The organism is Cupriavidus alkaliphilus, assembly GCF_014191175.1.
Taxonomy (GTDB): domain Bacteria; phylum Pseudomonadota; class Gammaproteobacteria; order Burkholderiales; family Burkholderiaceae; genus Cupriavidus; species Cupriavidus alkaliphilus.
Window position 1 is genome coordinate 506490 of record NZ_JACHWE010000002.1, and the last position, 57671, is coordinate 564160.

29 protein-coding genes (1 of these 29 only partly in view) are annotated in these 57671 nt (G+C 70.4%); 24 read left to right on the top strand and 5 right to left on the bottom strand.

The annotated features are described in order from the left end of the window. Window positions 1-623: 623 nt before the first annotated feature. Window positions 624-3164, top strand: coding sequence for an NAD-dependent epimerase/dehydratase family protein (locus FHX60_RS08900; protein WP_183283109.1), 2541 nt, complete (start codon window positions 624-626; stop codon window positions 3162-3164). Between the two features lie 82 nt (window positions 3165-3246). Beyond that, window positions 3247-4647, top strand: coding sequence for a 3-deoxy-D-arabino-heptulosonate 7-phosphate synthase (locus FHX60_RS08905; RefSeq protein ID WP_183283428.1), 1401 nt, complete (start codon window positions 3247-3249; stop codon window positions 4645-4647). A gap of 42 nt (window positions 4648-4689) precedes the next feature. Here the strand turns inward: FHX60_RS08905 and FHX60_RS08910 are convergent, their stop codons facing one another. Then, window positions 4690-5175 (bottom strand): helix-turn-helix transcriptional regulator, encoded by a 486-nt coding sequence (locus tag FHX60_RS08910; protein ID WP_243419773.1) that lies wholly within the window; start codon window positions 5173-5175, stop codon window positions 4690-4692. Window positions 5176-5550: 375 nt separating this feature from the next. Between FHX60_RS08910 and FHX60_RS08915 the strand changes: the two genes are divergently transcribed. From FHX60_RS08915 to FHX60_RS08995, 17 genes are all read left to right on the top strand, one after another. Continuing rightward, complete coding sequence (locus FHX60_RS08915) at window positions 5551-6756, top strand: ATP-grasp domain-containing protein (protein ID WP_183283110.1); 1206 nt, start codon at window positions 5551-5553, stop codon at window positions 6754-6756. Further along, entirely contained in the window at window positions 6753-8573 is a 1821-nt protein-coding gene (locus FHX60_RS08920; RefSeq protein ID WP_183283111.1) for an IucA/IucC family protein, read from the top strand. Before FHX60_RS08915 ends, FHX60_RS08920 begins: the two co-directional genes overlap by 4 nt. Continuing rightward, window positions 8570-9742 carry an MFS transporter gene (locus FHX60_RS08925; RefSeq protein ID WP_183283112.1) on the top strand — a complete coding sequence of 391 codons (1173 nt, stop codon included), beginning with the start codon at window positions 8570-8572 and terminating at the stop codon, window positions 9740-9742. The genes FHX60_RS08920 and FHX60_RS08925 overlap by 4 nt, the downstream gene beginning before the upstream one ends. 28 nt (window positions 9743-9770) lie before the next feature. Further along, complete coding sequence (locus FHX60_RS08930; RefSeq protein ID WP_260163801.1) at window positions 9771-11624, top strand: IucA/IucC family protein; 1854 nt, start codon at window positions 9771-9773, stop codon at window positions 11622-11624. Beyond that, window positions 11621-12853, top strand: a complete 1233-nt coding sequence (locus tag FHX60_RS08935) for a type III PLP-dependent enzyme (protein ID WP_183283113.1) — start codon at window positions 11621-11623, stop codon at window positions 12851-12853. The genes FHX60_RS08930 and FHX60_RS08935 overlap by 4 nt, the downstream gene beginning before the upstream one ends. Then, on the top strand, window positions 12840-13616 hold the full coding sequence (locus FHX60_RS08940) for an HpcH/HpaI aldolase family protein (protein ID WP_183283114.1): 777 nt from the start codon (window positions 12840-12842) through the stop codon (window positions 13614-13616). Before FHX60_RS08935 ends, FHX60_RS08940 begins: the two co-directional genes overlap by 14 nt. A gap of 167 nt (window positions 13617-13783) precedes the next feature. After that, a complete protein-coding gene (locus tag FHX60_RS08945; protein WP_183283115.1) occupies window positions 13784-15874 on the top strand; it encodes a BCCT family transporter in 2091 nt (696 codons plus the stop codon). Window positions 15875-16130: 256 nt separating this feature from the next. Further along, window positions 16131-16547 carry an SRPBCC family protein gene (locus FHX60_RS08950; protein ID WP_092316818.1) on the top strand — a complete coding sequence of 139 codons (417 nt, stop codon included), beginning with the start codon at window positions 16131-16133 and terminating at the stop codon, window positions 16545-16547. 208 nt (window positions 16548-16755) lie between these two features. Further along, complete coding sequence (locus tag FHX60_RS08955; protein WP_116385046.1) at window positions 16756-16977, top strand: MbtH family protein; 222 nt, start codon at window positions 16756-16758, stop codon at window positions 16975-16977. 2 nt (window positions 16978-16979) lie between these two features. Next, window positions 16980-17744, top strand: a complete 765-nt coding sequence (locus tag FHX60_RS08960) for a thioesterase II family protein (protein WP_183283116.1) — start codon at window positions 16980-16982, stop codon at window positions 17742-17744. Window positions 17745-17801: 57 nt separating this feature from the next. Further along, window positions 17802-22322: a condensation domain-containing protein gene (locus FHX60_RS08965; RefSeq protein WP_183283117.1), complete on the top strand. Its 4521-nt coding sequence runs from the start codon at window positions 17802-17804 to the stop codon at window positions 22320-22322. A 4-nt stretch (window positions 22323-22326) separates the two neighbouring features. Further along, window positions 22327-25497 carry a non-ribosomal peptide synthetase gene (locus tag FHX60_RS08970; protein ID WP_183283118.1) on the top strand — a complete coding sequence of 1057 codons (3171 nt, stop codon included), beginning with the start codon at window positions 22327-22329 and terminating at the stop codon, window positions 25495-25497. Window positions 25498-25520: 23 nt separating this feature from the next. Further along, window positions 25521-33314: a non-ribosomal peptide synthetase gene (locus FHX60_RS08975; protein ID WP_183283119.1), complete on the top strand. Its 7794-nt coding sequence runs from the start codon at window positions 25521-25523 to the stop codon at window positions 33312-33314. After that, window positions 33315-45182 carry a non-ribosomal peptide synthetase gene (locus FHX60_RS08980; protein ID WP_183283120.1) on the top strand — a complete coding sequence of 3956 codons (11868 nt, stop codon included), beginning with the start codon at window positions 33315-33317 and terminating at the stop codon, window positions 45180-45182. A gap of 177 nt (window positions 45183-45359) precedes the next feature. Beyond that, on the top strand, window positions 45360-47489 hold the full coding sequence (locus FHX60_RS08985; RefSeq protein WP_260163802.1) for a TonB-dependent siderophore receptor: 2130 nt from the start codon (window positions 45360-45362) through the stop codon (window positions 47487-47489). Between the two features lie 96 nt (window positions 47490-47585). Continuing rightward, complete coding sequence (locus tag FHX60_RS08990) at window positions 47586-48746, top strand: PepSY-associated TM helix domain-containing protein (RefSeq protein ID WP_116602485.1); 1161 nt, start codon at window positions 47586-47588, stop codon at window positions 48744-48746. Beyond that, entirely contained in the window at window positions 48743-48937 is a 195-nt protein-coding gene (locus FHX60_RS08995; RefSeq protein ID WP_112776669.1) for a hypothetical protein, read from the top strand. The genes FHX60_RS08990 and FHX60_RS08995 overlap by 4 nt, the downstream gene beginning before the upstream one ends. On the opposite strand, the gene fhuF is transcribed toward FHX60_RS08995, so the two are convergent. After that, window positions 48879-49670 (bottom strand): siderophore-iron reductase FhuF, encoded by a 792-nt coding sequence (fhuF, locus tag FHX60_RS09000; protein WP_183283122.1) that lies wholly within the window; start codon window positions 49668-49670, stop codon window positions 48879-48881. The two genes, FHX60_RS08995 and fhuF, sit on opposite strands and share 59 nt — an antisense overlap. A 364-nt stretch (window positions 49671-50034) precedes the next feature. Between fhuF and FHX60_RS09005 the strand changes: the two genes are divergently transcribed. From FHX60_RS09005 to FHX60_RS09020, 4 genes are all read left to right on the top strand, one after another. Next, the gene (locus FHX60_RS09005) at window positions 50035-51675 is read left to right on the top strand and encodes a cyclic peptide export ABC transporter (protein WP_183283123.1); all 1641 of its coding nucleotides are present in this window, start codon (window positions 50035-50037) and stop codon (window positions 51673-51675) included. 26 nt (window positions 51676-51701) lie between these two features. Continuing rightward, the gene (locus tag FHX60_RS09010) at window positions 51702-52727 is read left to right on the top strand and encodes an alpha/beta hydrolase (RefSeq protein ID WP_183283124.1); all 1026 of its coding nucleotides are present in this window, start codon (window positions 51702-51704) and stop codon (window positions 52725-52727) included. Window positions 52728-52788: 61 nt separating this feature from the next. Beyond that, a complete protein-coding gene (locus FHX60_RS09015) occupies window positions 52789-53859 on the top strand; it encodes a GNAT family N-acetyltransferase (protein ID WP_183283125.1) in 1071 nt (356 codons plus the stop codon). Then, complete coding sequence (locus tag FHX60_RS09020; RefSeq protein WP_183283126.1) at window positions 53856-55214, top strand: lysine N(6)-hydroxylase/L-ornithine N(5)-oxygenase family protein; 1359 nt, start codon at window positions 53856-53858, stop codon at window positions 55212-55214. Before FHX60_RS09015 ends, FHX60_RS09020 begins: the two co-directional genes overlap by 4 nt. On the opposite strand, the gene FHX60_RS09025 is transcribed toward FHX60_RS09020, so the two are convergent. Then, entirely contained in the window at window positions 55178-55936 is a 759-nt protein-coding gene (locus FHX60_RS09025; protein WP_183283127.1) for a 4'-phosphopantetheinyl transferase family protein, read from the bottom strand. The two genes, FHX60_RS09020 and FHX60_RS09025, sit on opposite strands and share 37 nt — an antisense overlap. A 249-nt stretch (window positions 55937-56185) precedes the next feature. Between FHX60_RS09025 and FHX60_RS09030 the strand changes: the two genes are divergently transcribed. After that, on the top strand, window positions 56186-56737 hold the full coding sequence (locus FHX60_RS09030; RefSeq protein ID WP_092315933.1) for an RNA polymerase factor sigma-70: 552 nt from the start codon (window positions 56186-56188) through the stop codon (window positions 56735-56737). Window positions 56738-56770: 33 nt separating this feature from the next. On the opposite strand, the gene FHX60_RS09035 is transcribed toward FHX60_RS09030, so the two are convergent. Then, window positions 56771-57517 carry a dienelactone hydrolase family protein gene (locus FHX60_RS09035; RefSeq protein WP_183283128.1) on the bottom strand — a complete coding sequence of 249 codons (747 nt, stop codon included), beginning with the start codon at window positions 57515-57517 and terminating at the stop codon, window positions 56771-56773. Window positions 57518-57609: 92 nt separating this feature from the next. Then, a protein-coding gene (locus FHX60_RS09040; RefSeq protein ID WP_311728373.1) for a helix-turn-helix domain-containing protein crosses the window boundary here: on the bottom strand, window positions 57610-57671 show its final stretch. Its footprint extends 766 nt past the window's final position; only the last 62 of its 828 coding nucleotides appear in the window; its start codon lies beyond the right edge, outside the window; the stop codon is at window positions 57610-57612.

Here is a 57671-nt window from a genome sequence, read left to right on the forward strand (position 1 = left end):
GCCAAGTACTCCACGCGAGGAGCGCCGGACATTTCCTGCCAGGCATGCGGGATTTCCAGGCGGCAAATTTGCAATGTGTCGATCGGCCAACCGGGCCAGCGCCTGAACAAACTTAAGCCGGTCGATCTGCCGCGTCGTCGCGGTAATGGCTCCTGCTGGCATGACGGGTTCCCAAGGTGGAAGCCGTCAAGCTTGCGCCTGCCAAACTCGGACATTTGAACTTAGCCAGAAGCGGACATTACTAATAACGGCCAACACCCTCTCTTCGCATAATAAGTGTTATGTCAAATCGTGCGCTCCCGGATAGCCATGCCATGGGCGCAAGCGCCACGCACCCTGCATCGAGCGGACGAAAAATATCGAGCCCGCGCAGGTCCGCTGTTGCTATCGCACCGGCGCAGGAAGTTCATCATCATGAAGCTAATTTTTCATCGCCGTGGTCGTTGTAACTACTGTGGCCTGACTGAGCCAGCCGCGCGGCGCCTTTCTCTTACCGGTTGCGGATCGCGAAATAGCTTGGTCGAACCGCCAGTTTTTGGCTTCTCTCTGATCGCAAAGGAACGTTCTGGGTGCGCTTCTTGCGTGCGCACATCCTGCCTGCGTGCTCACCTTAAGGGGATGCCATGGTTTCGCAAAAGCCTGTTGTTCTGATCACCGGTTATGAAGGTCGGCTCGGGAAGGCAATCGCGGGCGAGTTGACCGGGGCCTATACGATCGTCGGCCTGGAGCGCGAGTGTCATGAGCAGGACAGCGGCTGCATCAATGGGGACATCACCTCCAGCGAATCGCTGGAGCACGCGTTGGCGCAGGTGCGCCGGCATTACGGCACCCGTCTCGCCTCCGTTATCCACCTGGCAGCGTTCTACGACTTTTCGGGCGAACCCAAGCCGCAATACGAAGCGGTGAATGTCGAAGGGACGCAACGCCTGCTGCGCGCATTGCAGTCATTCGAGGTGGAGCAGTTTATCTATGCCAGTACCATGCTCGTCCATGCCCCGACGGCGCCTGGACAGCGGATCAACGAAGATGCGCCACTAGAGCCGGCGTGGCCCTATCCGGAGTCCAAACTCGCAGCTGAGCGTGTTCTGCATGCCGAGCGTGGCAGCATCCCTGCATTGACTTTCCGCATCGCGGGAGTCTATAGCGACCATTGCGAGTTGCCGGCGTTGGCCTATCAAATTAAACGCATCTATGAGCGGCAGATGCAAAGTCGCCTGTTTCCCGGCGATGTGTCGCGCGGGCAAGCATGCGTCCACCTGGAAGATGTAGCGTCGGCCTTCCGCAGTGCGGTGGAGCGGCGCGCGCACCTGCCCCAGGAAACCACGGCTCTACTTGGCGAGCCGGTGACGGAAAGCTATGAAGCCTTGCAGAACCTGATCGGGCAGTTGGTACACGGTGAAACGTGGGATACGAACGAGATCCCGAAAGCTGTCGCCGCCACCGGCGCATGGCTGCAGGACAAGGCGGAGGCGATGATTCCGGACGCCATTGACCGCGGAGAGGAACCGTTCGTCAAGCCATTCATGGTCAGATTAGCGGACGACCATTACGAACTCGATATCGGGCGCGCCGAAACCCTGCTCGGATGGCAGCCCCGACACAGCTTGCGACGCAGCCTGCCGGCAATGATCGGAGCCTTGCTCCAGGATCCTGAGCACTGGTACAAGCGCAACAAATTGCCGTTACCTTTGTGGCTGGAGGAAAGCGCAGACCGGGGCGCGCCAAGCCCTGCTGCAATCACCGATTACCACGCATTGGACCGCTCTGAACATCAACGCACACTGTGGTGCCACTTCGCCAATGTCGCCTTGGGGCTGTGGCTGGCGACAAGCCCTTTCATCCTGGGCTACGTGGATCACTGGATGCAGGCGGTTGAACCGATCACGCCGACAGGACGCGGGCTGGCTTACTCCGATACGTGGATGACCATCAGCGATGTCGTCACCGGAGCGCTGATCGCGCTATTCGGGCTGGTGTCATTGTCGCGGGATGCCGGATGGGCACGCTGGACCGTGGCGGCACTTGGCTTGTGGCTGCTATTTGCGCCACTGCTGTTCTGGACCCCAAGCGCGGCGGCGTATGCCAACGATACACTGGTCGGTGCGCTCGCCATCGCGTTCTCGGTTGCCATTCCGTCCGCACCAGGCATCAACCCGATCGCCCGCATCGGCGGCCCGGATACGTTGCCGGGCTGGGACTATAGTCCGTCAGGATGGACCAACCGCATGCCTATCATCGCACTCGCGTTCGTCGGCCTGTTTATCTCGCGCTACCTCGCCGCTTATCAGCTTGGGCATATCGATGCCGCCTGGGACCCGCTTTTCGGTGACGGTACGGAGCGCATCGTCACCTCGTCGGTATCGGAGGCATGGCCAGTCGCAGATGCAGGACTCGGCGCGACTGTATACGTGCTGGAAATCATTACGGGGGTGATTGGCGACAAGCGACGCTGGCGCACCATGCCGTGGCTCGTCCTGCTGTTCGGCATCCTGATCGTGCCACTCGGCGTTGTCAGCATTGGTTTCATTATCATCCAGCCGATCTGGATCGGAACATGGTGCGCGCTTTGCCTCGTCGGGGCGCTGGCGATGTTGCTCCAGATTCCATACTCGTTCGACGAGATCCTCGCGACCTGGCAATTCCTGAAAGATCGGCGGCAGCAGGGCAAGAAGTGGTGGTACGTACTGATGTGCGGCGATTCCATGGGCGGCGGCCGCGCCGATACTTCAGACAACTTTGCGGCCCCTGCCGGCACGGTGGTGCGCGAAATGCTCTTCTCAGGTGTCAATGTCCCCTGGACCTTGCTCGCAAGTTGCGTGATTGGCGTCACGCTTATGTGCACTCGCCTTCTTTTCGATGCGTCGGGGGTAGCGGCCGGCAATGATCACGTCGTTGGTTCCCTGGTGGTAACCGTCTCGATCATGGCGTGGGGCGAGGTCGCGCGTCCGCTACGCCTTTTGAATATTGGCTTCGGCGTCTGGCTGATGACATCGCCATGGGTGATCCAGGGTTACACCGATGTGGGAGCAGCGGCTTCTGCTTTTCTCGGGGTGGCACTGGTCCTTCTTTCCATCCCATTGGGTCGCATCGAAGGCCATTACGGCGAATGGGACAGGATTGCACGCTTGCGTCTGCACATGCCATTGCGGCAACCGAGTGCCTGAATGGCGCAGATGGAGCCTTGTGTATAAATTCGTGTTGGAGCGCTCCTGGATTGCCCAGGCTTGAGCGCTGATGCATCCCGACATGGACAAGCCCCCTCTCCCCCCACACCCCTTGCTCGACGCGATGCTGCGCGCCGTTCCGCGCCGCTATCGCCTGCCGGCGCTCGACGGCGCCTGCGAGCCCGCCCTCGATGCCAGTCCGGCAACGACGCTCGCGCTCGTGATCGAACAGGCCCGCGCCGCGTTGGCGCGGGGCGAGACGCCGGATGTGGGGTGCCAAGACCGCTTCACTGGCGCGCTCGCGCGCATGGTGCGCGAGGCGACGCGCGCGGATGGTGGGGATCCGGTGTTTCAGGCCATGGTGCTGCGGCATCGGGCCGCGCCCGTGCGGGAGTACGCGTCGCTGTCCGTGCGTGCGGACCAGGATCGCCGCCTCGTCCACGCCGCCGTCAATGCGCTCGCCCATCCCGGCAAACAGCAACGCCTGGGCCCCGGCGCGCAACGCGAGGCGCTGGCGCGGCTGCATGCATGCGCCGGCGCTGGCGCCTGGAACGAACTGCACGATGCCGCGCAGCACCTGCTGGGGATATCTCACACGCCTGCGTCGGCGGGCGATTCGCCGGCGGCGCGCGGCGTGATCCCACTGCTGGAACATCCGGCCCTGGCACGCCTGCGGCGCCTGGATGCGCTGGCGTCGGACCCGCTCGTCGTGGAATACCGGATGCTGTGGGAACGGTACGGTCCGCGCTCGGGCAGCGCCTCCGCCGTCGCGCAGGGGCTGTCGGCGCGGCAGCGTGGCGAAGCCGCCGAGGCGCTGGCCGCACAGGCGCTCCAGGCGCTGGCGCAGCGGCTTAATGCGGCCGTGGGCGCACCGTCACCCTACCGCGTGGTGACGTCGATGCGCGTGCCGGCAGCGATCCCGGCGGCGCACCAGCATGCCAAGAGCGAATGGGATGTGGTGCTGCTCAGGCAAGTCGCGGCGACAGGCGACACCGCGGGCGGCACACCGGCCTGGGACGTGTGCCTGCTGGTCGAGGTCAAGGCCTCCGTCGACGCCGCCACCACGGATTTTCCGCGGCTGCTGCGCGGCTTGCGCCTGCTCGCGCATGCGGACAAGGACGCCGTCTATCCGTTTGCGACCCGCGAAGGCACGGTGCCGCTGCGAGGCGCAGCGCTGTGCGCCCTGCCCTCGGCAGCCACGGCGCTGTCCCGCACGGTGCTCTATTGCTGCGATGCGCCTCCCGAGCCGGCGCCACGCTTGCTTAGCGCCGCCGCCCGGATGCAGTTGCTGTCGGCAACGCCGACGCTGGACTTCGCCGCCGCCCTGATGGCGGGAACGCCCGCCGACGCGCGCGCGCTCGAGCCGGTCTGGCATGCCCTGCTGGAAGCGCCCGGCTGGCGTGCCGTGCTCAACCAGTATGCGGTGTTGCGGCAGGTCCGTGAACTGATGGTGCATACCGACGACTTGCTGGCCGCGGTGTAGCCAAGGGATGGCCGGGTCAAGACGCGCGCCGGGCTGGCCGAGCTATGTTCCACTACCAGGACGCGGCGCCAGCAGGTCTTCGAAGAAGAATGCCGCCAACTGATGCCGTCCGCTGACCTTGGCTTTGGCATAAAGGTTGGCGGCGTGCTGCCGCACGGTCTTGGCCCCGGTCTCGCGCACGCCGGCGATTTCTTCCAGCGACAGGCCCTTGACCAGCAGTAATGCAACGTCCCTTTCGGCCGGCGTGAGGCCCCAGCGCTCGAACTGCTCCTGCATCGACTGCAGGAAGTCGCGCGTGGACCGCTGTGCGGCCGCGTCGCGTTCGGCCGCCGCGCGCACTGCGGCATCGGCCGAATGCTTGAGCGTTTCGAACGCGTGCAAGGCGCGTCGTCGCTCTCCGATCACGATCCCGAGGATCACCAGGAACGCAAGCGTCGCCGCGGTTTCGGCATAAAAGTGGAACGACGGCCCGCTGCTGACAAGCTGGTACAGGTCCCATGCCTGATAAAGCGGGAAGACGGCAAGCATGAGCAAGAACTTTGGGGGCATAGGCGTTCGGTCTCGGGCCAACCATGACAGTGCCGGCTGCGGGAAACGCGCAGCACGGCGGACGCGTAATGTAACTGATTCTCAATAACAGGCCAAGACCCGTAGCGGCAAAACCGCCCCCACAAGTGGCCTGGCTGGCACAAAGTTCGTACCGGACATATGTACCGGGCCCGGATGGTGTGCTGTGGATGGCACCCGAGTACGGAACAAACGGCCCGAGCGGCCCTGGCAAATGCCGCTTCCCGCCCCCGATCGCGTTGAGCGTGAGAATGAGTCGCATTAGCATGATTCGGCTGCTTCGTACCCCCTGCGTTGCACATTGCGCTCCCCCGCACTCCACCTGAGGCCCGACTCATGCAAGAGATTTTCGTACTCGCACACGTACCGACCCCCGCCGTCAACGAGGGATTCCTGCCGGCGGCGCGCGCGCTGGGGCACTCCGTCGTCTTGTTGACGGATTGTGCCGATGCCCATCGCGCACACTTTGCCGGCACCGGCCTGCCCGCCTACCCGGATGACATCGTCCCGTGCGATGTCTTCAACCCGCTGGCGGTAATCGATGCCATCACGCGCCGCGGTGCCAAGCCCGCGGCCGTGTTTTCCAATAGCGATCACCTGCAGGCCGCCACGGCGATCGCCGCGGCGTACTTTGGCCTGCCGGGCAAGGACTGGCGCACCGCCTACGCCGCCAAGAACAAGGCAGAGATGCGGCGGCGCCTGGCAGAGTCGGGCATCGACACGCTCTGGCACGCGGTCGTTTGCGACAACGCCAGCCTGGCCGCGCTGGCCGACGTGCCGATGCCGTGCATCGTCAAGCCGCGCGAAGGCGTCGCCAGCCAGCAGGTCAGCCTGGCGCGCAGCCACGCCGAGCTGGCCGGGCAATGCGGCGAGATCTGGGCGCGGCACCCGGGCCAGGCATTGCTGCTCGAGGAATACCTGGAGGGCCCGCTGTATACGCTCGAAACGCTGGGCGATGGCAAGGAGCTGCGCGCGCTGGGCGGTTTTCGCGTGACGCTGTCGCCGCCGCCGTATTTCGTCGAGCTGGAAGCGGTATGGGGCACCGGCCTGCCCGCCTCGGTCGAAGCCGAGGTGCTGGACACCATCCGCCGCTTCGGCATCGGCTTCGGCGCCTGCCATACCGAATACGTGCTGACCGCGAAGGGGCCGCGGCTGATCGAGATCAACTACCGCAGCATCGGCGACTACCGCGAGTTCCTGCTGTCCGACACCCTGCAGTTCCCGCTGTTCGAGCAGGTCCTGCGCCTGCACCTGGGCGAGGCGCTGCCAGCGCTCGAGGTGCCGAGGCGGGCGGCGTGGATCCGCTATTTCACCGCGCAGGCGGAAGGCACGCTGCGGCACGCGCCCGCCCATAGCCAGCATGAAGGCGATGGCGTTCGCCTGACCTACCAGCCGCTGCGCAAGGTCGGCGACGCGATCCAGCTGACCAACTCCAACAAGGATTACCTGGGCGTGCTGCGCGGCAGCGGCCCCGACAGCGCGGGTCTTGCCGCGGCGGTCGAACTGGCCAGCAGCAAGCTGGCCTGGGAGATCGCACAATGACCGCCCGCCTGCCTGGTCAGACGAGCAAGTCCGCCACGGCGACCAATGCCGATGCGGCCTATATCTGCGTCCGCGTGGTCGACACCCTGCTGCGCGAAGACGTGCGCGCCTGCGTCAGCCGGGGCGAAATCCGCGGCGCTGAAGCGGTACCCGCCGCCGATGCCCAGGGTTTCGACGCCAGCCAGCAGTGGCTGCGCGTCCCGCACCTCGGCGCCGGCACCCTGTGGATCCCGGTCACCCCGACGCGCTATATGCAGGAATGGCGCCTGACCCGCCTGCCCGTGCTGCGCGAGGCGGGCGGCGCGTTCTCCGCGCTGCATGAGGTCGAATCCATCCTGGCCGCATTCGCGGACGGCCTGCCCGGGGAAGATGCGCGCCTGTTCACCGCCTACTTCGACGAATGCCGTGCCGCGGCGGAGCATCGCGCCGTCTCGATGGCCGAGCGCGCACGCTGGTTCGCGCAGGCGGGCAGCGCTGGCGGCCACGCGCTGCCCGACTGGAACCAGCGCATGCTGCACTACGATCGCGTCGCGGGCTTTCTCGACCACCCCTACTACCCCACCGCGCGCGCCAAGCTGGGCTTTGCCGCCACCGACCTGGCCCGCTACGCGCCCGAGTTCCAGCCCGCATTCGCGCTGAACTGGCTTGCGGTCCCGCGCCAGTGCCATCATGCCAGCGGCGACGCGCTGCCACCCAACTGGCCGGAGTTCGCCGAGGTCGGCCTGGATCCCGCGCTGGCCCGCTCGCATGCGCTGGTCCCGGTGCATCCCTTCGTCTGGCAGCATCACCTCGATGGTTTCCTCGCCGATGCCGGGCTTGACGGCCAGGTCATCCGCGCACCGCGCGCCTGCCTGCGCGTGTCGCCCACCTTGTCGGTGCGCTCGCTGGTCGTGCTCGACGCTCCCGCCTGGCATATCAAGCTGCCGCTGACGATCCGCACCCTGGGCGCCAAGAACATCCGCACCATCAAGCCCAGCACCATCGGCGACGGCCATCGCATCCAGACCCTGCTTGGCGACATTGTCCGGCAGGAGCCCACCCTGCACGGGCAGGTGCTGCTGACCGACGAAGCCAACGGCGCCCATGTCGACCAGCGCCCGTTCCTGGGCTATATCCTGCGCCGCTATCCCGAGCTGCAACTGGCGGACAAGACGGTGGTCCCGGTGGCGGGCCTGCTGGCTGAAACCGCCAGTGGCCAGTGCGTGGCCGAGGAACTCGCTGACCGCTATCACGGCGGCGATCTCGAGGCCTGGCTCGACGCCTACCTGGCGCTGACCCTGCAGCTGCACCTGACGCTGTGGTTGCGTTATGGCGCGGCGCTGGAATCGAACCAGCAGAACTCGATGCTGGTCTACGGCGACGACGGCCTGCGCCTGATGCTCAAGGACAACGATGCCGCGCGCATCGACCGCGCCATGCTCGCGCGCCGCTGGCCGGCACTGGCGGCGCGCCTGGACGGCCTGGAAGACCAGCGCATCGGCGTCGACGCGGCGTTGCCGCTGGCGCAGATGTTCGTCACCATCACGCTGCAGCTGAACATTGCGGCGCTGGTGGAAGGCCTGGCGCAGCGTCGCGGCACCGACCCGGCCGCCGGCTACGCGCGCGTGCGGCGCCACGTGGAGGCCGTCCTTGCCGACCTGGCCGCCGCGGGTGAAGACACAGCCTGCGCGCGCCAGGTGCTGCTCGACGACGACCGGCTGCATTTGAAGTACCTGCTGACCGCGGCGTCGCTGGCGGAAAAGGCCCAGACCGGCGCGACCGACGTCAACAAGTTCTACGGCAAGCGTGCCCCCAATTTCCTCAGGGTGGCCGCATGAGCGCCGGCACGCGCCGGGTGGTCGCGGTGGTGATGCTGTGCCATTTCATCGCCGCGTTTGCGGCGCTGGGCATGCCGCCGTTCTTCGCCCTGATCCTGCAGCGTTCGCTGCACAACGACGTGCCGTGGCTCGCGGGCGCGTTCTACGTGGTGCCAACGCTGCTGGCGGCGATCTCGGCGCCATGGTGGGGCCGGCTCGCGGACCGCTTCGGCAAGAAGCCGCTGCTGATGCGCGCGCAACTGGGGCTGGCGGCAAGCTTCCTGCTGGCCAGCTACGCGACCAGCTCGTTTGCGTTCCTGGCGGCGCTGGTGCTGCAGGGCGTGCTGGGCGGAACGTTCTCGGCCTCCAACGCCTACCTGGCCACGGTCGCCAGCGGCACCACCCTGACCCGCAGCCTGACGGCGATGCAATGGTCGGCGCGCGCCGCGCTGGTGGCGGCGCCGGCCTGCCTCGGCCTGTGGATGGGGAACGGATCGCCGATCGAACTGTACCGCTGGCTGGCGCTGCTGCCGCTGGCCGCCGCGGCGCTGATCGCCTGGCTGCCCGCGGGCGACGCCACCGGCGCGGCGCAGCGGCCGGCGGCACGCGCCACCGTCGCCGGCGCGGCGGCGCCGGCGACGCCGCGGCAGATCTATGTGCTGCAGTTCGCGTTCGTGCTTGCCACCGTGGCGACGTTCCCCTACTTCATCCCGGACCTGCAGCACCGCATGCCCGCCCTCTCCACGGCCGCCGCCGGGCTGCTGTTCGGCCTGCCGCACCTGGTGTACCTGGCGGCGGCACCGCTGCTGTCGCGGCGGCTGGGGCTGGCCCCATCGCTGACGCTGCTTGCCACCGCCTACGGCACGCTGGCGGTCGCGCTGCTGGCCCAGGCCGCGCCGCTGGAGCTGCCCGCGCTGGTGGCCTGGCGGGTGCTGATGGGCATCGCCATGACGGTCGGCTTTATCGCGCTGCATGCGCTGGTCGCCAGCGTGGTGCACGCGGGCAACGCCGGCCGCACCTTCGGCTGGTTCGAAAGCAGTTCGAAATGGGGCGGCGTCGCGGCCGGGCTTGGCGCCGGCGCCGCCGTCAGCCTGGCCGGCCAGCGCGCGCCCTACCTGCTTGGCGCGGCGTTGCTGGTGCCGGCCGTTGCCTACCTTCTTACCGCCCGACAGCGGATGAGCCCGCTCTGATCCCTCCCGAGAACGAGGTCACAAGACAATGCAAACGCAAAGCAAGATGGAACCTGCCGGCACGCGCCGCCCCTTGGCTGACATGGCGGAACTGGCCGGACTGGCCGCCGCGCGGCGCTGCCAGGAAACGCTGCTGAACTGCTACTGCCGCGAAGTCGCGGCCCCCGCCGGCCAGTTGCGCGTCGGCCCGCCGGTCGGGCAGAACGACTGGCCCGCGACCATCGCCATGACCCTGCAGCGCGAACCGGCCCAGGTGCTGGAAGTGCAGCTGCCGCATATCCACGACCGCTTGCTGGCCGTGGTCGGCGGGGCCTGGCTGACCGGCAACTACCGCTACCTGTCGCCGGTCTTCCACAAGGCCGAGAACAAGCCGTGGGCGCTGCTCGACTGGGAAGCGCTGGCCGCGCTGCTGCTGCGCGAGATGGCGCAACAGCATGAACTGCCCCCCAACACCGAGCTGATGGAGCAGATCCGCAACAGCGTCGCCGTCAGCACCGAAGTGCTGTCGGTGCCGGTATCCGCGACGATCCCGGCCGATCCGGTCGACGCCTATATCGATTCCGAACAATCGCTGACCTTTGGCCATCCCTTCCATCCCACGCCGAAAAGCCGGCAGGGCTTTTCCGACGAGGACCTGCTGCGCTACTCGCCTGAGTTGCGCACGCGCTTTGCGCTGGCATGGTTCGCGGTGCCGCGCGATGACATCGCGCAGCAGTCGCTGCTCGACGCCAGCTGCGACCAGCTGATCGCGGCGAATGCCCCGGCCGTAGCCGCCGATCGCGTCGCGGTGCCGGTCCATCCGTGGCAGGCGGGCTACTTGCGCGAGCATCCGCTCGTGCGCGATGCGCTGGCAAGCGGACGCCTGCAAGACCTGGGCACGCAGGGCGCGGACTTCTTTCCCACTTCGTCGATCCGGACCCTGTACCAGCCTGGCAATCCGTACTTCTACAAGCTGTCGCTGAATATCCGCATTACCAACTGCGTGCGCAAGAACGCATGGTATGAGCTGGAGAGCGCCATGCACGTCAACCGCGTGCTGCGCCCGCTGCTGCCGGAACTGGCGCGCGAGTTCCCTGGCCTGGCGCTGATGGAAGAGCCGGCGTTTTTGTCGGTCGATCTCGGGCACGCCGACATCGAGCAGAACCGCCAGGTCATCGAAGGCTTCGGCCTGATCCTGCGCCAGAGCGTGGATACGCTGCGCGCGCCCGACTGCGTGCCGCTGCTGGCCGGCTCGCTGTTCGGCAACCACTATTACGGCGATGCGCGCATGCAGCGCCTGCTCACGGCGCTCGCCGCGCGGGAAAGGACCACGGTGGATGCCATGACCGAGCGCTGGTTCTCCGCGTATGTGGAGCAGTTGATCTATCCGGTGTTCCACCTCTTCTTCACGCACGGCATCATCTTCGAGCCGCACCTGCAGAACGTGGTGCTGGGCCTGCGCCAGGACATGCCGGCGCAGTTGTTCCTGCGCGACTTCGAGGGGGTCAAGCTGACGCCTGCGCGCCATCCCGCGTCGTCCATGGCCGGCATCAGCGAACGCGCCCGGTCGTCGCTATGGTATGACGAGGAGCAGGGCTGGAACCGCGTCGCCTATTGCGTGTTCGTCAACAACCTGTGCGAAGTGATCGCACAGCTCGGTGCCGGCAGGCAGGCCCTGACCGCGCGGCTGTGGGCGGTGGTGCGCCATCACCTGCACACCTACCAGCATCGCCACGGCAATGCGGCGTCGGCGCGGCGCATCAACGGCCTGCTCGCCGGCCGCCCGTTCCCGGCCAAGACCAATTTCAGCAACCGCTTCTTCCAGCGCGCCGACCGCGCCTCGACCTACGTGCCCGTCGCCAATCCGATTCCCTTCGCCGGCATGGAGGCGGCATGGCAATGACCGCCCCCGTACTGCGCTGGTCGCACGTCGCCGGCCACCTGCACCAGGCGCTCGCCGACGCGGGCGCCCCGCTCAGCGCCTACGTCTACGACCTCGAGGCGCTGCGGGCGCACGCCGCCACCATTGCGGGCAGCCTGCCGCCGGGCTTCGAGCTGTTCTACGCCATCAAGGCCAACTCCGACCTGCCGATCCTGCAGACCCTGGCGCCGCTGGCGCATGGCTTCGAGATTTCCTCTGGCGGCGAGCTGGCCTGGGTGCGCGAGCACTTTGCCGAGGTGCCGCTGATCTTCAGCGGCCCCGGCAAGACCGACGCGGAATTGGCCGGCGCGCTGGAACTCGGGGTCGAGGCGCTGCATGTGGAAAGCCTGCATGAGCTGGAACGCCTGGCCTGGCTCGCGCGCGAGCGCGGCACCACTGCGCCGGTGCTGCTGCGCGTCAACCTGGCGCTCGAAGGGCTGCAGGCTACCACGCTGATGATGGGCGGCAAGCCCACGCCGTTCGGCATCGCCGGGGACCAGCTGCCCGCATGCCTGGCATGGCTGCGCGCGCACCCTGAAATCCGGCTGCGCGGCTTCCATTTCCACCTGATGTCCCACCAGCTCGACGCCGCCGCCCACCTGCGCCTGCTCGACGCTTACCTGCAGCAGGTCAGGCGCTGGCGCGCAGAATACGGGCTCGACATGCTTGACCAGGTCAACGTCGGCGGCGGCATCGGCGTCAATTACCGCGAGCCCGAACGGCAGTTCGACTGGGCCCGCTTTGCCGAAGGCCTGCCGGCGCTGTCGGCACAGCGCGACGGGCTGACCGTGCGCTTCGAATGCGGACGCTATATCACCGCGTTCTGCGGCTACTACGCAATGGAGGTGATCGACGTCAAGCACGCATTCGACCGGGCCTTCGCCGTGGCCAGCGGCGGGACGCACCACTTCCGCACGCCCTATGCGCAGGGGCACAGCCACCCGTTCCGGGTGCTGCCGGTGGCGTCCTGGCGCTATCCGTTCGCCCGCCCCGGCGTGCGCGAGGCGCGCGTCAGCGTGGTCGGTCAGCTGTGCACGCCCAAGGACATCCTGGCGCACGACGCGTACGTCGACAGCGTGCGCGCCGGCGACCTGGTGGTGTTCCCGTACGCCGGCGCCTATGCCTGGCATATCTCGCACCACGACTTCCTGCGCCACCCGCACCCGCGGCACTGCTACCTGCCGGTGGAGGCTGCCCATGCTGCAGCCTAACCGTCTCAAGGCCGCGCTCGCGGACGGGCGCGATGTGTTCGGTCTGATCAACTCGCTGCCGTTGCCGCTGATGACAGAGATGATCGGCTACGCCGGCTTCGACTTCGTGATCCTGGACCTCGAGCATGTCGGCGTGAACCCGCAGACGCTGGAGAACATGATCCGCGCCGCGGAATGCGCCGGCACCACGGCACTGGTCCGGGTGCCGTGGGCAGCGCCGGACATCATCCTGCGGGTGCTGGATGCCGGCGCGCAGGGCATCGTGGTGCCGCACGTATGCAGCCGCGCGACCGCCGAACTGGCGGTCCACAGCGCGCGCTACCACCCTCTCGGCAAGCGCGGCATCGCCGGCGGCCGGACCACTGGCTTCGGTACGCTGGCATTGCCCGAGTACATGGAGCGGGCCAATCGCGAGCTGATGGTGGTGGCGATGATCGAGGACCGCGCCGGGGTCGACGCCATCGAAGAAATCGTGGCCGTGCCGGGCATCGACATGGTGCTGGAGGGCGCGATCGACCTGTCGCAAAGCCTGGGCGTTCCCGCCGACGCGCAGCATCCATCCGTGCAGGCTGCGATCCGCCGCATCGCGCAGGCCTGCCAGGCCCGCGGCGTGCCGTTCTGCGCCATTCCGCGCGCGGCCGGACAATGCGAGCAATGGCGCGAGCAAGGCGTGCACGCCTTCCTGCTGGGGGACGATCGCGCCACCGCCTTCCGCGCGATGAAGCAACTGGTTGCGCGCTACCGGCATGAACCATCATGCTGAATCATAGACGAGCGATACCCCCGGCTTAGCGAACGCACGGCCGGACGCGCTGCACGCCGGACCGGCGATACCGCATCGACCCGCCGCGCCGCGCACGCTGACAGCCGGTATGCGTGGCTCACCCGCTCTGGCATCATGCAAGCTGGCACAACGCGACAGGAGCTTGCATGAACGACCCGCACGCCGCCGCGCCCGGCACCTCCGGTCCGGCCTCCGCGCGCCCGCGCACCACGCTCAAGCCCCAGGTGGTCGTGCCGGCATTGCTGGCGGTGGGCCTGCTGCTGGGGTTCTGCGCCGCGTATCCGCGCCAGGCCGATGCCATGTTCTCCGAAGCACAGGCCTGGGTCACGAGCCATTTCGACTGGTTCTACACCCTCACCGTCACCATCTTCCTGCTGTTCCTGGTGCTGGTCGCGGGCAGCCGTTTCGGCGACATCCGGCTGGGGCCGGACGATGCCCGGCCCGAGTTCAGTTTTGTCTCGTGGACCGCCATGCTGTTCGCCGCCGGCATGGGCATCGGGCTGATGTACTTCGGCGTGGGCGAGCCCATGCAGCACTACCTGAAGCCGCCGACCGCCGCCGGCGGCACGCCCGGGGCCGCGCGCGAGGCCATGCTGATGACGTTCTTCCACTGGGGCTTCCATGCCTGGGCGGTGTATGGCGTGATGGGGCTGGTGCTGGCGTATTTCGGCTTCCGCTATAACCTTCCGCTGACCATGCGCTCCGGGCTGTATCCGGTGCTGCATCAGCGCATCAACGGTGTTGCCGGCCATGCCGTCGATGCCTTTGCGCTGGTCGGCACCATCGCCGGCATTGCCACCACGCTGGGCTACGGCGTGCTGCAGCTGGGCGCGGGGCTGGAGCAGGTGGTCGGCTGGGATACCGGCGGCGCGGGTTTCCGCGTCGGGCTGGTGGCCGCCGTGGTGGCGCTGGCCGGCATCTCCGCGGCGACGGGACTCGACAAGGGCGTGCGCCGCCTGTCCGAGCTAAACCTTACGCTCGCCTTCGTGCTGCTGGCCTTCATCATAGTCGAGGGGCCGACCGTGACGCTGTTGCGCGCGCTCAGCGACAACATCGGCAACTACCTGTCCGGCGTGGTGGGCCTGTCGCTGCGGACCTATGCCTATGCCCCCACGCGCGATGCCGGCTGGTTCGGCGACTGGACCATCCTGTACTGGGCCTGGTGGATCTCGTGGTCGCCGTTCGTCGGCATGTTTATCGCGCGCATTTCGCGCGGACGGACGATCCGCCAGTTCGTGATCGGTGTGCTGCTGGTGCCGACCGCGTTCAACCTGGTGTGGATGACGGCCTTCGGCAATACCGCGATCTGGCTCGACATGCATGCCGCCGCGGGCGCGCTGGGTCAGGCGGCCGGCAATGTCGACGCGCTGCTGTTCCGCTTCTTCGGCTATTTCCCGTTCAGCACGGTGCTGTCATGGCTGGCGATCGTGCTGATCGCGGTGTTCTTCGTGACCTCGGCGGATTCCGGCGCCTTCGTCATCGACACCATCGCCTCGCAGGGCGCGAGCGGCTCGCCGGTATGGCAGCGCTTGTTCTGGGCCGCGGTGCTGGGCGCGACCGCGGCCACCCTGATGGTGGCCGGCGGCCTCAAGGCATTGCAGGCCATGACCCTGGTGGCGGCGCTGCCGGTGGCGCTGGTGATGCTGGCGCTGTGCTACGGACTATGGCAGGGGCTGCAGGCGGATCTCGCGCATTCATCGCAGGAGCTGGCGCCGGCCACCAGCTTCTGGAGCGGCCAGCACTGGCGCCGCCGGCTGGCGCAGATCGTCCACCAGCCCAGCGAGACCGATGTGCGGCAGTTTATCGAGGGCTCGGTGGTGCCGGCGATGCGCGACGTGTCGGCCGAGCTGGAGCGGCGCGGCGTCGCCAGCACGGTGCGGCTGCACGCTGACGATACCGAGCCGGGCGAGCCGGGTGGCCCCGGCGCGCGACTGACCATCCCGGTGGCGGACATGCGCGACTTCGTCTACGGCGTGCATTGCCGGCGCCAGCTGCTGCCATCGTTCCTGGTACGCGAGGCGGCCGAGCCAGAGGCGCGGCGCCAGCACGCCTATGCGCCGGTGACGTTCTTCGAGGATGGCCGCGAAGGCTACGACATCCAGTATCTGCGGCAGGAAGAGATCATCGCGGACATCCTGCGCCACTATGAGCGCTATCTGTCGCTGGCCGCCGACCGGCGCACGCAGTTGCTGCGGCGTGCGCCAGGGCATGCGTCGCCGGGTGGGGAACGGGAATGAGGCGGGCAGCGGGGCGGCATCCCTGCCCTCTTCCCGGATACTGGCAAGACGCCTGATCCCCGCCGGCACCCCTGTGTGGCGGCATCCGCACGCCGCGGTTCCCCCAGGGTCCGGCATTCCCGGCCTGTTCTTCCAGTGCTGCGCGTAATTTCTGCACCGCTCGTGTCCCCATCGCCCTGGCGGGTGCCGGCGCCGCGCCACGCCTCTGGAACGAGATTTGCACCGGTTCGCCCGCCTTTTGAAAAAAGGAGGTGCTATGTCAACCATCGAAGAGTCGATCGACGTCCGGGTGCCGGTGCAGGTCGCGTATCAGCAATGGTGCCGGTTCGAGGAATTTCCGCGGTTCATGGAGGGTGTCGAAGAGGTGAGGCAGCTCGATGACCGCCGTCTGCACTGGCGCGCCGAGGTCGGCGGGAAGCAGAAGGAGTGGGATGCCGAGATAACGCAGAATGTCGCCGACCAGTGCATCGCGTGGCGCAGCGTCGCCGGGGCGGAGAACTCGGGCCAGGTGAATTTTTCTCCGCTGGATGCGGGCGCGACCCGGGTGTCGGTGCGCATGAATTACGAAACCGAGGGCGTGGTCGAGGCGGTCGGAGATGCCGCCGGCGTGCTCAAACGCAAGGTCGAGGGCGACCTCAAGCGCTTCAAGGAGTTCATCGAGGCGCGGGCATGACGGCGTCGTCGTGACCAGCGCGGTCGCGGCCTGGCCGGCAGGCCGCGACACCCTCCCGGATTCCGCCCGGTTCTCTCGCCAGGACCCGGCCCTGCCCGTCGGGCCGCCGCCGCGGCCCGTTCCCGCCTAAATATTCCCGTTCCGCCTTCGTCCAACAGGGTGATGCGCCAGATGGCGCCACACACCTTGCACTGAACGGGAGCCCGCCATGAGTTTCGACCGCGACGACGCCACTTTCCTGGTCCTCGTCAACCACGAAGAACAGTATTCGATCTGGCCGGACTACAAGGCCGTGCCCGGCGGCTGGCGCGCGGCGGGGTTCAGCGGCAACCGGCAGGCCTGCCTTGACTATATCGAGCGCACCTGGGTGGACATGCGTCCGCTCAGCCTGCGCCGCTTCATGGAGGCGCAAGCGCAGGCGGGCGCCTGACCATGGCGCCCCTGCAGCTGTACTGCCTGCCTTACGCGGGGGCCAGCGCCACGGCGTACCTGCGCTGGCGGCGCCTGCTGCCGGCGCAGGTCGGGCTGGTTCCGCTGGAGCCGCCGGGCCGCGGTGCGCGGCTCGACCAGCCGCTGCTGCGCGATTTCGAGGCGCTCGCGGCTGACATGGCCGACGTGCTGTGCCGCCAGCTCGAGCGCCGCGCCGGCCCGTACGTCCTGTTCGGCCACAGCATGGGCGGGCTGCTGGCCTGGCGCCTCTGCCACCTGCTGCGCGAGCGCGGCCACGCCCTGCCGCAGCGGCTGGTGGTGTCCGGCTGCGCCGCCCCGACCCGGCGCGATCCGGGCCGGCTGGCGGCACTGCGCGGCGACGCCGCGCTGAGCGCCGACCTGCGCAAGCACGGCGGCACGCCCGAGGCGGTGTTTGCCGATGCCGAGCTGCTGCGCCTGACGCTCGATGTGCTCGACGCCGACTATCGCGTGTGCGAAAGCTTCCGGTGCGGCGCAGTGGCGCCCCTGCCCTTGCCCGTGCACGTGTTTGCCGGCCTTGACGACCCGATTGCACCGGCCGACCTCCACGCCTGGGCCATCGAGACCCGCGCCGGACACACCCTCGACTGGTTCGCTGGCGGCCACTTCTTCCTGCACGACAGCCAGGCCGAGGTGGTCGGCCGGCTCATTGCCTGCCTGGACGCAGCGCCCGCCGCCGGCACGGGGGCATCCCTGACCGCGGCATCCGCCCCGCTATTGCCCGCCTGACCCGCCCCGCCACGCAGGACCCAACGCCAACCGTCTTCCCGAAGAGCCGATCCAAGCATGCAGCCCGATCCGAATCTACCGGCCACGCTGGTGGCCCGTCTCAGCCTGTTGGCCGCGCAGCGCGGCGCCGACACGGCACTGGTCATCGTCGACGCCGCCGGCGAAACCCGCTACAGCTACGCCGCGCTGGACATGCGCGTGCGCGCGCTGGCGGCGCACCTGGCCGCGCAGGCCGAGCCGGGCGCACGCGCGCTGCTGCTGATGGACAGCGGCATCGACTACGTCAGCGCCTTCTTCGCCTGCCTGTACGCCGGACTGGTCGCGGTGCCGGCGTTCGAGCCCGGCGCCGTGCGCTCCGCGCAGGCGGCGCGCCTGCGCGCGATTGCCGCCGACGCCGAACCGGCGCTGCTGCTGACCACCAGCGCGCAGGCGCGCGACCACGCCGAGGCGCTGGCCGAGATTGCGCCCGGCGCGGCGGTGGTGGCTGCCGATGCCACCCTGCCCGCCGCGGCGGAACCCTGGCAGCCCTACCCTGCCCGGGCCGGGACGCTGGCCTTCCTGCAGTACACCTCGGGCTCGACGGCCTCGCCGAAGGGCGTCATGGTCAGCCATGGCAATGTCATGGCGAATGAAGTGGCGATTGCCGCAGGCATGCGCGTGGGGCACGCCGACGTGATGGTCAGCTGGCTGCCGCTGTATCACGACATGGGCCTGATCGGCGGGTTGCTGCAGCCCATCCACAGCGGTATCCCGGTGGTGCTGATGTCGCCGCAGTTCTTCCTGGAGCGTCCGGTGCGCTGGCTGCAGGCGATCAGCCAGCATCGCGGCACGCTGTCCGGCGGCCCGGACTTTGCCTTCCGGCTGTGCGTCGAACGCGTGCGCGACAGCCATCTGGCCGGGCTCGACCTGTCGAGCTGGGCGGTGGCCTACTCCGGCGCCGAGCCGGTGCGCGCCGACACCCTGCGCGCCTTTGTCGAGCGCTTTGCCGCGGCCGGCTTCCGGCAGCAGGCGCTGTATCCGTGCTACGGCCTGGCCGAGGCCACCCTGTTCGCCACGGGCTCCGAGCGCGGCGCCGGCATGGTCAGCACGCGCTTCGATGCGGCCGCGCTGGCGCGCGGCAACGCGGAACCGGCGCAGGACGGCATGGAACTGGTCGGGTGCGGCTTCCCGCGCGCCGGCCATGCCATCCGCATCGCCGGCACCGACCGGCAAGCGCTGCCCGACGGACAGATCGGCGAGATCGAGATCGCCGGGCCCAGCCTGTGCGGCGGCTACTGGCGCAATGCCGAAGCCAGTGCCGCGGCCTACGGCGACGATGCCGGCGCAGACCGCTGGCTGCGCACCGGCGACCTCGGCCTGTGGCATGGCGGGCAGCTCTATATCGCCGGGCGCCGCAAGGACCTGATCATCGTGCGCGGCCAGAACCTCTATCCGCAGGACATCGAGCGCGCGGTCGAAGAGCAGGTGCCCGCCGCGCGTCGCGGCCGGGTGGCAGCGTTCGCGGCCGAAGGCCCCGACGGCGAGGGCATCGGCATCGCCGTGGAAATCTCCCGTCCGGAGCAGAAGCGCGTCGGCCACGTGGCCCTGGTGCAGGCGCTGGCGCAGGCGGTCGGCAACGCCTGCGGCGAACCGCTGGCGGTCGCGCTGCTGCTCAACCCTGGCGGCCTGCCCAAGACCACCAGCGGCAAGCTGCAGCGCAGCGCGTGCCGCGCCGGCTGGCTGGATGACAGCCTGGACGCGTGCGCGGTCTGGGCGCACGGCAGCTTTGCGCGCGGCGGCACCGCTGCCGCGGACCCGGCCTCCGCACCAGTTGATACCCCGCGCGGCGCAACCGAGCTCGCGCTGGCTGCGCTGTGGCAGCAATTGCTAGGCACTGCGCCGGCCGGCCGCGATGCGCATTTCTTTGCCAGCGGCGGCAACTCGCTGAGCGCGGCGCGCCTGGTGGCGCGGCTGCGCGAGCAATATGGCGCCGCGGTGCCGATGCGCCTGCTGTTCGAGCATCCCACGCTGCAAGCCTGCGCCGCCGCGCTCGACCAGCTGCAAGGCGATGCCGCCGAAGCGCCGCTTGCCCCCGTGCCACGCCTGCCGCAAATGCCACTGGCGCCGGCGCAGCAGCGGCTCTGGCTGACCGACCGCATTGCCGCCGAAGCAGATCGCTGGACCTACAACATGGCCGGCGGGCTGCGCCTCACCGGCACACTGGACACCGCGGCGCTGCACGCCGCCCTGAACGCGCTGGTCGCGCGCCACGAGATCCTGCGCACCAGCTATCCCGCCGATGCGCAGGGCGCCCCGTACGCCCACATCGAAGCCGAACTGGCGCTCGACCTGCCCCTCAGCGACCTTTCGGCGCTGAGCCCGGGCCAACGCGATGCCGCGCTGCAGGAACTGGCCGAAGGCCAGGCACGCGACCCGTTCAACCTGGCGCAGGCGCCATTGCTGCGCGCGCGCCTGGTGCGGATGGCCGCCGACGACCACGCGCTGCTGCTCACGCTCCACCATATCGTCGGCGATGGCTGGTCCGTCGCCATCCTGCTCGATACGCTTGCCGCCGCCTACAACGCGGCACGGGCCGGCGTCGCGGTCGCCTGCGAGCCGCTGCCGATCCAGTACGCCGACTACGCGGCGCACCAGCGCGGCGCCGACACCGGCCCCCAACGGCAGGCCGAGGCCGACTACTGGCGCGCCGCGCTGCGGGACGCGCCCAAGCTGCCGACCCTGCCCACGCCCACCCGGCGCCCGCCGGTGGCATCGAGCGACGGTGCCGCGTGCTGCACCACCCTCCCCGCCGCGCTGCTGGCGCACGCCGACGCGCTGGCGCAGGCCCATGGCGCCTCGCGCTACATGGTGCTGCTGGCCGCCTTCCACGCCTTGCTGCACCGGATCAGCGGCGCCGAAGACCAGCTCGTCGGCATCGATGTGGCCGGCCGCCCGCGCCGCGAGCTGGAGGAACTGGTCGGCTTCTTCGTCAACGTGCTGCCGCTGCGCGCGCAATGCCACGGCGGGCTGCGCTTTGCCGAACTGCTGGCGCAGGTGCGCACGCGCACGCTGGCCGCGTTCGACCACCAGTCCCTGCCGTTCGAGCGCATCGTCGAAGCCGCCGGCGTGCCGCGCGAGCGCGCCTGGCATCCGCTGGTGCAGGTCCTGTTCGTGCTGCAGAACACCCCCGGCCAGGCGCGCGGCTTCGACGGCCTGCACGCCGCGCGCCTGCCCACGCCGGTGCACGCGGCCAAGTTCGACCTGGCCGTGTTTCTCGAACCGTGCGACGAAGGCCTGCGCGCCGAATGGGTCTATGCCACCGCGCTGTTCCCGCGCGCCGCCATGCAACGCCTCGCCGATGCCTACGGTGCCGTGCTGGCGCAGGCGCTGGCCGCCCCCGACTCTCCACTGGCCGGCTTCCAGGTGCCGGCCGGCCTTTGCGAATCCGCTCCAGAACTGCCCGCCATGACTGCCACCGCGCCTCGCCCCAGCAAGCTCGACAAACTCGGCAAGCTCGCCGGCCTGCCCCGGCGCGCCGCCGAGGCAACTCCTGCCGCCCCCGCCGCACCGCTGGTGCGGACCTCGTTCCTGGCACCTGGCCAGACCTTCCCGATCGTGATGGAGCCCGCCTCGCCCGATCTCGATCCGGTGGCATGGGCGCTGGCGCACCGCGAGCAGATCGAGGCCACGCTGTGCCGCCACGGCGGCATCCTGCTGCGCGGCTTCGGCCTGCGCACGCCGCAGGAATTCGAGCAGTTCGCCGAATCGATCGAGCCCGGCCTGTACGGCGCCTACGGCGACCTGCCGAAGAAGGAAGGCGGCCGCAACACCTACCGTTCCACGCCGTACCCCGAGCGCGAGATGATCCTGTTCCACAACGAAAGCGCGCACCTGCCGCGCTGGCCGCGCAAGCAATGGTTCTTCTGCGAGCTGCCGTCGCCAGTGGGCGGCGCCACGCCCATCGTCGATTGCCGCGAGATGTACCGCCGGCTGCCCCGCGAACTGGCCGAACGCTTCGAGCGCAAGGGGCTGCGCTATGTGCGTACCTTCAACGACAAGCTCGACGTGAGCTGGCGCGACTTCTTCAAGACCGATTCGAGCGACGAGGTCGAAGCGCGGCTGCGCGCCTCCGGCACCGACTTTGCCTGGCTGGACGCCGACACGCTGCAGACGCGCGAGCACTGCCCGGCGGTGATCGTGCACCCGGTCACCGGCGAACGCAGCTTCTTCAACCAGGTCCAGCTGCACCACACGGCCTGCCTGGACCCGGAGGTGCGGCGCGACCTGCTGGACATCGTCGGCCCGCAGCGGATGCCGCGCCAGGTGACCTTCGGCGACGGCAGCCCGATCGGCGACGACGTCATGGCCCTGATCGGCGAACTGTATGAAGCCTGCGCGGTGCGCTTTGCCTGGCGCCAGGGCGACGTGGTGATGCTGGACAACATGCTGGCCGCCCATGCGCGCGACCCCTACCAGGGCCCGCGCAAGATCGTGGTGGCGATGGGCGACATGTTCGAGCGCAAGGACCTGCCGCCGCTGGCGGCACGCACCGACGCGCAGCACGCCGCGGTGGCGGCCGACACCGCGCTGGAGGGCTGAACCGATGGACGCCAACACCCAGGATTTCGCGCGGCACGCCCGCGCGCTCGGGCGCGAACAGCGCGCGCTGTCAGAGCACGCGGCCATGCCGGTTACGCTGTCGGCAACCATCGAGGGGCTGGTGGACCCCCAGCGGCTGCACAAAGCGCTGTGCCGGGTCGCCGCACGCCATCCAGCCACTGGCCTGGTGTTCGGCCGGGTCGAGGGCCTGCGCGGCTTGCGCCAGCATTTCGCCGGTGCAGCGCCGGCATGGTCGTCGGCGGGCCCGGACCAGGGCACGCCCGCAACAGCCCTGCAGGCTGCACTCCAGGTGCTCGGCCACAACCGCGCAGAACTGACGCTGACCGCCCACCCGCTTGCAGCCGACGGCACCAGCCTGGTGACGCTGCTGCGCGAACTGGCTCAGGCCTACGCTGACGAAACCGCCCTTAGCGGCGAAGCGCCGCTGCCCTATGCGGACTACCTCGACTGGACCGACGGGCTGGCGCAGGACAACACCGAAGCCGGCGCGGGCTATTGGCAAGCCGTGCGCGAACGGCTGGCCGGCCTCGATGCACCCAGGCTGCCCTGGCAACGCCCCGGGCATGCAGGCGAACCGCTGGCCGCGCAGTGTGTCGGGCTTCCCGCGACCGAAGCCGTTGCGGTGGCCGAATGGGCCGCCGCGCTGGGCCAGCCGCTGGCGCACGTGCTGCAGGCGGCGTGGTGGCTGCTGCTGGCGCGTCTCGATCCGGCCGCGGCGTTCTGCGCCGGCTGGCAGCACGACTGCCGCGATGACTTCGACGTACTGGCCGGCGCGGTGGGCCGTTATGAAGCGCTGCTGCCGGTCGCGGTGCAGCCGGACATGGCTGCGCCGTTTGCCGACTGGCTTGCCGCCTTCGGCGCGCAATTGCAGCAGCACCTCGACTGGCGCGAGCATTGCCCGGCGGACGCCGGCGCGGGCGCACCTGCGCAGGTCGGCTTCTGCTGCAGCGGCCCTGCCAGCCTGCAATGGCGGCATGGCGAGCTGCATTGGCGCGCCGACGCACCGCGGGCGCTGCTGCCGGGCCTGGCGCTGGCGTTGCAGGTCCACCTGGAAGACGGCGTGCCGCGCCAGCTGGTATTGCACCATGCCGACAGCGTCCATGGCTCGGATGCGATGGCGTGCCTGCTTGACCAGTACCGCGCGCTGTTGCACACGCTGCGCGCAACTCCGGACACCGCCGTCGGCGCATTGCCGCTGGCTACCGCCGCCGAGCGCGCGCGCGCCGATGCCATGCATGCGCCGGCGCTGCATGCCGGCGCGCAGATGCTGCCGCAGCGGCTGGCCCACTGGGCCAGCGAGCGCCCCCATGCGCCGGCGTTGTCGGCCCCGGGCCTGCAGCTGGACTACGCCGGTCTCGCTCGCGCCGTGGACGCAGTGGCGCGGCAGCTGCCCGCACTGGGCTTGCGCCCGGGCCGGCCGGTCGGCCTGCTGCTGCCGCGCTCGGGCGAGCTGGTGGTGGCATTGCTGGCGGTGATGCATGCCGGTGCGCCGTACCTGCCGCTCGATCCGGCGTGGCCGCCGCAGCGGCGCGCGCAGATCCTGGCCGACGCCGGTGCCACGCTGGTGCTGACCGACGCGGCCCATGCGCCTTGCGCCGGGCCGCTGCCGCATGCCGAGATCGCGGCGCTGCTGGCGGCGGACAGCGACGCCGGCAATGCCAAGGCGCTGCCGGTGGTGAACGCCGCGCAGCCCGCCTACGTGCTCTACACCTCTGGCTCGACCGGCACGCCCAAGGGCGTCGCCATTGACCATGGCCAGTTGCTGAACTACGCGGCGGCCTCCGGGCAGGCGCTGCGCCTCGACCGCTGCCAGCGTTTCGGGCTGACCTCCACCGTTGCCGCCGACCTGGGCAACACCACCCTGTTTGGCGCGCTGTGGCAAGGCGCCTGCCTGTGCGTCGCCGACGAGGCCGACATGCAGCACGCCGCCGCCTTCACCGCCTTCCTGGCGCGCGAGCATGTCGATTGCCTGAAGATCGTGCCCTCGCACCTGGATGCCTTGCTCGAGGGCGACACCGCACCGCTGCCGCTGCCGTCGCATGCCACCATCGTGCTGGGCGGCGAGGCCGCATCCGCGGCGCTGCTGCAGCGGTTGCGCGCGCGCATGCCGCAGGCCCGCCTGTGCAACCACTACGGGCCGACCGAAACCACGGTGGGCATCCTGGTCCACGATGCCGGCCGCGCGGTGGACGCGGCGGGCGCGGTGCATGCGCCGCTGCCGCTGACGCAGGTGCTGGCCAACTGCGAGGCCCACGTGCGCACCGCCACGGGCCACCTGGCCGCCGTGGGCGAAACCGGCGAACTCTATCTCGGCGGCGCGCAACTATGCGCAGGCTATCTGGGCGGCGATGTGTCCGGGACGGCTTTCGTTGCGCACCCGGAACGCCCGGGCCAGCGCCTGTACCGCAGCGGCGACCTTGCCCGCTACCTGCCGCGCGGCGGCATCGAGCTGGTCGGGCGCGCCGACCACCAGGTCAAGGTGCGCGGCTTCCGTATCGAATGCGGCGAGGTTGAGCAGGCGCTGGCGGCACTGCCCGGCGTACGCCAGGCGGTGGTCATGCTGGCCGCTCCGGCCGGTGGCGTGCCCCAACTCGCCACGTGGATCGTCCCCGATGCCACGGCCACAGACGCCGCCGCCCTGCGCAATGCCCTGCGCCACGCGCTGGCCGAGCGCCTGCCCGAAGCGATGATCCCCGCACTGTGGTTCGCCGCGACGGCGTTGCCCCGGCTGCCGAACGGCAAGGTGGACCGCCGCGCGCTGGCGCAGGCAGCAGCGGCAAGCCCGGCGCCCGCTGCTGCCGCCTCCGCGCGCGAACCGGCAAGCGAACTGGAAGCGCTGCTGCTGGACCAGCTGCGCGACCTGCTCGGTGCGCCCGGCCTGACGGTTGACCAGGACCTGTTCGAAGCCGGCGGCCATTCGCTGCTGGTGATCAAGCTGGTGGCGCGCATCCGCAAGCTGCTGAAGCTGGAAATCGCCCCGGCCATGGTCTTCGACGCTCCCGACGCGGCCGCTCTGGCCGGGGCGCTGCGCCGCGCCAGCCCCGACTCCGACGGCCTGGAAACACTGGCCGGCCTGCAGCGCCAGCTGGCGGCCATGTCGCCCGAAGCGCGCGCCGCGCTGCGGGCCTCCGCCTCGGCCAACGCCACCGCATAACGTCTTTTCCCTGGAACGCATCCATGACGCAATCCTCGACCCCTGCCCGGCAGGCAGCGCTGCTGGCGCTGCTGCTGGAGCAGGACGCGGAACCGGCGGCCGCGCCGGCCAGCCCCGCGCCCGCCGCGGCGCCGCTGTCTTTCTCGCAGCAGCGCCTCTGGTTCCTGCTGCAATACGAGCCCGGCAGCACGGCCTACAACCAGACCCGCGCTTTCGTGCTGCGCGGCGCGCTCGAGCGCCGTGCGCTGCAGGCCGCGCTGCGCGCCGTGATCGCACGCCATCCCGCGCTGCGCACCCGTTTCATCGCGGACGACGCCGCGCCCGGCAGCCTGCCCCGGCAGGTGGTCGAGTCCGCACCGTCCTTTGCGTTGGCCGAAGCAACGCTCGCCGCCGGACCGGATGCGCTGCAGGCGTGCCTCGACGCCGAGGCCGCGCGGCCGTTCGACCTCGGGCACGCGCCGCTGCTGCGTGCCACGCTGCTCACGCGTGGCCACGACGACCACGTGCTGCTGCTGTCGCTGCACCATATCGCTTCCGATGCGGTTTCCAACGCGGTGATCGCGCGCGACCTGGGCACGGCCTATGCGCAGGTGCTCGCGGACGACGGCGAGATCGCGCTGCCGGCACCCGCCACGACCTTCGGCGTCCATGCCAGCCGCCAGCGCGAACGCCTGGCCAGCGGCGACCTGGACGCGCAGCGCGCATGGTGGCAGCGCCAGCTGGGCAATCACGTGCCGGCCCTGCAGTTGCCGACCGACCGCCCTTACGGTAACGCGGCCACGCGCGTTGCCCGACGCATCGATGCGGCGCTGGACCTGCCACGGCTCGGCGCATTGCGCCGCTTCTGCGCATCGCAGCGCTGCACGCCGTTCGTGGCGCTGCTCGCCGCGTGGCAGGCGCTGCTCAGCCGCTATGCCGGGCAGGACGATTTCGCGGTCGGCGTGCCGCACGCGGGCCGCGACGGCGACGGCCTGGACGATGTGGTCGGATTCTTCGCCAACACCCATGTCTACCGCTCGCGCACCGCACCCGGCATCACCGGCCGCGCGCTGTGCGAGCAGCTGCGCGCTGACGCACTGGGGGCGCTCAGCCACGCCGAGCTGCCGTTCGAAGTGCTGCTCGACGGCATGCAGGTGCCGCGCGACGCCGGCCGCAGCCCGCTGTTCCAGGTCATGTTCAACCTGCGCACGGCAACGGCACCCGCCGCGCCGGCGCTGCCGGGGCTGCAGGTGCAGGCCGTGGAAGCGCGCCAGACCGGCGCCAAGTTCGACCTGATCCTCGACGCCGAAGACCGTGGCGACAGCCTTGCCCTGAGCCTGGAGTACGACTGCGCGCTGTTCGATGCCGCCACGGCGCAGCGCATGCTGCGCCACTACCTGGCCCAGCTGGGCGGGCTGCTGCGCCAGCCCGAACTGCCGCTGGCGGCCACGCCCCTGCTCGGCGACGACGACGCCGCCACGCTGGCGCACCAGCACGCTGCCGGCCAGCCGGCGCGGCACGTCGCCGCCGAGCCCGCCCATCGCCGCATCCAGCGTCATGCCGAACAACAGCCGCAAGCCATTGCCCTGCGCCATGGCGATACCACGCTGACCTACGGCGAACTGGAGCGCCGCGCCAACCGGCTGGCGCACCGGCTGATCGCGCTCGGCGTCGGCCCGGAAGTGCGCGTCGGCATTGCCATGGAGCGTTCGCCGGAGATGGTCGTCGGCTTGCTGGCGATCCTGAAGGCCGGCGGCGCCTACGTGCCGTTCGACCCGGCCTATCCCGCCGAGCGCCTGGCCTACCTGTTCGAGGACAGCGGCATTGCCGCCTTGCTGACCCAGCCCGCACTGCGCGGCCTGCTGCCGCAGCGGGATGGCCTGCCGGTGCTGGAGCCAGACGCGCAGGACCACGGCGGCGCCTGCCCGGAATACGCGCCCGCGGTCGAGGTCCGTCCCGAACACCTCGCCTACGTGATCTACACCTCTGGCTCCACCGGCCGGCCCAAGGGCGCCCAGCTGCAGCACGGCAACCTGTCGCGCCTGTTGGCGGCGACGCAGCACTGGTTTGGCTTCGGCCCCGCGGATGTCTGGACGCTGTTTCATTCGTATGCGTTCGATTTCTCGGTCTGGGAGATCTTTGGCGCGCTGTGCCATGGCGGGCAACTGGTGATCGTGCCGTTCCACGTCAGCCGCGCGCCGCAGGAATTCATCGCGCTGCTGCAGCGCGAACGCGTCACCGTGCTGAACCAGACCCCGTCGGCTTTCCGCGCGCTGCTGGCCCAGCCCGAGCTGTACGGCGCGCCGCTGGCGTTGCGCCATGTGATTTTCGGCGGCGAGGCGCTCGATCCGCAGGCGCTGCGGCCCTGGATCGACCACTTCGGCGATGCTTCGCCGCGGCTGGTCAATATGTATGGCATCACCGAAACCACGGTGCATGTGACCTACCGCCCGATCACGCGCGCCGACCTGGACCCGTCCAGCCGCGCGCGCAGCCCGATCGGCGAACGCATTCCGGACCTGGGCGTGCGGGTGCTGGATCCCGGGCTGAACCCGGTCGCACCCGGCGTGGCCGGTGAACTCTACATTGCGGGCGCGGGGCTGGCGCGCGGCTACCTGAATCGTCCGGGGCTTACGGCCGAGCGCTTCGTGCCGGATCCATTTGCCGGCGACGGCGCGCGGCTCTACCGTACCGGCGACCTGGCGCGCTGGCTGCCTGACGGTCAGCTCGAATACCTGGGACGCATCGACCAGCAGCTGAAGATCCGCGGCTTCCGCATCGAACCGGGCGAGATCGAGGCGCGCATCCTCGCGCAGCCCGGTGTCGGCAACACGGCGGTGATCGCCGCCGAGGGGCCGTCGGGTGCGCGGCTGGTGGCGTATGTGGTGCCCGCTGCGGGCGCAACTATCGATGGCGCGACACTACGCACCGCGCTGGCTGCCGAGCTGCCCGACTACATGGTGCCGTCCGCCTTCGTCGTGCTCGACGCCCTGCCGCTGACCCCCAACGGCAAGCTCGACCGCCGCGCGCTGCCCGCGCCGGCTTTCGACAGTGCCCAGGACTTCGTCGCGCCCGAGGGCGATGCCGAAACCGCGCTCGCCGCGATCTGGTCGGAAGTCCTTGGCCTGCCGCGCGTTGGCCGCGCCGACAACTTCTTCGAACTCGGCGGCGACTCGATCCTGAGCCTGCAGATCCTCGCCCGCGCCCGCGCCGCCGGCTGGGTGCTGACGCCGCGGCAACTGTTCGAGCGCCAGACGCTGGCCGAACTGGCGGCGGTTGCCGCACCGGTCGCGCACGACGCGATCGATGGCAACGCCGTGCCGGCAGGCGCGGTGCCGCTGCTGCCGATCCAGGCCGACTTTTTCGACACGCCGATGGCCCGGCGCCAGCACTGGAACCAGTCGGTGCTGCTCGATTGCCGCGAGGCGCCTGATACCGCAGCACTGGCCGCGGCATTGCGCGACGTGGTGGCGCATCACGATGCGCTGCGGCTGCGCTTCGTCCAGCGCGACGGCGCGTGGCAGCAGGCGTATGCCGACAGCGAAACCTGCGCCGACCTGCTGTGGGTGCGCCATGCCGCGTCCGAAGCCGAGCGGCTGGCGCACTGCGAAGCCGCCCAGCGCAGTCTCGATCTGGCCGAGGGGCCGCTGCTGCGCGCCGTCGCGCTGCAATGTGGCGAGCGCTGGCAGTTGCTGCTGGTGATCCACCACCTGGTGGTCGATGGCGTGTCGTGGCGCGTGCTGGTGGAGGATCTGCGCGACGCGTACGCCCAACGCCGGCAAGGCCAGCAGGCCGTGCTGCCGGCTCGCACCGCGTCGTACCAGCGCTGGTCGCAGGCGCTGCGCGCCAATGCCGCCACGCGCGACGCCGAACTGCCGCATTGGCAGGCGCTGGCAAAAATCGATGCCAGCCTGCCGTGCGACGATCCAAACGGCGCGCTGACCATCGCCGACCGCGATACCGTCACGCTGACGCTGCCGGCCGAACTGACCCAGGCGCTGCTGCAGCGCGCCCCGGCGGCGTACCGCACGCGCGTCAACGACCTGCTGCTGACGGCGCTGGCCCGGGCGCTGGCCGCATGGTGCGGCCGCTCGCAGGTGCTGATCGACCTCGAAAGCCATGGTCGCGTCGCCGGTGTCGACGACACGCTGGACCTGAGCCGCACGGTCGGCTGGTTCACCACGCTATTCCCGGTCGCGCTCGATGGCACCGGCGCGCACGATGCCGCGATTAAGGCCGTCAAGGAGCAATTGCGCGCGGTGCCCGGTGATGGCATCGGCTTTAGTTTGCTGCGCCGCTTCGGCGCGCCCGCGCAACAGGCTGTGCTGGCCGATGTGCCCAGGCCACAGGTGGTGTTCAACTACCTTGGCCAGCTCGACGCCAGCTTTGCCGACGACAGCCCGTGGCGGCTCTCGGCCGACAGCGCGGGCGCCAACCAGGATCCCGCAGCCCCGCTGTCGCACCTGCTGTCGGTCAACGGACAGGTGCTGGATGGCGAACTGCGGCTGACGCTGGCCTTCAGCCGGGCACGCCATCGGGCGGAGACGGTTCGCCGACTCGCCGAAGCCTTGCGCCAGGAGCTGGAAGCGCTGATTGCTCACTGCAATGCGGGCGTCGCGGGTTTCACCCCCAGCGACTTCCCGCTGGCGCGGCTGACGCAGGGCGGACTGGATGCGCTGAAGCTCGATCCGGCGCAGGTGCAGGACCTCTACCCGCTGTCGCCGATGCAGGCCGGCATGCTGTTCCACAGCGTGCTGGCGCCCGAGGGCAGCGCCTATACCAACCAGCTGCGCGTCGATATCGACGGACTCGATCCGGCGCGCTTTATCGCGGCGTGGCAGGCTGCGTTGACGCGCCACGACAGCCTGCGCTGCGGTTTTCTGCATCGCGGCGAACAGCCGCTGCAGTGGGTGGCCCGCTCAGTGCGGTTGCCGGTGACTACGGAGGACTGGCGCGGCCGCGACGCCGCCGAGTTGGACCGCTTCGCCGCCGCCGAACTGGCCCAGCGCTTCGACCTGGAGCGCCCGCCGCTGATGCGCGTGGCGCTGCTGCGCACCGGCGCGCAACGCCACCATTTGGTCTGGACCGTACACCACCTGCTGCTCGACGGCTGGAGCACAGCGCAGCTGCTGGGGGAAGTGCTGCGCCACTACGCCGGCGACACGCTGCCCGCCAGCGGCGGCCGCTTTGCCGACTATATCGGCTGGCTGCAGTCGCGCGACGCCGCCGCCGGCGAAGCCTTCTGGAAGGCGCAGCTGGCACCGCTCGACGCGCCAACGCGCCTGCTTGCCGCATTGCCGGCTCCGGAACACGGCCAGGGCCAGGGCGAACATCACCACGAACTCGACGCCGCCGAGACCACCGCGCTGGCCAGCTTCGCCCGCGCGCAGAAGGTCACGCTGAACACGCTGGTGCAGGCCGCCTGGCTGTTGCTGCTGCAGCGCTGCACCGGCCAGCCGTGCGTGGCCTTCGGCGCCACCGTGGCCGGGCGCCCGGCCGAGTTGCCGGCCGCGCAGCAGATGCTGGGGCTGTTCATCAATACGCTGCCGGTGATCGCGTCGCCGCGTCCGCAGCAAGCGGTGGGCGACTGGCTGCGCGAGGTGCAGGCGCTGAACCTGGCGCTGCGCGAGCACGAACACACCCCGCTCTACGACATCCAGCGCTGGGCCGGCCACAGCGGCCAGGCGCTGTTCGATTCGATCGTCGTGTTCGAGAACTATCCGGTCGATGCCGCGCTGCGCCGCGCGCCGGCCGGGTTGTCGTTCTCCGGCATCGGCAACCGCGCCGAGACCAACTATCCGCTGGCGCTGGTGTTCGCGCATACCGACACGCTGCGCCTGACCTGCCGCTTCGACCGCGCCGTGCTTGGCGAACCGCAGGCGCAACTGCTGGCGCACAGCCTGTTTGCGGTGCTGCGCCAGCTGGCCGCCGACGCGGCGCGCCCGCTGGGCCGCATCGGCCTCGCCACGGCTGACGCGCCCCTGGCAGCCGCAGCAACGGTGACCCAACTTGCCCACCATCGCTTCGAAGCCCATGCGGCCTCCGCGCCGGATGCCGTGGCGCTGGCGGCGGACGATACGCAACTCACTTACCGCGAACTCAATGACCGCGCCAATGCCCTCGCGCATCGCCTGCTCGCACACGGGATAGGCCCGGACGTGCCGGTTGGCGTGCTGGCCGAGCGCTCCGTCGAACTGATCGTCGCCCTGCTGGCCATCCTCAAGGCCGGCGGCGCCTACGTGCCGTTCGATCCCGACTATCCCGCCGACCGCCTGGCCTACATGGTCGAGGACAGCGGCGTGGCGCTGCTGCTGGCGCAGCGGCCCGACGCCATCGCGCCGTTGCCCGCGGCCGTGCCGGTGGTCGACCTGAGCGCAGCTTCCCTGTATCACGGCGAGCACGCCAACCCGTCGCCGGCGCTGCATCCGCACCACCTGGCCTATGTGATCTACACCTCGGGCTCCACCGGCCGGCCCAAGGGCGTGGGCATCTCGCACGGGGCGCTGGCGCATTACCTGCACGGCGTGCTGGCGCAACTGGCGCTGGCGCCGGCGTCGCGCATGGCCATGGTGTCGACGCCCGCGGCCGATCTCGGCCATACGGTGCTGTTCGGCGCGCTGGCCAGCGGCGGCGCGCTGCACCTGCCGGCGCGCCGCTGCGTGTTCGATGCGGCGGCGTTCGCGCGCTACATGGCGCAGCACCGCATCGGCGTGCTCAAGATCGTGCCCGGCCACCTGCGCGCCTTGCTCGACGGCGCGCAGGCGGCCGGGGTGCCGCTTGCCGACGTGCTGCCCGAACACACCTTGGTGCTCGGCGGCGAAGCCACCGACGCGCCGCTGCGCGCGCGCCTCCACGCGGCCCGGCCGGCGTGCCGGCTGGTCAATCACTACGGGCCGACCGAGTCCACCGTCGGCGTGCTCGTGCACATGGCCGGCACCGCGCCGCAGGCCGGCGCAGGCTTGCCGCTGGGGCAGCCGCTGCCCGGCACCGGCGCGTACGTGCTGGACGCGGACCTGTGCCCGCTGCCCGACGGCATGGCCGGTGAACTCTATGTCGGCGGACCCGCGCTGGCGCGCGGCTACCTCGGCCGCGCGGCGTTGACGGCAGAGCGCTTCGTGCCCGATCCGTTCGCCCGCGACGGTGCGCGGCTGTACCGCACCGGCGACCGCGTGCGGCGCGGCGCCGACGGCGTGTTCGAGTACCTGGGCCGCATCGACGACCAGGTCAAGATCCGCGGTTTCCGCGTGGAGCCGGGCGAAGTCGCGGCGCAGCTGGCGGCGCTGCCGCAGGTGCGCCAGGCCGCGGTGGTCGCCGCTCCCGCTGCCGGCGGCATGCAACTGGTGGGCTACGCGGTGCCGCAAGCGGATGCCCGGCCCGATCCCGCCGCGCTGTGCCGCGCGCTGGCCGCGACGCTGCCGCCGCATATGGTGCCGGCCGCCGTCGTGCTGCTCGACGCGCTGCCGCTCACCGCCAACGGCAAGCTGGACCGCCGCGCGCTGCCGCCGCCCGAGGCCGCCGCGCCACCCGCGGCCGCGGCGCGGGAAGCACCGCAAGGCGATCTCGAGATCCGCCTCGCCGCGATCTGGCAAGGGCTGCTGCAGGTGCCCGCGGTGGGCCGCCACGACAACTTCTTCGCACTGGGCGGCCATTCGCTGCTGGCCGTCCAGCTCTTGTCCCGGATCCAGGGCGAACTTGGCATCGAGGTGCCGCTGGCGCTGCTGTTCGGCGCTGCCACGCTGGCCGAGCTGGCCACGGCGCTGCCGGCCCAGCAACGCCATGCCGACGAAGCCGCCCTGCTGGAACTGGAAGCGTTCGCCAATACCCTGGAGTCAGTCTGAATGATCGAAGCCAACACCGCGGCCCGTCTGGCCGCGCGTTTTGCCACGCTGGCGCCGGCCCAGCGCCGCGCCTTCCTCGACAAGATGGCCGAGCAAGGCATCGCATTCTCGCAATTGCCGATCCCCGCGCTGCCGCGGCCCGATGCCGCTGCCGGCTACGATGCGCCGCTGTCGTACGCGCAGCAGCGCCAGTGGTTCCTGCACCGCTTCGCGCCGGAAAGCGCGGCCTACCACATCAGCAGCCGCGTCGAGCTGCACGGCGAACTCGACGCCGGCGCGCTGCAGGCGGCGCTTGCCACGCTGGCGCAGCGCCATGAAGCCCTGCGCACGGTGTTTCTGGCGGACGCCGATGGCATGGTACGGCAGCATGTGCGCGCCGCAGCCAGCATCGAACTGCCGCTGACCGACTTGTCGGCAGACCCCGGCAGCGCCGATGAGCAAGCCGCGGCGATCGCCGAAGCGCCGTTCGACCTGGGCCGCGCGCCCTTGCTGCGCGTGCACCTGCTGCGCCTGGGCGCACGGCACCACCGGCTGGTGCTGGCGATGCACCATATCGTCTCGGACGGCTGGTCGATGCAGTTGCTGATCGACGAGCTGGCCGCGGCCTACCGCGCGCAGCGGCTCGGCCAGCCCCTGCCCGGAGCCGCGCACGCGATCGGCTATACCGACTATGCGGTGTGGCAGCGCAACTGGCTCGAGGCTGGCGAGCAGGCACGGCAACTGGCCTGGTGGCGCACAACACTGGAGGGCGCATCCGGCGTGCTGGCGCTGCCGACCGACCGTCCGCGCCCCGCCGTGGCGGCCTACCGCGCGCAGCGCTGCGAGATCGACATTCCTGCCACGCTTGCCGAGGCGCTGCGCCAACGCGCGCAAGCCGGCGGCGGGACGCTGTTCATGGCATTGCTGGCCGGCTTCCAGGCACTGCTGTACCGCTATACCGGCAGCCGCGACCTGTGCGTGGGGGTGCCGGTGGCCGGCCGCAACCGCCTGGAAACCGAACGCGTGGTAGGCCTGTTCGTCAACACGCAGGTCGTGCGCGCGCAGCTTGACGGCAGCCAGCCGCTGTCCGCGCTGCTCGGCCAGACCCGCGCAGCCGTGCTGGGCGCGCAGGCGCACCAGGACCTGCCGTTCGAGCAACTGGTGGAAGCGCTGCAGCCCGAGCGCAGCGTGAGCTACCACCCGCTGTTCCAGGTGGTGCACAACCACCGCCGCGGCGACCGCGCCGCGCGCGTTGCGCTGCCCGACCTTGAGCTGGAAAGCGCGCCAGTGGGCGAGCGCACCACGGCGCTGGAGCTGACGCTCGATACGCGCGAGGACAGCGACGGCCATGTCCATGCCTGTTTCCACTATGCCGCGGAACTGTTCGACGCCGGCACCGCGGAGCGGCTTGCGCGCCATTACGTGCGGCTGCTGCGCCGGCTTGCCGACGCTCCGGAACAAGCGCTCGATGCGGTGGACCTGCTTGACGAGTCCGAGCACCGCAGCCTGCTGGCGCTGGGCCAGGGCGATGCGCCTGCCGGCGAGACCCTGCCGGTGCATGCGCACATCGCCCGCCACGCCGCGGCACGGCCCGACGCCGGCGCCGTGATCTGTGGCGACCGGGTGCTGCGCTACGGCGAACTGCTGGCCCGCGCCGACCGCCTCGCCGCCGTGCTGCGCGCGCGCGGCATCGGCGCCGAGGATCGCGTCGGCATCGCCCTGTCGCGCTCGCCCGACCTGATCGTCGCGCTGCTGGCGGTGATGCGCTGCGGTGCCGCCTACGTGCCCTTCGATCCCGCCTATCCGAAGGACCGGCTGGCCTACCTGTTCGACGACAGCGCGATCCGGCTGCTGGTCACCGAGCCAGCGCTGCTCGATGCGCTGCCTGCCCCGGCCACACTGCCGGTGCTGACCATGGATACGGTCGACGACGGCATCGCGCCGCTGCCCGAGCAGCCGATCCACCCCGGCCAGCTCGCCTACGTGATCTACACCTCCGGCTCCACCGGCCGGCCCAAGGGGGTCTGTGTCGCGCACGGCCCGCTCGCCATGCACGTGGCCGCGACCATCGACGCCTACGAGATGGGCCCCCATTCGCGCGAGCTGCACTTCCTCTCGTTCGCCTTTGACGGCGCCCACGAGCGCTGGCTGTGCGCGCTCGCCTGCGGCGGCTCGCTGCTGCTGCGCGACGATGCGCTGTGGACCCCAGAGCAGACCGCCGCCGCCATGGCCCGCCACGGCGTCACCAACGCCGGCTTCCCGCCCGCCTACCTGCGCCAGCTGGCCGAGCATTGCGAACAAGGCGGCGAGCGCCCGCCGGTGGCGCTCTACTCCTTCGGCGGCGAGGCCATGCCGCGTGCCGCGTTTGCCCAGGCCCGCCGCGCGCTGGCGCCGCGGACCTTCATCAACGGCTATGGTCCGACCGAAACGGTGGTCACGCCGATGGTCTGGAAGGTGCGCGCTGACGCGCCCGAAGCCGAGTTTGCCGGCACTTACGCCCCGATCGGGCGCCCGGTCGGCGCGCGCCGCTGCTACCTGCTCGATGCCGAGCTGAACCTAGTGCCGCCGGGCGTGGCCGGCGAGCTTTACATCGGCGGCGAGGGCCTGGCACGGGGCTACCTGAACAAGGGCGGCATGACCGCCGAGCGCTTCGTGCCGGATCCGTTTGCCGGCGACGGCACGCGGCTCTACCGTACCGGCGACCTGGCGCGCTGGCTGCCTGACGGTCAGCTCGAATACCTGGGGCGCATCGACCAGCAACTGAAGATCCGCGGCTTCCGCATCGAACCGGGCGAGATCGAGGCGCGCATCCTCGCGCAGCCCGGTGTCGGCAATGCGGCGGTGATCGCCGTCGAGGGACCATCCGGTGCGCGGCTGGTAGCGTATGTGGTGCCCGCTGCGGGAGCGGTCGTGGATGGCGCGACATTGCGCACCGCGCTGGCCGCCGAGCTGCCCGACTACATGGTGCCGTCCGCCTTCGTCGTGCTCGATACCCTGCCGCTGACCCCCAACGGCAAGCTCGACCGCCGCGCGCTGCCCGCGCCGGCTTTCGACAGTGCCCAGGACTTCATCGCGCCGGAGGGCGACGCCGAAACCGCGCTCGCCGCGATCTGGTCGGAAGTCCTTGGCCTGCCGCGCGTCGGCCGCGCCGACAACTTCTTCGAACTCGGCGGCGACTCGATCCTGAGCCTGCAGATCGTCGCCCGCGCCCGCGCCGCCGGCTGGGTGCTGACGCCGCGGCAACTGTTCGAGCGCCAGACGCTGGCCGAACTGGCGGCGGTTGCCGCACCGGTCGCGCACGACGCGATCGATGGCAACGCCGTGCCGGCAGGCGCGGTGCCGCTGCTGCCGATCCAGGCCGACTTCTTCGACACGCCGATGGCCCGGCGCCAGCACTGGAACCAGTCGGTGCTGCTCGATTGCCGCGAGGCGCCTGAGTTGCCGGCACTGGCCGCGGCGCTTGCCGACCTGGTGGCGCATCACGATGCGCTGCGGCTGCGCTTCGTCCAGCGCGACGGCGCGTGGCAGCAGGCGTATGCCGACGGCGAAACCTGCGCCGACCTGCTGTGGGTGCGCCATGCCGCGTCCGAAGCCGAGCGGCTGGCGCACTGCGAAGCCGCCCAGCGCAGTCTCGATTTGGCCGAAGGCCCGCTGCTGCGTGCCGTTGCGCTGCAATGTGGCGAGCGCTGGCAGTTGCTGCTGGTGATCCACCACCTGGTGGTCGATGGCGTGTCGTGGCGCGTGCTGGTGGAGGATCTGCGCGACGCGTACGCCCAACGCCGGCAAGGCCAGCAGGCCGTGCTGCCGGCTCGCACCGCGTCGTACCAGCGCTGGTCGCAGGCGCTGCGCGCCAATGCCGCCACGCGCGACGCCGAACTGCCGCATTGGCAGGCGCTGGCAAAAATCGATGCCAGCCTGCCGTGCGACGATCCAAACGGCGCCCTGACCATCGCCGGCCGCGACACCGTTACGCTGACGCTGCCGGCCGACCTGACCCAGGCGCTGCTGCAGCGCGCCCCGGCGGCGTACCGCACGCGCGTCAACGACCTGCTGCTGACCGCGCTGGCGCGAGCGTTGGCTGGCTGGAGCGGCCGCTCGCAGGTGCTGATCGACCTCGAAAGCCATGGCCGCGTTACCGGTGTCGACGATACCCTCGACCTGAGCCGCACCGTCGGCTGGTTCACCACGCTGTTCCCGGTCGTGCTCGACGGCAGCGGCGCGCTCGATGCCGCGATCAAGGCCGTCAAGGAGCAGCTGCGCGCGGTGCCCGGTGATGGCATCGGCTTCGGCCTGCTGCGCCGCTTCGGCGCGCCCGCGCAACGTACCGCGCTGGTCGATGTGCCCAGGCCCGAGGTGGTGTTCAACTACCTTGGCCAGCTCGACGCCAGCTTCGCCGACGACAACCCGTGGCGGCTCTCGGCCGACAGCGCGGGCGCCAACCAGGATCCCGCCACGCCGCTGTCGCACCCGTTGTCGATCAGCGGCCAAGTACAGGACGGTCGGCTAAAGCTGTCCGTGGCCTATGCGCGCCGTCGCTATCGCAGCGCGACGATCGAAGTGCTGGCGGCGGCGTTTCGCGCGGAACTGGAGGCGGTTGTCGCCCATTGCACCGCCGGGGCAGCGGGCCTGACGCCATCCGACTTCCCGCTCGCCCGCCTTTCGCAGGCCGGGCTGGATGCGCTTGGCCTTGCGCCGCAGCAGGTGCAGGATCTCTACCCCTTGTCGCCGATGCAGGCGGGCATGCTGTTCCACAGCGTGTTTGGCGAGCACGGCAGCGCCTATACCAACCAGCTGCGCGTCGATGTCGACGGCATCGAGCCGGAGCGCTTCCGCGCGGCATGGCAGGTGGTGCTGGCGCGCCACGACACCCTGCGCAGCGGCTTCCTGCACCGGGCCGACCCGCCGCTGCAGTGGGTGGCCAGGCAGGCGGCGCTCTCCGTGCTGGTCGACGACTGGCGCGGGCGCAGCGCGGCAGAGATCGACGCCTTCGCTGACGGCCAGCGCGCGCAGGGCTTCGACTTCGAGCGCCCGCCGCTGATGCGCGTGGCGCTGCTGCGCACCGGCGCGCAACGCCACCATTTGGTCTGGACCGTGCACCACCTGCTGCTCGACGGCTGGAGCACCGCGCAGTTGCTCGGTGAAGTGCTGCGCCACTACGCCGGCGACACGCTGCCCGCCAGCGGCGGACGCTTTGCCGACTATATCGGCTGGCTGCAGTCGCGCGATGCCGCCGCCGGCGAAGCCTTCTGGAAGGCGCAGCTGGCACCGCTCGACGCGCCAACGCGCCTGCTTGCCGCATTGCCGGCTCCGGAACACGGCCAGGGCCAGGGCGAACATCACCACGAACTGGACGCCGCCGAGACCACCGCGCTGGCCAGCTTCGCCCGCGCGCAGAAGGTCACGCTGAACACGCTGGTGCAGGCCGCCTGGCTGTTGCTGCTGCAGCGCTGCACCGGCCAGCCGTGCGTGGCCTTCGGCGCCACCGTGGCGGGACGCCCGGCCGAGTTGCCGGCCGCGCAGCAGATGCTGGGGCTGTTCATCAATACGCTGCCGGTGATCGCGTCGCCGCGTCCGCAGCAAGCGGTGGGCGACTGGCTGCGCGAGGTGCAGGCGCTGAACCTGGCGCTGCGCGAGCACGAACACACCCCGCTCTACGACATCCAGCGCTGGGCCGGCCACAGCGGTCAGGCGCTGTTCGATTCGATCGTCGTGTTCGAGAACTATCCGGTCGATGCCGCGCTGCGCCGCACGCCTGCCGGCCTGTCGTTCTCCGGCGTGCGCAACCGGGCCGAGACCAACTACCCGCTGACGCTGCTGTTCGCGCATACTGACGCGCTGCACCTGACCTGCCGCTTCGACCGCGCACAGCTGGCCGAGCCCCACGCCGCCCAGCTGGCGCACAGCCTGTTTGCGGTGCTGCGCCAGCTGGCCGCCGACGCGGCGCGCCCGCTGGGCCAGATCGCGCTGATGGCGCCGCCCGAGGCGCGCGCCGCACTGGCGCTGGGTGCCGATCCGCAGCCCTATCCCGCCGCGGAACCGGTGCACCGGCTGTTTGAAGCCCGTGTCGCGGCGCAGCCCGACGCAATTGCGCTGTGCTTCGGCGAGCAGCGCCTGACCTATGCGGCGCTGAACCGCCGCGCCAACGCCCTCGCGCATCGACTGATCGCGCACGGGGTAGGCCCGGACGTACCGGTCGGCGTGCTGGCCGAGCGTTCAGTGGAAATGGTCGTCGCGCTGCTGGCCATCCTAAAGGCCGGCGGCGCCTACGTGCCGTTCGATCCGGACTACCCCACCGATCGCCTGGCCTACATGATCGAGGACAGCGGCGTCGCGCTGGTGCTGGTGCAGCACCCCGATGCGATGCCGGCGCTGTCCCGTACCGTTGCGGCCGTCGACCTGGTCGATCCGGCGCTCTATGCGCAGGGCGGCGACCACAACCCCGTCCCCGCGCTGTCGCCGGAAAACCTGGCCTACATCATCTACACCTCCGGTTCCACCGGGCGGCCCAAGGGCGCAGGCAACCGGCACGGCGCGCTGCATAACCGGCTCTGGTGGATGCAGGCGCAGTACCGGCTGGATGCCGCCGACACCGTGCTGCAGAAGACCCCGTTCAGCTTCGACGTCTCGGTCTGGGAGTTTTTCTGGCCGCTGATGACGGGCGCGCGGCTGGCGCTGGCGGCACCGGGCGACCATCGCGATCCGCAGCGGATCGCCGCGTTGATCGCGCAGCATCGGGTCACCACGCTGCATTTCGTGCCAGCCATGCTGCAGGCCTTCGTCGCCGACGACGCGGTCGCCGCCGCGTGCGCCAGCCTGCGCCATATCGTCTGCAGCGGCGAGGCGCTGCCGGCGGACCTGGCCCGCCGCACCATGGCCTTGCTGCCGCAGGCGGGCCTGCACAACCTGTACGGCCCCACCGAGGCGGCGATCGACGTTACCCACTGGACCTGCCGTGACGATGGCGGGCATGCGGTGCCGATCGGACGTCCGATCGCCAATGTCAGCGCGCATGTGCTCGACGGCGCGATGCACCCGGTGCCCGAAGGCATCGCGGGCGAACTGTATCTCGGCGGCGCGGGCCTGGCGCGCGGCTATCTCGGCCGCGCGGCGCTGACGGCCGAGCGCTTTGTCGCCGATCCGCATGGCGTGCATGGCGAACGGCTCTATCGCACTGGCGATCTCGCGCGGCGGCGCGCCGACGGCCAGATCGAATACCTGGGCCGGCTCGACCACCAGGTGAAGATCCGCGGCCTGCGCATCGAGCTGGGCGAGATCGAGGCGCGGCTGCTTGCGCACGGCAGCGTGCGCGAGGCCGTGGCCATCGCCCTGACCGGCGACGGCCCGGCGCGGCTGGTGGCCTATGCCGTGCCCGCGGCCGGTGCGGCGATCGACACCGACGCGCTGCGCGGCTGGCTGGCGCAGGCGTTGCCCGACTACATGGTGCCGGGCGCTATTGTCGTGCTGGAGCGCATGCCGGTCACGCCCAACGGCAAGCTGGACCGCCGCGCGCTGCCGTCGCCGGAGTTTGCCGGCTCGAGCGCCTACGAGGCGCCGCAGCCCGGCGTGGAAGCGGTGCTGGCCGACACCTGGGCCGCGGTGCTGAAGGTGGCGCGCGTGGGCCGCCATGACAACTTCTTCGAACTGGGCGGCGATTCGATCCTGAGCCTGCAGATCGTCGCGCGGATGCGCGCGCTGGGCTGGTTGCTGACGCCCCGGCAGCTGTTCGAGCGGCAGACGCTGGCGGCGGTGGCCGAGGCGTTGGCGCCGCTCGACGGCCAGGCCGACGCGGTGCATACCCAGGCAACGCCGCGCCGGACCAGCCTGCGCAGCGAGGATTTTGCGCTGGCGCGCCTGTCGCAAGGCCAGCTCGACGGCCTCGGCCTCGACGCCGCTCGGGTGCAGGACCTGTACCCGCTGTCGCCGATGCAGGCGGGCATGCTGTATCACAGCATGGCGCGCGCGGACGCCGGCAGTGCCTATATCAACCAGCTGCGGGTCGATGTCGAGGGGGTGGACGCCGCCCGCTTCGCCCAGGCGTGGCGCGCGGCGCTGGGCTGTCACGATGCCCTGCGCACCGGCTTCCTGCAGCGCGGCGAGCAGCCGCTGCAATGGGTGGCGCACGAGGTGGCGCTGCCGCTGACAGAACACGACTGGTCGGCGCAGCCGCCCGAGGCGCTGCCGGCCGCGCTCGACCGGCTTGCCGCGGCGGACCTGGCCCAGGGCTTCGACCTGGAGTGCCCGCCGCTGATGCGACTGACCTTGGTGCGCACCGGTCCCGGCCGGCATCACCTGGTCTGGACCGTGCACCACCTGCTGCTCGATGGCTGGAGCACTTCGCAGCTGCTGGGCGAGGTGCTGAAGCGCTATGCGGGCGAGGCAGTGGCGCCGACGCAAGGCCGCTTTGCCGACTACATCCGCTGGCTGCAGCAGCGCGACGCCGGCGCCGCGCAGGCGTTCTGGGCCGGCCAGCTCGATGGCTTCGACACCCCCACGCGGCTGGCGCAGGCGCTGCCGGCGCCGGCCGGCGGCGAAGGCTACGGGCTGCTGCAGCACGACTGCGGCGCGGCGCTGACCGAACGGCTGTCGGCCTATTCCCGCGCGCACAAGGTGACCCTCAACACCGTGGTGCAGGCGGCGTGGCTGCTGCTGTTGCAGCGCTACACCGGCCAGCGCCGCGTGGCCTTCGGCGCCACCGTGGCCGGCCGCCCCGCCGACGTGCCGGGCAGCCAGCAGATGCTTGGGCTGTTCATCAATACACTGCCGGTGCTGGCCGCGCCGCGGCCCGAGCAGGCGGTGGGCGACTGGCTGCGCGAACTGCAAGGCTTCAACCTGGCCGCGCGCGAGCACGGGCACACGCCGCTGTCCGATATCCAGCGCTGGGGCGGCCAGGCCGGCCAGCGGCTGTTCGACAGCATCCTGGTGTTCGAGAACTTCCCCCTCGAAGACGCGCTGGCATCGGCCAGCCGCAGCGGCCTGCGCTTCGCCACGCAGGGCAGCACGGGCCTGACCGAATACGAGATGGACGTCGAGGTCAGCCTGCGCCAGACCCTGCGGCTGGGCTTCACCTACATGCGGCGCGCATTCGACGCCGCGCAGGTGGCGCGCATCTGCGCGCAGATGACGGGGCTGCTGGAAGCCATCGGCACCGTGCCAGGGCAGACCGTCGGTGCGCTCAGCCTGCTGACGCAGGACGAGCAGGCGGCGCTGCTGGCGCTGGGCCAGGGCGATGCGCCTGCCGGCGAGACCCTGCCGGTGCATGCGCACATCGCCCGCCACGCCGCGGCACGGCCCGACGCCGTCGCCGTGATCTGTGGCGACCAGGTGCTGCGCTACGGCGAACTGCTGGGCCGCGCCGACCGCCTCGCCACCGTGCTGCAAGCGCGTGGCATCGGCGCCGAGGATCGCGTCGGCATCGCCCTGTCGCGCTCGCCCGACCTGATCGTCGCGCTGCTGGCGGTGATGCGCTGCGGTGCCGCCTACGTGCCCTTCGATCCCGCCTATCCGAAGGACCGGCTGGCCTACCTGTTCGACGACAGCGCGATCCGGCTGCTGCTCACCGAGCCAGCGCTGCTCGATGCGCTGCCTGCCCCGGCCACACTGCCGGTGCTGACCATGGATACGGTCGACGACGGCATCGTGCCGCTGCCCGAGCAGCCGATCCACCCCGGCCAGCTCGCCTACGTGATCTACACCTCCGGCTCCACCGGCCGGCCCAAGGGGGTCTGTGTCGCGCACGGCCCGCTCGCCATGCACGTGGCCGCGACCATCGACGCCTACGAGATGGGCCCCCATTCGCGCGAGCTGCACTTCCTCTCGTTCGCCTTTGACGGCGCCCACGAGCGCTGGCTGTGCGCGCTCGCCTGCGGCGGCTCGCTGCTGCTGCGCGACGATGCGCTGTGGACCCCAGAGCAGACCGCCGCCGCCATGGCCCGCCACGGCGTCACCAACGCCGGCTTCCCGCCCGCCTATCTGCGCCAGCTGGCCGAGCATTGCGAACAAAGCGGTGAACGTCCGCCGGTGGCGCTCTACTCCTTCGGCGGCGAGGCCATGCCGCGTGCCGCGTTTGCCCAGGCACGCCGCGCGCTGGCGCCACGGACCTTCATCAACGGCTATGGCCCGACCGAGACGGTGGTCACGCCGATGGTCTGGAAGGTGCGCGCCGATGCGCCCGAGGCCGAGTTTGCCGGCACCTACGCACCGATCGGGCGCCCGGTCGGCGCGCGCCGCTGCTACCTGCTCGATGCCGAGCTGAACCTGGTGCCGCCGGGCGTGGCCGGCGAGCTGTACATCGGTGGCGAGGGCCTGGCGCGGGGCTACCTGAACAAGGCCGGCATGACCGCCGAGCGCTTCGTGCCCGATCCGTTCGCTGGCGACGGCGCGCGGCTCTACCGCACCGGCGACCTCGCGCGCTGGCTGCCCGACGGCCAGCTCGAATACCTGGGCCGCATCGACCAGCAACTGAAGATCCGCGGCTTCCGCATCGAGCCGGGCGAGATCGAGGCGCGCGTCCTTGCGCAGGCCGGTGTCGGCAATGCGGCGGTGATCGCCGCCGAGGGGCCGTCGGGTGCGCGGCTGGTGGCGTATGTGGTGCCCGCTGCCGGCGCAACTATCGATGGCGCGACACTGCGCACCGCGCTGGCCGCCGAACTGCCCGACTACATGGTGCCGTCCGCCTTCGTCGTGCTCGACACCCTGCCGCTGACCCCCAACGGCAAGCTCGACCGCCGCGCCCTGCCCGCGCCTGGCGCGGCAATCGCCGAGCAGCACGTGGCACCGCGAACCGAAGCGCAACGCTGGCTCGCGCAGGTGTGGCAGGACGTGCTTGGCGTGCCGCGGGTGGGACTGGACGACAACTTCTTCGCGCTCGGCGGCGATTCGCTGCTGAGCCTGAAGGTGATTTCCCGCGTCCGCGCCAACCGGGCGCTGGGACGGGACCTGAAGTTGCGCGACCTGATGCGGACCCCGACCATCGGCCAGTTGCTGCCGGACGGCGAGCCTGCCGCAGCCCTGCCGGAAGCCCCGCCCGCCGCCGCGCTGCGCGTGCTCGCGCCTGGCCCGGCAAACGCCACGCTGCCGCCGGTGGCGTGCGTCCACGCGGCGCTGGGCACGCTGTTCGACTACGACGCCATCGTCGCCCGGCTGGGCGCGCAGCGCACGGTCTATGGCTTCCAGGCGCGCGCGCTGGCCGATCCGGCATGGCGCGACGCCTCGCTGGCATCGATCGCGGCGGACTATGTGCGGGAATGGCGTGCGGCGCAGCCGCAAGGGCCCTACCTGCTGCTGGGCTGGTCGCTCGGCGCGGCACTGGCCACCCTGATGGCGCGCGAGCTGGAGGCGCAGGGCCAAGCTGTCCAGTGGCTGGGCCTGGTCGATCCGTTCGTGCCGGAGCCGCGCTCGCACGCCAGCGCTACGCCCGGCTGGCCCGCCGCGCTGGCGGCGTTTGCCGAGCGCCTGCTGCCCGCTACCGAACCGCTCGCGCTGCCGCGCGATGCCGCCCCCGAGCCCGACGCCGAAGTTGTGCGCGCCCTGCTCGCGCCGCGCATTGCCGCGTCCACGGCGCCGCAGGCAGCGCTGGGCGCGGACGAGCTGGCGCACATGTTCGTGGCCGCGCACCGGCTGGGCTTGCTGGCCGCGGCCCAGCGCACCCTGCCGGTGGTACAGGCGCCCCGCGCGGTCTGGTGGCGCGCCGGCCGTGACGGCGCGGCCGCGCGGCTGGCCGGCTGGCTGGGCGCGCCGCGCGAAGAGACCGTGCTGGACGGCGTCGACCACCACGCCATCGTGCGCGACCCGCGCTTGCTCGTGCAACTGCGCCGCAGTGTCGAGGCCCGCCCCATGCCCAATTCCCAAGCGCGGCACCCGGCTACCGGCACGGCCACCCTCCCGACGTAGGAGGCTGCGAATGAAATTTCTTAACGCTAATAACAATGATTTGCATTTACAATACGGCCGAAATCAAGAAAGCCGAAATCCAGGAGGAATATGCACAGGGGTAGCACGGGTCGCCCGAGCCAGGGCCGGCCAAGCCTTCAACCATTTGCGCTGACGGCGCTGGCGCTGGCGGTCTCCATGCAGTGCGCGCAGGCGCAAGACCGCGGCCCGGCGCAGGCGGGCACCACCGCGGAGGTGCAGTTGCCGACCGTGAGCGTGCGCGCCGACAGCGTGGAGAACTACGGGCCGGCGAACAAGAAGTCGGTGTCCGCCACCAAGTCCGATGTGCCGATCGCGGACACGCCCCAGTCGATCAGCGTCATCACCGCCGACCAGATGCGCGCCCAGGGCGTGCAGCGGGTCGAGGAAGCGCTGCGCTACAGCGCCGGCGTGCGCACCGAGCCGATCGTCGATACGCGGCGCAGCACGTACATGATCCGCGGCTTCACCGTGTCCCAGAACAGCCAGTACTGGGACGGCCTGAAACTGCCGGCGTCCGGCGGCTACGGCGGCTGGGAACTGGATCCGTACAGCCTGGAGCGCGTCGACGTGGTGCGCGGCCCGTCGTCGGTGCTGTACGGACAGACCTCGCCTGGCGGCCTGATCAACCAGATCAGCAAGCGGCCGCAGGCGGAGACCGCCAACGAGATCAACCTCAGCTTCGGCAACTATGACCGCAAGGAGATCTCGGGCGACTTCACCGGCGCGCTCGACAAGGACGGCAAGGTGCTGTACCGCCTGACCGCGCTGGCGCGCGACAGCGGCACGCAGACCGACATGGCCGGCGACGACCGCTTCTTCATCGCGCCGCAGATCACCTGGCGCCCCACCGATGCCACCAGCTTCACGGCGTACGCGCAGATCTACCACGACAACGCCGGCAACAGCGCCAACTTCCTGCCGGCGCTGGGCACGGTCACGCCGCTGGCCAACGGTTCGAAGATCCCGACCGACCTGTTCACCGGCGAGCCCGGCTTCGACCGCTTCAAGCGCGAGCAGTACCTGGCCGGCTATGAGTTCTCGCATCGCCTGAACGATACCGTGACGCTGCGCCAGAACCTGCGCTACGGCCACATGTACGTCAGCTACGAGAACATCGGCGGCAACGGCGGGCTGGTGGCGAATCCGCCCAACGGCCCCTACCTGCTGCGGCGCATCGGCTTGCGCTCGAACGAGTCGTTCGACCTGTTCACGGTCGACAACCAGGCGCAGGTCAAGGTCAGGCATGGCATCTTCGACCATACCATCCTGACCGGCATCGACTACTCGCGCTCGACCTTCAACCGTCTGCGCGGCCTGACCGGCAACACGCCGGCCGCCCAGCCGCCGCTGAATATCTTCAACCCGGTCTACGGCAATTTCGTCGCGCCGAACTACCAGACCGACGAGGACACCACGCGCAGCCAGATCGGCTTCTATCTGCAGGACATGGTGCGGATCTCCGACCGCTTCGTGCTGCAGCTGGCCGGGCGGTACGACAAGGCCAAGGTCAGCACCGACACGCGCGCCCTCGCGACCAACGCGGTCACCCGCACCGGCAGCGACGACGGCAAGTTCACCGGCCGCGCCGGCCTGCTGTGGGAAGGGCCCTACGGCCTCTCGCCCTACGTCAGCTACTCGACGTCGTTCGAGCCGGCCACGGCGGTGCCGCTGTTCGGCGGCGGCACGCCGCAGCCCACCACCGGCAAGCAGTACGAGGCCGGCCTGAAGTGGCAGCCGACCGGCAGCCGCAGTTTCGCCCAGCTGTCGCTGTTCGACCTGACCCAGGCCAACGTGCTGACCACCTCGCCGGTCAGCGGCTTCTCGTCGCAGCTGGGTGAAGTGCGCTCGCGCGGCGTGGAGCTGGAAGGCACGTGGTCGGTCACGCCCAACTTCAACATCCTGGCGTCGTACACGTACACCGACGCCGAGGTCACGAAGGCCGGCCCGAACGCGCCCAACGCCGGCAAGACGCCGCAATACGTGCCGCGCCACATGGCCTCGCTGTGGGCCGACTACCGCCTGTCCGGCGGCTTCCTCGCCGGGGTCTGGCTGGGTGGCGGCGTGCGCTACGTCAGCAAGACCTACGACCAGACCAACGTGACCGAGGTGCCGGGCTTCACGCTGGTGGACCTGGCCGCGAGCTATTCGTTTGCCCGGCACTACACGCTGCGGCTGAACGTCAACAACCTGTTCGACAAGACCTACGTCGCCGCATGCGACAGCGCCACCAACTGCTACTACGGGCGCCGCCGCACCATCATCGGCACGGTGACGTACCGCTGGTAAGCCGGGCATGGCCCGGCATGCCAACCCCTGGCGGCAGGCACGGCCCCGCACCCGCAACCCGGGTGGGGGGCCGCGGCCTTGCAGGAGTCCCATCACATGAAAGCCCCCACGCTACGCTTCTGGTACGCGATCCACCGCTGGACCAGCCTGCTCTGCACCCTGAACCTGCTGGTGCTTTGCCTCACCGGCCTGTTGCTGATCTTCCACGAGGACATCGACGCGCTCGCCGGCCAGGAACACCACGGCCTGGTGTCCGCTGAACGCACCCTGCCCGTGCCGGCGCAGCGCCCGCCGCTGCAGGGCATGGTCGACGCGGCGCGCGCCGCCCATGCGGGCCAGGCGCCCAAGTCGATCGCCTTCGCCGAGGATGACGCCGATGCCGTCGGCGTGCGCGTCGGCCCGCCCGGCGAGCCCAAGCTGCGCCACGGCACCACGGTGCAGTTCGATGCCGCCACCGGCGCGCCGCGCAAGCCCGGCCCGGCCGGCGAAACCGTCAGCGGCTTTATCCTCAAGCTGCACCTGAACCTGTTCCTGGGCCTGCCCGGGCAGTTCTTCATCGGCTTTATCGGCGTGCTGTTCGCGCTCAGCCTGGTCAGCGGCCTGGTGCTATACGGGCCCTTCATGCGCAAGCTGGCCTTCGGGCTGGTGCGTTTCGGCAAGCCGGTGCGCGTGGTGCAGGCGGACCTGCACAACCTGTTCGGCATCGTGGTAATGGTGTGGGCGCTGGTGGTCGGTCTGACCGGCACCTTCCTGTCGTTTTCGCCGCTGATCATCGGGCTGTGGCAGAAGACCGAGCTGCAGCACCTGATCGCCACCCTGCCCGGCCCGACGCCGCCCAGGCTGGTGCCGGTCGACCGCGCGCTGGAAGCCGCCCACCAGGCCGTGCCGGGCAAGGATCCGGCCTTCGTGTTCTACCCCGGCACCGAGTTCTCCACCGGCCGCCACTATGGCGTGGTGCTGCGCGGCCATACCGAGCTGCAGAAGCGGGTCTATGCGATCGTGCTGGTCGACGCCGGCGACGGCAGCGTCGCCGCGGTGCGCGGCATGCCGTGGTATCTGCAGGTGCTGCTGCTGTCGGCGCCGTTCCATTTTGGCGACTACGCCGGCAGGCCGCTGCAGATCCTGTGGGCGCTGCTGACCGTGATCACGGCGGGGGCCACCGTGACCGGACTGATCTTCTGGCTCAAGCGGCCGCGCCGCAGCCGCGAGGAGGCGCGCGCACCGTTGCCGCCGCAACTGTCGGGAGACCAGGCATGAAACTGATCGACGATACCTGGCCGATGCCGGTGCTGCTGGGCGCGCTGTCGCTGGGTGGGCTCGCGGCCGGCATTTTTGGCGACGGCGCGTGGGATGCGTTGTGCTGGGTCGGGCTGGGCGTGCCGGTGGCGGTCACCGCGGGCTGGCTGTGGCGGCAGTGGCGCGGGCGGGAGCCGTCTGCGCGCCGCTGAGCCGCGCGCGTGCCCGCGCATCCGCCACCAGCGGGCACGTGCCGCAATACCCTTCGCCGGGCAGGCGGTGGTTCAGGCAGCAGATGCGCCGCACCGCCGCCACGCCGGGCAGCCAGGGCTCGGCGCCCGGACGGAAGGCGCCGTGGAACGGATTGCCGAAGCCGTCGGCGGACACGGCATTGCCGCTCCACGCCAGCACTTCCTCCTTCTGCGCCGCCGCAACACCTGGATGGGCGGCCAGCTGACGCGCGATGCCGGCGGCGGCAACGCCACCGGTACACCAGAGCAGCCGTGGCGATACGCGCGCGGCGACAGCGAATGCCGCCACCACGTGCGGCAGGTGTCGCGCGAGCAATGGCGACAGCAAGCGCGGTAGCGTCGCCGCGGCCGGCGTGCCGTCGTCAGGCAGCACCAGGCGGGCGAGACGGCCATCGGCCGCGACTTGCCATCCCAGCGCCGGATGATCGAACGGCAGGCGGCGCCGATGCAGCGTTGCTGCCACCAGCGCGCCGGGCAGCACAGCCAGCGTGTAGTCACGGAACCATGCCGCCGCCAGCGCGCGCCGGTCGTTGCAGCCCAGCGCCTGAGCGAGGCTGGCGAGGCAGGCATCCGCCCAGCTGCGGTCCAGTGCCGCGGCGCTGGCCGAGGGCTGCGCTGACTGCGTGGCAATGGTCAGGCGCTCGCCGAACGGGCGCAGGGGGCCGGCGAAAAATGGCGCAAGCAAGGCGATCATCGGGTTCCTGGTGCGGACGCACGCGCCATATGGGGGCGGTGCTTCACGGATGACGGATGGCCTGGCCCGGAAATTAGGGCGCGGCGGGCTGTTTGGTATTGCGGTTGGATTGTTGGTCGCGCTTGGCGGGCGTGGCTGTTTCGCCGGCGCAGCCGGCGACTTACTCTTTTGGACTTTTCCCTCCCGCCTGTTTTCTCCCCTCTCCCGCGTGCGGGAGAGGGGCGGGGGTGAGGGCCGGCGTATCCACGAAGTCAGCCGCATCAATTTGTGCGTCCCTGCATCACCCCGCAATTCGGCGACGACCGTAATTTTTCCCGGCGCCCGCACGTCATCCGCTCAGTAACGACCCTCCCGCCAAGCCCGCATGACGCTATTTGCCTCCCTGCCGCGCACGCTGCGCCTTACCATCGTCCTGGCCGCCGCGGCCAGCCTGGCCGCCGGCCTGTGCGCGGTCGGCATGGTGGCGCTGATCAACCGCGTGCTGGCCACGCAGGGCGCCGCGGCGCCACAACTGGCGCTGCCGTTCGCGGCGCTGGCCATCGCGGTGCTGGCGTGCCGCACGCTGGCGTCGACGCTGTTCGTGCGCGTCAGCCAGAGCGCGCTGGCGCGCATCCGCGCACAGATCTGCGAACGCTTTATCGGCGCGCCCTATCCGCATATCGAGCAGACCGGCAATGCCCGCGTGCAGGCGGCGCTGGCGGACGACAGCACCCATGTCGCCAACGGCCTGTCGGTGATCCCCGTGGTGCTGACCAACGCCATGGTGGTGCTGGGCTGCCTGGGCTACCTGGCCTGGCTGTCCTTGCCGACCTTCGCCATTGCCTGCGCGATCCTGGGCGTGGGTTCGTGGATCTATCACCTGAACCACCGCCGCGCGCTGGTGCACCTGAAGCAGGCCGGCGTCGCCCAGGACACGCTGCACGGCCAGTTCAAGGCGCTGGTGGCCGGCGCGCGCGAGCTCAAGCTCAACCACGACAAGCAGCGCGGCTTCCTGCGCGACAGCCTCGGCGCCACGCTCGAAGCGGTGCGCGCGGCGCGCACGCGCGGCCTGTCGATCTTCTTCGTGGCGCTGGGGTTCGGCAGCTTCCTGTTCTTCGCGGTCATCGGCGGCGTGCTGTTCGTGCCGCGCGCGACGCCGCTCGATCCGGCGGTGATGACAGGGTTCACCATCATGTTCCTGTACATCATGTCGCCGCTCGAATCGCTGCTGAACGCGCTGCCGGCGCTGAGCATGGGCCGCGTCGCCTACGCGCGCATCGAGGCGCTCGGTGCCGACGCCGATCCCGAGGCGCCGCCGGGCGCGGCGCCTGCCGCGCCGTTCTCGTCGGTTGCACTCGACGGCGCCAGCCATCGCTACTTCCACGAGGGCGAAAACAGCTTCTTTGCGCTCGGGCCGGTCGACCTGGTGCTGCGCGCCGGCGAGATCGTGTTCCTGGTGGGTGGCAACGGCAGCGGCAAGACCACGCTGGCCAAGCTGGTCGCGGGGCTGTACCCGCCGCTGTCGGGCCGCCTGCTCCATAACGGCAAGGCGGCCGACCCGGCGCGGCTGGCCGACTACCGGGCGCTGTTCTCGGCGGTGTTCTCGGACTTCCACCTGTTCGACACGCTGCTGGCGCACGACCCGCAGGACCAGGCCCTGGCCAACCGCCTGATCGAGCGCTTCCAGCTCGGCCACAAGGTCAGCGTGCGCGCGGGCCGCTTTACCACGCAGGCACTGTCGCAGGGCCAGCGCAAGCGGCTGGCGCTGATCGTTGCCTGCCTGGAGCGCCGGCCGGTGCTGATCCTCGACGAATGGGCCGCCGACCAGGATCCGCTGTTCAAGGACATCTTCTATCGCGAGGTGCTGCCGGAACTGCGCGCGCAGGGCAAGGCGGTGCTGGTGATCTCGCACGACGACCGCTATTTCGGCCTGGCCGACCGCGTGGTCAGGATCGAGAACGGGCAGATTGCCGGCGACGCCGCGCCGCCCGCCGCCAAGCCGGTGCCGCAAGCCTCCGCCGCCTGACCCCTTCTTCCCCATCGGTACCGATCATGGCACTGCATCCCGATCTCGAAGCGCTGCTCGACATGGTGGAAATCGCCACCGCCACCGGCAAGCGTCCGGTCATCCACCAGCTCACGCCGGCGCAGGCGCGGCGCGAATTCGACGCGGCCTCGGCCGCGCTGGACCTGCCGCCCGAGCCGCTGGCGCGGGTCGAAGCGCTGCTGATCCCTGCCCGCGACGGCCAGCGCCTCGATGCCCGCCTCTATGCGCCGCGCGCGCACGGCGACGTGCCGGCGCTGCCGGTGCTGCTGCATTTCCACAGCGGCGGCTTCACCGTGGGCAGCCTGGACTCGCATGCCGCGCTGTGCAGCGCGCTGGCGTCGCGCACGCCCTGCGCGGTGCTGTCGGTGGCGTACCGGCTGGCACCGGAGCACCGCTTCCCGACCGCGGCCCACGACGCCATCGACGCGCTGGCATGGCTGGGCGCGCACGCGGCCACGCTGGGGCTGGATCCGGAGCGGATTGCCGTGGGCGGCGACAGCGCCGGCGGCACGCTCAGCGCGGTGCTGGCGCTGGCCGCGCGCGACGATCCCGCGCTGCCGCAGCCTTGCCTGCAAGTGCTGTGCTACGCGGGACTGGGCGGACACACCGACACCGCTTCGCACCGGCGCTACGGTCAGGGCTACCTGCTGGATACGGACACCATCGAATGGTTCTACCGCCAGTACCTGCGCGATGCCGGCGACCGTGGCGACTGGCGCTTCGCGCCGCTGCTGGCGCCCGATCATCGCGGCGTGGCGCCGGCCCTGCTGGTGCTGGCCGAATGCGATCCGCTGCGCGACGAGGGCCACGCCTATGCCCGCAAGCTGGCCGATGCCGGCGTGCCGGTGACGGTGCGCGAGTATGCGGGCATGGTCCACGAGTTCCTGCGCATGGGCAATATCGTTGCCGATGCCGCGCAGGCGCACGAGGACATCGCCGCGGCGCTGGCGCAGGCGTTTGCCTGCGTGCCGGGCCGGGTGCAGCCGCTTGCGGCGCACCTAAATTCGGCCTCCGCTGCCTCGTCTCGATAGGCATGGCGGGCAGCGCCAGGCGCGCCGCCCGCAACCATCGCTTCGCCTGCACAGGACTTCGATGCCGACTACGCTCTCTCCCTTCCCTCGCCACGTTTCCTTCGCCGCAGACCCCGCGCTGCGCTGCGAAAGCCGCTTCGACGGCGCACAGCTTACCGTCACGCAAGCCGCCGCCGCGCCGGTCCGCTTCGCGCTGCACGGCGACACCCTGCGGCTGCTCGAGACCGAGGCCGATGCCGCCGCGCTGGCGCATGCCGCGATGGCGGCGCTGGACGCCGCGTTCGCGCATGGCGCGCCGCGCACGCTGCGCGTCCAGCTCGAGTCCCGCGACGCCGGGCAACGGCTGCATGCACTTGGCGTGCTGGGGCGCGATGCGTCCGGCGCGCGCGGCAGCGTGGCCCATGCCGAACTGCTGTGGCAACGCCCCGAGCTTTACCTTGCGCCATCGGCCGGGCCGTATCCGCTGCGCTATGCGCTGACCGACGGCAAGCGCCATCCGCAGCGCGCGCCCAAGCCGCACGGCGTGGTCTACGCGCGCCATATCCCGTGGCTGGACCAGACCCTGACGCTGCGCGCCGCCGAGCTCGAGCGCGACCTGCCGCTGCTGCACCGCTGGATGAACGACCCCGACGTGGCGTACTTCTGGAACGAGGAAGGCGACGAGGCCAAACATCGCGCCTACCTGCAGGGGCTGCTCGACGACCCGCACATGCTGCCGCTGATCGCCGCATTCGACGACGCGCCGTTCGGCTACTTCGAGGTGTACTGGGCCAAGGAGAACCGCATCGCGCCGTTCTACGACGCGCACGACCACGACCGTGGCTGGCATGTGCTGATCGGCGAGCCGGCGTTCCGCGGCAAGGCCTTCCTGACCGCGTGGTTCCCCGCGATCCAGCACTACCAGTTCCTCGACGATCCGCGCACCCAGCGCATCGTGGGCGAGCCGCGCGCCGACCATGTGCGCCAGATCGCCAACCTCGACAAGGCCGGCTTTTCCAAGGTCAAGGAGTTCGACTTCCCGCACAAGCGCGCCATGCTGGTGATGCTGCTGCGCGAGCGCTTCTTTGGCGAACACCTGCTGCTTCCCTCCCTGGCCTCTTCTTCGACTGCTCAGCAAGGACCGAACCCATGACGCTACGCGAGACTCCCCCGGCCGCCCACGACCTGATCGGCATCGGCTTCGGGCCGTCCAACCTGGCCCTGGCGATCGCGCTGCAGGAGCAGGCCACGGCCGGCCGCCCGCTCGACGCCCACTTCATCGAGAAGCAACAGGACTACCAGTGGCACGGCAATACCCTGGTGGCCCAGAGCGAGATGCAGATCTCGTTCCTGAAGGACCTGGTGTCGATGCGCAACCCGACCAGTCCGTACAGCTTCATCAACTACCTGCACCGCCACGGGCGCCTGGTCGATTTCATCAACCTGCGCACCTTCTACCCCAGCCGCATGGAGTACAACGACTACCTGCGCTGGGCGGCCAGCCACTTTGCCGCGCAATGCAGCCACGGCGAGGAAGTGGCGCGGATCGAGCCGGAAGCCCAGGGCGGGCGCATCGGACGCGTGCGGGTGGTGTCGGTCGATGCGCAGGGCCGCGAGCGCACGCGACTGGCGCGCGCCATCGTGCTGTCGACCGGCGGCACCCCGCGCATTCCGGAGGCGTTTGCCGGTCTGCGCGGCGACCCGCGCCTGACCCACCACAGCGGCTACCTGAACTGGATCGGCACGCAGCCCTGCGCCGGCGGCAAACCCATGCGCATCGCGGTGATCGGCGCCGGCCAGAGCGCCGCCGAGGCCTTTATCGACCTGCACGACAACTATCCTTCGGTGAAGGTGGACTGGATCATCCGCGGCGCGGCGCTGAAACCGGCCGACGACAGCCCCTTCGTCAACGAGATCTTTGCGCCGGCCTACACCGATGTGGTGTTCGAGCAGGCGCAGGCGGGCCGCGACCGGCTGATCGACGAATACCTGAACACCAACTACTCGGTCATCGACGCCAACCTGATCGACCAGATCTACGCCATGCTGTACCGGCAGAAGGTGTGCGGGCAGTTCCGCGTCAACCTGCTGACCTGCAAGGCGGTGCAAAGCGCGCAATGCAGCGCCAGCGGCATCGAGCTGGCCATCGCCGCCACCGCGCCGGGCGCGCCGGCCGACACCGACACGCGCCGCTACGATGCGGTGGTGCTGGCCACCGGCTACGAGCGCGAAAGCCATCGCCGGCTGCTGGCGCCGCTGGCGCGCTACCTGGGCGACTTCAGCGTGGACCGCAACTACCGCGTGCAGGCCACGCCGGAGCTGGCGGTGCCGGTGTACCTGCAGGGCTTCTGCCAGAGCAGCCATGGCCTCAGCGACACGCTGCTGTCGGTGCTGCCCGCGCGCGCCGAGGAGATCGCCGGCGACATTTACGATGCGCTCGCCGGCGAACGCCGCTGGATGGCGCAGCCGGCTCAGGCCGGCGGCACCCAGGCGATCGCCGCCGCGTAGCCGTCCGGAGCGGCAAGCCGGTACAACCGCATCCGCGCCAGCGCCGCCGCATGCCCGGCGAGCTGGCCGGCGAACTGACCGGATTCCGGCACCACGGCGAGGCGGCCCGCGCCGCCCCGCCCCTCCGCCACCACCGACACATGCTGCAGGTGGTCGGCGATCCCCAGGCCCAGCGCCTTCAGCAGCGCCTCCTTGGCGGTCCATAGCAGGAAGAACGCACGCGGCCAGGCGTCGGCCGGCAACAGCGCCAGCCACGCGCGCTCGCGCGGCGTCAGGCAGTGCGCGGCCAGCTCGCGCATCGCCGCAACACCCAGGGCCGGGTCGATCCGCTCGATGTCGACGCCGACCTCCCCGCCTGCCTCCGCCAGCGCGATCCACGCGTAGTCCCCCGCATGCGCAAGGTTGAACGCCGGTGCCGCGATGCCCTCGAGATAGGGCTTGCCATGGCTGCCCGTGCGGAAACGCAGCGTCGACGGCAAGCACTCCAGCCGCTGCGCCAGCACGGTACGCAAGGCCACGCGCGCGCCCGTGAAGCGCCGGCGGTCAGCGGCTTGCCGCAGCGTGGCGCAGTGCGCCTGCTCGGTGGGGCCAAGGCAGCTGGCAGACGCAATCGCCGCCGCATGCACCGGGTCGGCCAGGTCCACCTGCCATAGCGACAGCTGCGGCACCGGCGCCGGCAGGCGGCGCGGAAAGCCGGCATGGGGAAGGTTTCGACAGTCCATCCGTGTCCTGACGAATGGCGGCGACCCAAATTTAGGGAAGCCCCAAGGGACTCGGAAACGGCCTGGCGCCCACTGCGCCCGCCCCTAGACGAAGCATCCGTCGAGAAATTTAATTTCTCTCATATGCCGAAACGGTGCCATTAATTTCAATCTTGGTAACATCTGTGTTACGTTTTAATTAATTGCGAATCATTCGCATTCGTATTAACGTACAACTCCGCACTGCAGCAATCCCCAGGAGCCGCCCCCATGCTTTCCCTGACCGAACCAGGCCTACACGCCGCTCCCCTCCTGGCAGGCGATTCCCTGCTCGGACTATTCGTAGCCAATCGGCGCGCGCTGGTCGGTGCCGCGGCGCGCATCGTGGGCACCCGCGACCAGGCCGAGGACGTGGTCCAGGACGCCTTCCTGCGGCTGCGCGGCATGGCCGACGAGCCGTCGATCCGCTGCCGGCTCAGCTACCTGTTCCAGGTGGTGCGCAACCTCGCCATCGACACCTACCGCCGGCAGACACTCGAGCAGAAATGGATGGCGCCCGAAGACGAAGGCATCAACGCGCCATCGCCAACCACCACGCCCGACATTATCGCGATGGACCGCCAGGCGCTGTGCGCGCTGGCCGGCGCGCTGGCGGAACTGCCCGAGCGCACCCAGCGCGCCTTCGAGATGTGCCGGCTGCAGGGCATGACGCAGAAGGAAATCGCGTCGGAGCTGGGGGTTTCGCCGACGCTGGTGAACTTCATGGTGCGCGACGCCTGCATCCATTGCCGCGCCAGGCTGACCCGGCAACAAGCGATCTGAGCGTGCCGCGCTGGTCCTGCCGCGACGCCGCCGCTACGCCGCCGCGAACCGCTCCGCCAGGAACGCCGCGCACGCCGCCCACGAGCGCCGGTCGGCCACGGCATCATAGACAATGCCGCGCTCCGGGAAGTTGGCGCCCTCGAACGTAAACGCATGCCGCGCATGGCCATAGGCATGCAACTGCCAGTCGGCCCCGGCCTGGGTCAGCTCCGTTGCGATGCCGAGCACATCCGCGGGCGGCGCCACGGGGTCTTCCCAGCCGTGCAGCAGCAGCACGCTGGCGTCGACCGGACCTTGCGTGCCGATGCGCGGCGGCTGCAACACGCCGTGGAAGCTGACCGCGGCCACCAGGCCGGGCGCCGCGGCGCGTGCCAGGTCCAGCGCGCACAGGCCGCCGAAGCAGTAGCCCACCGCGGCCATGCGCTTGGGGTCCACGCCGGGCAACCGCGTGGCCGCTTCAAACCCGGCCAGCAGCCGCCGGCGCAGCAGGCGGCGGTCGGCCATCAGCGGGTTCATCAGGTGCGCGTTGTCGCCCTGCTCGTCGCCGCGCACGCCCTTGCCGTACACGTCGGCGGCAAAGCAGGGATAGCCCAGTGCCGCGAAGCGATCGGCGCAGCGACGCATCGCCGCGTTAAGACCGCTCCACTCATGAGCCAGCACCACGCACGGCGTGCGTGACGCTGCCAAACCGGCTGGCCTGGCGACGTAGCCCTCGAAAACCGTGGTGCCATCCGTGTAGGAGATAAAGCCGCGCTCCGGCGGCAGGCTTGCAGCGTTCATGGTTCCCTCCGTTCAGGCCGCCAGCATGCGGCCGCGCGGGAACGCTGTATTGAACGTTTGGGACGTGGTGGCGTGCGCCGGCGGCGCGCCAGTCAGAGGTAGAACGCGGGCGCGCCGGCCGGGCGCTGCCCGAAAGACGCCGCCAGCGGCGACT

Excerpts from the sequence above, each read along its gene's own strand:
- FHX60_RS09035 (WP_183283128.1), bottom strand. The coding sequence starts at position 57,517 with ATGAACGCTGCAAGCCTGCCGCCGGAGCGCGGCTTTATCTCCTACACG.
- FHX60_RS08990 (WP_116602485.1), top strand. The coding sequence starts at position 47,586 with ATGAAAGCCCCCACGCTACGCTTCTGGTACGCGATCCACCGCTGGACC.
- fhuF (WP_183283122.1), bottom strand. The coding sequence starts at position 49,670 with ATGATCGCCTTGCTTGCGCCATTTTTCGCCGGCCCCCTGCGCCCGTTC.
- FHX60_RS09010 (WP_183283124.1), top strand. The coding sequence starts at position 51,702 with ATGGCACTGCATCCCGATCTCGAAGCGCTGCTCGACATGGTGGAAATC.
- FHX60_RS08910 (WP_243419773.1), bottom strand. The coding sequence starts at position 5,175 with ATGCTTGCCGTCTTCCCGCTTTATCAGGCATGGGACCTGTACCAGCTT.
- FHX60_RS08980 (WP_183283120.1), top strand. The coding sequence starts at position 33,315 with ATGATCGAAGCCAACACCGCGGCCCGTCTGGCCGCGCGTTTTGCCACG.
- FHX60_RS08960 (WP_183283116.1), top strand. The coding sequence starts at position 16,980 with ATGGCGCCCCTGCAGCTGTACTGCCTGCCTTACGCGGGGGCCAGCGCC.
- FHX60_RS09025 (WP_183283127.1), bottom strand. The coding sequence starts at position 55,936 with ATGGACTGTCGAAACCTTCCCCATGCCGGCTTTCCGCGCCGCCTGCCG.
- FHX60_RS08965 (WP_183283117.1), top strand. The coding sequence starts at position 17,802 with ATGCAGCCCGATCCGAATCTACCGGCCACGCTGGTGGCCCGTCTCAGC.
- FHX60_RS08970 (WP_183283118.1), top strand. The coding sequence starts at position 22,327 with ATGGACGCCAACACCCAGGATTTCGCGCGGCACGCCCGCGCGCTCGGG.
- FHX60_RS08985 (WP_260163802.1), top strand. The coding sequence starts at position 45,360 with ATGCAGTGCGCGCAGGCGCAAGACCGCGGCCCGGCGCAGGCGGGCACC.
- FHX60_RS08950 (WP_092316818.1), top strand. The coding sequence starts at position 16,131 with ATGTCAACCATCGAAGAGTCGATCGACGTCCGGGTGCCGGTGCAGGTC.
- FHX60_RS08940 (WP_183283114.1), top strand. The coding sequence starts at position 12,840 with ATGCTGCAGCCTAACCGTCTCAAGGCCGCGCTCGCGGACGGGCGCGAT.
- FHX60_RS09020 (WP_183283126.1), top strand. The coding sequence starts at position 53,856 with ATGACGCTACGCGAGACTCCCCCGGCCGCCCACGACCTGATCGGCATC.
- FHX60_RS08925 (WP_183283112.1), top strand. The coding sequence starts at position 8,570 with ATGAGCGCCGGCACGCGCCGGGTGGTCGCGGTGGTGATGCTGTGCCAT.
- FHX60_RS08995 (WP_112776669.1), top strand. The coding sequence starts at position 48,743 with ATGAAACTGATCGACGATACCTGGCCGATGCCGGTGCTGCTGGGCGCG.
- FHX60_RS08930 (WP_260163801.1), top strand. The coding sequence starts at position 9,771 with ATGCAAACGCAAAGCAAGATGGAACCTGCCGGCACGCGCCGCCCCTTG.
- FHX60_RS08935 (WP_183283113.1), top strand. The coding sequence starts at position 11,621 with ATGACCGCCCCCGTACTGCGCTGGTCGCACGTCGCCGGCCACCTGCAC.
- FHX60_RS08975 (WP_183283119.1), top strand. The coding sequence starts at position 25,521 with ATGACGCAATCCTCGACCCCTGCCCGGCAGGCAGCGCTGCTGGCGCTG.
- FHX60_RS08920 (WP_183283111.1), top strand. The coding sequence starts at position 6,753 with ATGACCGCCCGCCTGCCTGGTCAGACGAGCAAGTCCGCCACGGCGACC.
- FHX60_RS08905 (WP_183283428.1), top strand. The coding sequence starts at position 3,247 with ATGGACAAGCCCCCTCTCCCCCCACACCCCTTGCTCGACGCGATGCTG.
- FHX60_RS09015 (WP_183283125.1), top strand. The coding sequence starts at position 52,789 with ATGCCGACTACGCTCTCTCCCTTCCCTCGCCACGTTTCCTTCGCCGCA.
- FHX60_RS08955 (WP_116385046.1), top strand. The coding sequence starts at position 16,756 with ATGAGTTTCGACCGCGACGACGCCACTTTCCTGGTCCTCGTCAACCAC.
- FHX60_RS08900 (WP_183283109.1), top strand. The coding sequence starts at position 624 with ATGGTTTCGCAAAAGCCTGTTGTTCTGATCACCGGTTATGAAGGTCGG.
- FHX60_RS09030 (WP_092315933.1), top strand. The coding sequence starts at position 56,186 with ATGCTTTCCCTGACCGAACCAGGCCTACACGCCGCTCCCCTCCTGGCA.
- FHX60_RS08945 (WP_183283115.1), top strand. The coding sequence starts at position 13,784 with ATGAACGACCCGCACGCCGCCGCGCCCGGCACCTCCGGTCCGGCCTCC.
- FHX60_RS09005 (WP_183283123.1), top strand. The coding sequence starts at position 50,035 with ATGACGCTATTTGCCTCCCTGCCGCGCACGCTGCGCCTTACCATCGTC.
- FHX60_RS08915 (WP_183283110.1), top strand. The coding sequence starts at position 5,551 with ATGCAAGAGATTTTCGTACTCGCACACGTACCGACCCCCGCCGTCAAC.